Annotated in this window: 41 protein-coding genes; 20 read left to right on the top strand and 21 right to left on the bottom strand. The window is 51.5% G+C overall.

Going from position 1 to position 42888, the window contains the following annotated elements; translation table 11 throughout:
* Positions 1 to 141: flagellar motor switch protein FliG (locus HOL66_04315; GenBank protein MBT5243448.1), on the top strand; the 141-nt coding region annotated here is incomplete at its 5' end.
* Here the strand turns inward: HOL66_04315 and HOL66_04310 are convergent.
* The 6 genes from HOL66_04310 to HOL66_04285 all read right to left on the bottom strand — a co-directional run bounded on the left by HOL66_04310 (position 138) and on the right by HOL66_04285 (position 5451).
* Complete coding sequence (locus HOL66_04310; GenBank protein MBT5243447.1) at positions 138 to 3155, bottom strand: PAS domain S-box protein; 3018 nt, start codon at positions 3153 to 3155, stop codon at positions 138 to 140. The two genes, HOL66_04315 and HOL66_04310, sit on opposite strands and share 4 nt — an antisense overlap.
* A gap of 122 nt (positions 3156 to 3277) precedes the next feature.
* Positions 3278 to 3787 carry a heme-binding protein gene (locus tag HOL66_04305; protein MBT5243446.1) on the bottom strand — a complete coding sequence of 170 codons (510 nt, stop codon included), beginning with the start codon at positions 3785 to 3787 and terminating at the stop codon, positions 3278 to 3280.
* 20 nt (positions 3788 to 3807) lie between these two features.
* On the bottom strand, positions 3808 to 4182 hold the full coding sequence (locus tag HOL66_04300) for a hypothetical protein (GenBank protein MBT5243445.1): 375 nt from the start codon (positions 4180 to 4182) through the stop codon (positions 3808 to 3810).
* A gap of 116 nt (positions 4183 to 4298) precedes the next feature.
* Positions 4299 to 4523 carry a sulfurtransferase TusA family protein gene (locus tag HOL66_04295; GenBank protein MBT5243444.1) on the bottom strand — a complete coding sequence of 75 codons (225 nt, stop codon included), beginning with the start codon at positions 4521 to 4523 and terminating at the stop codon, positions 4299 to 4301.
* Positions 4524 to 4576: 53 nt separating this feature from the next.
* Positions 4577 to 4894 (bottom strand): ribbon-helix-helix domain-containing protein, encoded by a 318-nt coding sequence (locus HOL66_04290; GenBank protein ID MBT5243443.1) that lies wholly within the window; start codon positions 4892 to 4894, stop codon positions 4577 to 4579.
* A gap of 56 nt (positions 4895 to 4950) precedes the next feature.
* Entirely contained in the window at positions 4951 to 5451 is a 501-nt protein-coding gene (locus tag HOL66_04285) for a peroxiredoxin family protein (protein MBT5243442.1), read from the bottom strand.
* A gap of 380 nt (positions 5452 to 5831) precedes the next feature.
* On the opposite strand from HOL66_04285, the gene HOL66_04280 reads away from it, so the two are divergent.
* From HOL66_04280 to HOL66_04250, 7 genes are all read left to right on the top strand, one after another.
* Complete coding sequence (locus tag HOL66_04280) at positions 5832 to 6935, top strand: YeeE/YedE family protein (GenBank protein MBT5243441.1); 1104 nt, start codon at positions 5832 to 5834, stop codon at positions 6933 to 6935.
* Positions 6936 to 7213: 278 nt separating this feature from the next.
* Complete coding sequence (gene soxX / locus HOL66_04275; GenBank protein MBT5243440.1) at positions 7214 to 7672, top strand: sulfur oxidation c-type cytochrome SoxX; 459 nt, start codon at positions 7214 to 7216, stop codon at positions 7670 to 7672.
* 28 nt (positions 7673 to 7700) lie between these two features.
* Positions 7701 to 8183, top strand: coding sequence for a thiosulfate oxidation carrier protein SoxY (gene soxY / locus HOL66_04270; protein MBT5243439.1), 483 nt, complete (start codon positions 7701 to 7703; stop codon positions 8181 to 8183).
* Positions 8184 to 8210: 27 nt separating this feature from the next.
* Complete coding sequence (gene soxZ / locus HOL66_04265; GenBank protein MBT5243438.1) at positions 8211 to 8537, top strand: thiosulfate oxidation carrier complex protein SoxZ; 327 nt, start codon at positions 8211 to 8213, stop codon at positions 8535 to 8537.
* Positions 8538 to 8564: 27 nt separating this feature from the next.
* Entirely contained in the window at positions 8565 to 9341 is a 777-nt protein-coding gene (soxA, locus tag HOL66_04260; GenBank protein ID MBT5243437.1) for a sulfur oxidation c-type cytochrome SoxA, read from the top strand.
* Positions 9342 to 9453: 112 nt separating this feature from the next.
* Positions 9454 to 11142, top strand: a complete 1689-nt coding sequence (gene soxB, locus HOL66_04255) for a thiosulfohydrolase SoxB (protein ID MBT5243436.1) — start codon at positions 9454 to 9456, stop codon at positions 11140 to 11142.
* Positions 11143 to 11201: 59 nt separating this feature from the next.
* Positions 11202 to 11945 carry a cytochrome c biogenesis protein CcdA gene (locus HOL66_04250; protein MBT5243435.1) on the top strand — a complete coding sequence of 248 codons (744 nt, stop codon included), beginning with the start codon at positions 11202 to 11204 and terminating at the stop codon, positions 11943 to 11945.
* Here HOL66_04250 and HOL66_04245 read toward each other — a convergent pair.
* Positions 11942 to 12610, bottom strand: coding sequence for a thioredoxin fold domain-containing protein (locus HOL66_04245; GenBank protein ID MBT5243434.1), 669 nt, complete (start codon positions 12608 to 12610; stop codon positions 11942 to 11944). The two genes, HOL66_04250 and HOL66_04245, sit on opposite strands and share 4 nt — an antisense overlap.
* A gap of 128 nt (positions 12611 to 12738) precedes the next feature.
* Between HOL66_04245 and HOL66_04240 the strand changes: the two genes are divergently transcribed.
* The 5 genes from HOL66_04240 to HOL66_04220 all read left to right on the top strand — a co-directional run bounded on the left by HOL66_04240 (position 12739) and on the right by HOL66_04220 (position 17034).
* The gene (locus HOL66_04240) at positions 12739 to 14280 is read left to right on the top strand and encodes a fused MFS/spermidine synthase (protein MBT5243433.1); all 1542 of its coding nucleotides are present in this window, start codon (positions 12739 to 12741) and stop codon (positions 14278 to 14280) included.
* A gap of 65 nt (positions 14281 to 14345) precedes the next feature.
* Complete coding sequence (locus HOL66_04235; GenBank protein ID MBT5243432.1) at positions 14346 to 14672, top strand: helix-turn-helix transcriptional regulator; 327 nt, start codon at positions 14346 to 14348, stop codon at positions 14670 to 14672.
* A 216-nt stretch (positions 14673 to 14888) separates the two neighbouring features.
* A complete protein-coding gene (locus HOL66_04230; protein MBT5243431.1) occupies positions 14889 to 15800 on the top strand; it encodes a sulfite exporter TauE/SafE family protein in 912 nt (303 codons plus the stop codon).
* A gap of 2 nt (positions 15801 to 15802) precedes the next feature.
* Positions 15803 to 16558 carry a TIGR02186 family protein gene (locus tag HOL66_04225; GenBank protein ID MBT5243430.1) on the top strand — a complete coding sequence of 252 codons (756 nt, stop codon included), beginning with the start codon at positions 15803 to 15805 and terminating at the stop codon, positions 16556 to 16558.
* 2 nt (positions 16559 to 16560) lie between these two features.
* Positions 16561 to 17034 carry a universal stress protein gene (locus HOL66_04220; protein ID MBT5243429.1) on the top strand — a complete coding sequence of 158 codons (474 nt, stop codon included), beginning with the start codon at positions 16561 to 16563 and terminating at the stop codon, positions 17032 to 17034.
* Positions 17035 to 17065: 31 nt separating this feature from the next.
* Here HOL66_04220 and HOL66_04215 read toward each other — a convergent pair whose 3' ends face one another.
* The 12 genes from HOL66_04215 to HOL66_04160 all read right to left on the bottom strand — a co-directional run bounded on the left by HOL66_04215 (position 17066) and on the right by HOL66_04160 (position 33016).
* Complete coding sequence (locus HOL66_04215) at positions 17066 to 18034, bottom strand: universal stress protein (GenBank protein ID MBT5243428.1); 969 nt, start codon at positions 18032 to 18034, stop codon at positions 17066 to 17068.
* Between the two features lie 3 nt (positions 18035 to 18037).
* Positions 18038 to 19420, bottom strand: a complete 1383-nt coding sequence (locus HOL66_04210) for a DASS family sodium-coupled anion symporter (protein ID MBT5243427.1) — start codon at positions 19418 to 19420, stop codon at positions 18038 to 18040.
* Between the two features lie 243 nt (positions 19421 to 19663).
* The gene (gene recQ / locus HOL66_04205) at positions 19664 to 21457 is read right to left on the bottom strand and encodes a DNA helicase RecQ (GenBank protein ID MBT5243426.1); all 1794 of its coding nucleotides are present in this window, start codon (positions 21455 to 21457) and stop codon (positions 19664 to 19666) included.
* Positions 21458 to 21460: 3 nt separating this feature from the next.
* Positions 21461 to 22108, bottom strand: coding sequence for a ribulose-phosphate 3-epimerase (locus tag HOL66_04200; GenBank protein MBT5243425.1), 648 nt, complete (start codon positions 22106 to 22108; stop codon positions 21461 to 21463).
* 57 nt (positions 22109 to 22165) lie between these two features.
* Complete coding sequence (locus HOL66_04195; GenBank protein ID MBT5243424.1) at positions 22166 to 24424, bottom strand: VWA domain-containing protein; 2259 nt, start codon at positions 24422 to 24424, stop codon at positions 22166 to 22168.
* 12 nt (positions 24425 to 24436) lie between these two features.
* Positions 24437 to 25252, bottom strand: coding sequence for a CbbQ/NirQ/NorQ/GpvN family protein (locus HOL66_04190; protein ID MBT5243423.1), 816 nt, complete (start codon positions 25250 to 25252; stop codon positions 24437 to 24439).
* 74 nt (positions 25253 to 25326) lie between these two features.
* Entirely contained in the window at positions 25327 to 26706 is a 1380-nt protein-coding gene (locus HOL66_04185; protein MBT5243422.1) for a ribulose-bisphosphate carboxylase, read from the bottom strand.
* Between the two features lie 38 nt (positions 26707 to 26744).
* Positions 26745 to 27809, bottom strand: a complete 1065-nt coding sequence (locus HOL66_04180; GenBank protein ID MBT5243421.1) for a fructose-bisphosphate aldolase class II — start codon at positions 27807 to 27809, stop codon at positions 26745 to 26747.
* Between the two features lie 23 nt (positions 27810 to 27832).
* Entirely contained in the window at positions 27833 to 29815 is a 1983-nt protein-coding gene (tkt, locus tag HOL66_04175; GenBank protein MBT5243420.1) for a transketolase, read from the bottom strand.
* A gap of 29 nt (positions 29816 to 29844) precedes the next feature.
* A complete protein-coding gene (locus HOL66_04170) occupies positions 29845 to 30783 on the bottom strand; it encodes a phosphoribulokinase (GenBank protein ID MBT5243419.1) in 939 nt (312 codons plus the stop codon).
* Positions 30784 to 30921: 138 nt separating this feature from the next.
* Positions 30922 to 31557, bottom strand: a complete 636-nt coding sequence (locus HOL66_04165) for a response regulator transcription factor (protein MBT5243418.1) — start codon at positions 31555 to 31557, stop codon at positions 30922 to 30924.
* 118 nt (positions 31558 to 31675) lie between these two features.
* Entirely contained in the window at positions 31676 to 33016 is a 1341-nt protein-coding gene (locus HOL66_04160) for an NAD(P)/FAD-dependent oxidoreductase (GenBank protein MBT5243417.1), read from the bottom strand.
* Between the two features lie 322 nt (positions 33017 to 33338).
* Between HOL66_04160 and HOL66_04155 the strand changes: the two genes are divergently transcribed.
* A complete protein-coding gene (locus HOL66_04155; GenBank protein MBT5243416.1) occupies positions 33339 to 33518 on the top strand; it encodes a hypothetical protein in 180 nt (59 codons plus the stop codon).
* An 82-nt stretch (positions 33519 to 33600) separates the two neighbouring features.
* Complete coding sequence (locus HOL66_04150; GenBank protein MBT5243415.1) at positions 33601 to 34143, top strand: rhodanese-like domain-containing protein; 543 nt, start codon at positions 33601 to 33603, stop codon at positions 34141 to 34143.
* A 55-nt stretch (positions 34144 to 34198) separates the two neighbouring features.
* On the opposite strand, the gene HOL66_04145 is transcribed toward HOL66_04150, so the two are convergent.
* A complete protein-coding gene (locus HOL66_04145; protein ID MBT5243414.1) occupies positions 34199 to 34813 on the bottom strand; it encodes a class I SAM-dependent methyltransferase in 615 nt (204 codons plus the stop codon).
* A complete protein-coding gene (locus HOL66_04140) occupies positions 34813 to 35169 on the bottom strand; it encodes a hypothetical protein (protein ID MBT5243413.1) in 357 nt (118 codons plus the stop codon). The genes HOL66_04145 and HOL66_04140 overlap by 1 nt, the downstream gene beginning before the upstream one ends.
* A 398-nt stretch (positions 35170 to 35567) precedes the next feature.
* On the opposite strand from HOL66_04140, the gene HOL66_04135 reads away from it, so the two are divergent.
* The 5 genes from HOL66_04135 to HOL66_04115 all read left to right on the top strand — a co-directional run bounded on the left by HOL66_04135 (position 35568) and on the right by HOL66_04115 (position 42722).
* Positions 35568 to 37478, top strand: a complete 1911-nt coding sequence (locus HOL66_04135; GenBank protein MBT5243412.1) for a PAS domain S-box protein — start codon at positions 35568 to 35570, stop codon at positions 37476 to 37478.
* Between the two features lie 167 nt (positions 37479 to 37645).
* Complete coding sequence (locus HOL66_04130) at positions 37646 to 39565, top strand: PAS domain S-box protein (GenBank protein MBT5243411.1); 1920 nt, start codon at positions 37646 to 37648, stop codon at positions 39563 to 39565.
* 550 nt (positions 39566 to 40115) lie between these two features.
* On the top strand, positions 40116 to 41693 hold the full coding sequence (locus tag HOL66_04125; GenBank protein ID MBT5243410.1) for a hypothetical protein: 1578 nt from the start codon (positions 40116 to 40118) through the stop codon (positions 41691 to 41693).
* Between the two features lie 261 nt (positions 41694 to 41954).
* Entirely contained in the window at positions 41955 to 42356 is a 402-nt protein-coding gene (locus tag HOL66_04120) for a hypothetical protein (protein MBT5243409.1), read from the top strand.
* 129 nt (positions 42357 to 42485) lie between these two features.
* Positions 42486 to 42722, top strand: a complete 237-nt coding sequence (locus HOL66_04115; GenBank protein MBT5243408.1) for a hypothetical protein — start codon at positions 42486 to 42488, stop codon at positions 42720 to 42722.
* The last annotated feature ends 166 nt before the right edge of the window (positions 42723 to 42888 follow it).

Genomic DNA, 42888 nt, shown 5'->3' with positions numbered 1-42888 from the left:
GATATGGACGCCATGGGCGCGGTTCGCCTGAAAGATGTCGATGAAGCCCAGGCGGTCGTTGTGCAAAGCGCGAAAGCCCTGGCTGACGCTGGTGAAATCGTCATCTCCAGCGGTTCCGAAGAAGACGAGTTGGTGTATTAAGAGTTCTTTTCCGCGTAGTGACCCTGCAGAAATTCCGTCAGGTTTTCGGAAGCTTGCGGCTTACAGAAGTAATAACCTTGAATTTCGTCACACTGATATTGTTTGAGCATGGACAACTGTCTGGATGTCTCGACCCCTTCGGCCACGACCTTTCGGTTTAACGTTCGTCCCATACTGATGATTGTTTTGATGATTTCGGCATCATCTTCGTTGGTCGCAATATCGGCCACGAAGGAGCGATCAATCTTGATGGTATCGATGGGGAACTTCTTCAAGTAACTAAGCGAAGAATAACCGGTTCCGAAATCATCCATCGCCAGATGCAAGCCCATTTCGTGCAACTCGCCCAGGGAAACAATGGCCTTGGCTGAGTCTGACATCAACATGCTTTCGGTAATTTCTATTTCCAGGCCTTCGGGTTTGACACCGCTTTCCTTTAGCACCCGTTCCATCATGGGCACGAAGGAGACCTCGCGCAGTTGCCTTGCCGACAAATTAACGGCGATTCGAATGGGTGGCATTCCTGCGGCCAACCATGCCTTGTGTTGTTCACATGCAGTCCATAAAGCCCATTCACCAACTTCAACAACCATCCCGGTTTCTTCCAGGACGGGTATAAATTTAACCGGCGAAATAAGCCCCAGTTCCTCGTTCTGCCAACGCATCAGAGCCTCGACACCGGTAATGGTATTCGTTTGGATATCCAGTTTTGGCTGGTAGTGAAGCTCAAATTCACCGTTTTCAAGCGCCTTTGACAGACCGTTCTTGAGGATCAGGCGTTCTTTCACATCTGCATTCATATCGGGGGTAAAGAACTGATAATTGGCCTTTCCCTGTTCCTTTGCCCGGTACATGGCTGAATCCGCATTCTTGATTAGTTCGCTGGCTTCATCGGAATCATCGGGGAAGATGGTGACGCCGATAGAACCTGAGATAAAGGACTCGTGTCCTTTAAGAATATAGGGTTTGGCAAGGGTATCGAGAATACGCTGGGCCAATAATGGTGCGTGTTTGGGATCGAGCAAACTGGGCATAATAACCGTAAACTCATCCCCGCCCAGTCTGGCCACAGTGTCGCCTGAACGGATACAGTCGTTTAAGCGCAAAGCTGTTTCCTGCAACAGCAAATCACCAATGTCATGTCCCAGCGTATCATTGACAAGCTTGAACCCGTCCAGATCAATAAACATAAGCCCCAGCTTACGTTCAAGGCGAGACATCGTCGCCAGCCCCTGATTAAGGCGGTCATGGAACAGGGCCCGGTTGGGAAGATCGGTCAAGGCGTCATAGTTGGCCTGGTAATAGATACGTTCTTCATCCTGTTTTCGCTTGGTAATATCTGTCAGCACGGCGGCAAATTGTAATTCATTGCCATCATCATCTGTGATCACCGAAACCGACAGTCTGACGGCTATTTCCGTACCGTTTTTCTTCTTGTGCCAATACTCCCCTTCCCAGCGGCCATGGGAATTGATTTCTTTCCACATGCGCTCGAAAAGATCCTTGTCCTTCTTCAGGGATTTATAGAAAGGCGGCATCTTTCCCAGAACGTCGGCTTTGCGATAACCGGTAATGCTGGAAAAAGCAGGGTTGATGGCCGTGGTGCGAAAACGCTTGTCAACAATGACAACGGCTTCGGTCAGGTTGGCAATAACCTCGGCGGCGAGGCGCAATTTTTCTTCTGTCTCGCGGCGGATAATAATCTCTTCGGTTAATTCACTGGTCCGTTCTTCAACCCTGATTTCCAATTGATCATGGGCCTGAAGTAATTGTTCTTCGGCGTTTTTACGAACGGTAATGTCTTTTACGATGCCGGTATAAATGCGCAGATGACCAAGCCGCAATTCAGTAACTGACAGCTCCATGGGAAAAAAGGAACCATCTTTTCGCTGCCCCATTTCTTCACGATTGGTCTCGCCGATAATCTTCCCCTTACCGGTTTTTTTGTAATTGCTAAGGTAGGTATCGTGTTTGGAACGATGGGGTTCGGGAACCAGTATCTTGACATTTTCACCAATAACTTCCCGGGCCTTATAACCGAAGATATTTTCCGCCGAAGGGTTGAAGGACTGGATGATGCCCTTTTCATCAATGGTAATGATGGCATCGGCAACCGTATTGAGGATGCCATTGAGGCGACTTTCACGTTCACGCAGGGATTCAGTGGAACGTAACCGCTGGGTTATGTCGCGGGCCTCGATCATAAAGGCGTCTTCGCCCGGCGCGCCGAAAGGCATCACCGCGACTTCTACATCGATGATGTTCCCGTCAACCCGAACGAATTTCAAAGGCATTGAAGAACCGGTCCCCGACAGGCTCTCCAGTTCTTCGACAAAACCCTGCAAACCCTCGTCCAGGATCGGGTGGTAATCGGGATGCAAAAGAGATTTTAACTTGCGACCAATTAGTTTTTCCGGCTCTTTTTCGTGTAAAATTTCTGCACCGGCAGCATTGATGAAGGTGATTTCCCCATCTTCACAGACACAAATTAGGTCGAGGGCGCTTTCAACCAGTGAGCGGTAGCGGTTTTCACTTCTAAGAACGGTTTCGGCAATCCGTAGTTTGTCGGTGATATCCCGGGCCTGCACAGATACCAGCCCTGATTCCGGTTTTCCAACCTGTGAAAAGGTGATTTCCACATCAACAATTGATTCCCTGCCGCGTTGCAATTTAAGTGGCAAGGACTCATTTTCAAAAATGCTGTTTTCAAGCATTTCTGCGACTATTTCGCGATATTCCGGATGCAGGAATTCAGCAAACGGGCGACCAGCCGCTCGCTTCGCAGATTTAAGATGGAGCATTTGCAAACCGGCGGCATTGATGTAGGCGATCCGCCCGTGGCGACACAGGCAAATCATGTCGTTAGCGCCGTCAACAAGGTCTATCAGCCAGCCCCCACCGTCTGAAACCGAGGTGTCGTCAGTTTCATTGGCAAAATCGACGGATTTCGCCGATTTCGTCACATTGCCATCTTTACCTGATTGGCCGGATGTCTTTTTTGCACGCCCCGCCATTAGTCGACCTTCATATCCCCATCCACGCATTTATTCTATGGATTCAGTAGCATGGAACCCTGTGGTCTGTATAGAAAACTGTCTTCGTGGACAGTAGTAAGCGATGGATGAGCAAATCCTGGTTAGAAGTTGAGGATGTCGCTGCTTGCTTCAAGTCCGGCGCGCGCACAGGCATCATCGGCTTTCGGATCGGGGGCACCCGAAACCCCCACCGAACCGACAATGCTACCCGCCGCTTCCACACGGACACCACCGGCAACCATCAAGGCACCGGGCACCTGTCTGACGCCAGAGCCTTCTTCGCCACTTTCAGTCGGCTCGCGAAGATTGAGTGTGTCTGTATGAAAGTTCAAGGCCGTGCGAGCCTTGCGAACCGCTATGTCAGGGCTGAATATTCCCGCTAACTGATCACGCAGAAGAACCTGGAGAACCCCGGAACGGTCAACAACGGCGACGCTAATCTGATATCCATCATTTTGGCAGGCTTGCATGGTATCCTGAGCAATTTTCAGGGCCAGATCCATGTTCATTGCCTGATAGGTAAGCAGTTTTTCCTCCGCCACGGCGGGGGAGATTACCCGGAAAACCGTCAAAAAAGTTAAAACAACCCCTGTGAGCCCAGATTTACGCATGGTTTTACCTCATTTCCTGGCTAAATTTTCTCGATAATTTCATTTAGTAGCTGCCAGAAAAAATCCTCGCCTGGATAGCCAATGATACGACCAACTTCAAGCCCGTCCTTCATGACAACGAACGTCGGTGTGTACATCAACCCCTCAAGATGAGACAAGTCGGCAGGCCTGTCATCATCAAGATCGACCCGGCGCAGAGGAACGATTTTTGCCTCGCTGGTTTTATCATAGGCAACACCGATATCCTCATCCCAGGCTTCACACCAATCACAGCCTTCGCTTTCAAACATCACCAGTTCAGCCGCTTTCGCAGCACTAACTGACAACAGGCAAAAGGACAAAATTACGGCGGCGAAAACCTGCCTCTGGAGTCGAAAATAAGCATTAGAAATCATCTGGTTGACTGTCCCGCAATATCGCCATATATGGTCACTTTAACGATTTTGGGCCAGCCTTCACACGCGGAAAACTGGCCCATAAAAAAGATAACTTATCTTTTAGAAGCAGGCAGTTATGCGCCTTTTTTAATCATATAAGTGAATACGCCGTCAGCCTCGCTGCTTTCCAGCAGATTGTTTCCGGTTGAGCGGCAAAAGGCTTCAAAATCCTTGACCGAGCCAGGGTCCGTTGAAAGCACCTGAAGGGTCTCGCCATCAGCGAGGCCTTTGATTGCTTTCTTTGCTTTGAGGATCGGCAATGGGCAGTTCATGCCTTTGGTGTCGAGTGTCGTCGTCATGCGAATTCTCCTGTTTAACTCGGATAGATACTTACCCGTATATTAGTTTTTCATCAAGAACAGATATTTATATACTTCAAACAAACCACCCGCAGACAAGAGGCGAGGTTCTTGTCATTGGCGATCTGACAGTGATCGTGGATGCGGGTCACCAAGGCGGCAACGGTGATGTCTTCCTCTGCTGCGAGGATTCCCAACACAGTCCAATAAGCCCTTTCGAGGCGAATTGTTGTCGAATGACCATGAAGGCGCATGGAACGGCGCTCGGACTCAAATTCCTGATGCTGTTCAACGTTGCACAGGCTGAACAGTCGATCTAACGGCTTTTGAGCAGCCTCATCACCTGACTCGTCGGAAGATCTTGCACTCATCTTTGATAGCAACCCTTTCCCTGAGCCCTGCTTGAAGGCCCGGAAGCTAACGTTGATCAGATATAGAGATTAATATCGGACTTGAGGGCATTTTCCATATAGGTTGCCGCACCACCGAGAACGATGTTTTCAATCAAATCCTTGGATTCCATCTCAAACAAGTCCAACGTCATCTGACAACCGATCATCTCGACATCAGAATCAATGGCAGCTTCGCGGAGTTCCGGAATAGAAGCGACGCCCTTCTTCTTGATCAGATTTTTCATCATCGTCGAGCACATGGCGTCAACGCCGGGAATAGCCGACATAATGTTCGGCATGGTCATGTGCATACCCATCATCGGCATTTCCATAGCCGGATTGCCAAGAGTTGAAATTTGTAGATGATCAAGGTTCTTTTTCAGCAATTGCAAGCCGTAAAAAGTAAAGAACATGGATACCTTAACATCCATAGCCGCCGCCGTGGTTGCCAGAATAAAAGGCGGATAAGCCCAATCAAGCGTCCCCTTAGTGACGATGATCGTCATTGTTTTTGCGTTGTCACCCTCAGCACTCATTTGAATAATCTCCCGAAGAAAAAGAAAAACTGCGAAACCCCGTATGCCTTCAACAAAAGCTTGGTTTTGGAGTCTTTTTAAGCAATTAGAATAAACTAATATACCCCGGTCACCTTCCAAAAGGTAGTATATATTGAATACAAATCTTTGTTCCCTGATCACTTCCTTGTGAAAAGCCTATAAATCATAAGGTTTTCCGGCATTTAAAAGCTTGCCAAGGCTTTCCGCGCCGCAAGTTTAGAAAAAACGAATATACGAAACGTCAAATTTATATTATATACGATGCATATTCAGTTACCCATCATCAAAAACTGTTGCCCGGGAAGCTGAGCAGGGCAACAGCAGATGGCTTAAAGAGTACGTGTTGCATGGGGGAAATCATGGAAGAAATGCCGGTCACGACAGTTGTTGCTCTTGCCGGGTTTATTGCCGGTATTGTTTTTGGCGCGACGGCCAATAAGAGCAATTTTTGCACCATGGGTGCCTTGTCCGACATCGTCTTCATGGAGGACTACTCCCGTTTCCGGGCCTGGTTGCTGGCCATGGCCGTCGCCATTATCGGCTCGCAAGCCCTGCACATTATGGGTGTTGTTGATTTATACGAAAGCATCTACCAGACCACCAATTTGGGTTGGCTTGGCGCAATTATTGGCGGTCTGATGTTCGGATTCGGCATGACAATGGCTGGCGGGTGCGCCAACAAGAATCTGGTGCGAATCGGTGGCGGCAACCTGAAATCCATCATCGTTGTCGTTGTCATGGGCATATTCGGTTATATGACTCTGCGCGGACTTGTCGGCTTGGCGCGTATCGAACTTGAGGATTTCAGCAACGTGGACCTGTCCGAAATGGGCCTGGCTTCGCAAGGTATGATCGACATTGCCGCCATGGCCGTAGGCAGCGAAGCCGAAAGTTTGCGGCTTGGCTTTACCGCACTTTTTGCCGGCGCCCTGCTGTTTTATTGCTTTAAGGATAACGATTTTCGCAGCCAGCCCCTGAATATCCTTGGCGGTCTGATCGTCGGCGCCATGATCCCTGTGGGTTGGTGGATCACAGGTGTTTTGGGTGCTGATGACTTTGATCCCCTGCCCCTGTTCTCGTTTACCTTTGTCTCACCGGCTGGGGAAAGCATTCAGTATCTGATGACTTTTACCGGGGCGACCATCAATTTCGGCATCGCCACAGTCGGCGGCATTATTACAGGATCGTTCCTGATGGCAATGATGAGCAATTCATTTCACATCGAGGCTTTTACCGACACAGATGACATGAAACGCCATTTGTTCGGTGCAGCGATTATGGGTATCGGCGGCATTCTTGCCCTGGGTTGCACCGTTGGTCAGGGCATTACCGGCATGTCTACGCTGGCCCTGGGATCACTTATCGCCTTGATATCAATCATCATCGGCGGCCTGGTCGGATTGAAGTATATGGAAGAAGGCAGCCTGGGTGGGGCCCTGAAAGCCTTGGCAGGGAACCAATAGGCAAAGCATTAGGGTTTTCCTTGTCAAACCTAGGAGAATCCCTGTTTTCCGGGACAATTTTTGCACATTTTTGTAATAAATATGTATTTTCTTGGCTTGCGTCACACCATCATAGTCGTTTAGATTATGAAAACATCATATAAGAAACCCGACAACAAGTCGGGTCAAAAATGACCCATCCGGTCCTAAAAAAATGCAATGGCTGAGGAATCGGATGACTTTGGATCACGTTCAAGGTTTCCATTGGAACCATACGTGTTACCGCTTAGGGAGGGACAATGACTTATCGCACAATTCTAAGCACGCTTGTCGGCCTTGCGCTTTTTGGCACATTAGCTGCCAGTGCCAATGCCGCTGAATACATGATCGTCGATGGCACCATTCCGGAATCGTTGACCGGCAAAGCCGGTGACATCGCCAATGGTAAAAAACTGTCTGTCAATCGCAAGAAAGGCAACTGCCTGGCTTGTCATGTGATGCCGATCCCCGAGGAGCAATTCCACGGTGAAGTCGGTCCGGACATTTCCGATGTCGGTTCTCATTTTACTGAAGCCGAACTCAGATTGCGCCTTGTCGATGCCAAAGCACTCAACCCGGATACCATCATGCCGGCGTTCCTTAAGGCAGGAACCCATGACGTGCTGAAAAAATTTGATGGCAAGACAATTTTGGGGGCACAGGACATCGAAGATATCATCGCTTACCTGATGACTCTTAAAGGTCAGTATTCCCAGTAATTACCGTTTTTTTTTAAAAGGATTAGAAATGTCTAAGGATACTTTTAATACCGTCGCAATTGGGCGCAGAGAAGTGCTTAAAAGCGTCGGACTTGGTGCACTGGCTCTGGCCGGTACCAGTCTAGGCTCAAGTAATGCTCAGGCGACACCAGAAGAAGCCGCTAAATATTTATCTGATATGACCGGTGGCGCAGCAGCCAAAGAAGGCAAGATAACCGTTAAGTTGCCGGAAATTGCCGAAAATGGCAGCACCGTTCCGATCACCATCGCCGTTGACAGCCCGATGACCGACAACGACTACGTCAAATCGGTTCACATCGTTGCTGAAGGCAACCCAAGCCCGGAGGTTGTTTCATTCAACCTGTCCCCGGCCATGGGTAAAGCCGAGGTATCGACTCGTATGCGTTTGGGCAAAACCCAGAACGTACGCGCCGTTGCCATCATGAGCGACGGTTCCGTTTACAGCGGCCTCAAGCAGGTCAAAGTAACCATTGGCGGCTGCGGCGGCTGATCGAAAGATTTCAGGAGAATAGAGAAAATGGCTAAAAAACCACGCGTCAAAGTCCCGAAGAAAGCCAAAAGTGGTGACATCATTCAGATTAAAACCCTGATGTCCCACAAAATGGAAACTGGCAATCGCAAGGACAAGAAAACCGGCAAACTGATCCCGCGCAAGATCATCAACAAGTTTGTTTGTTCTTTCAAAGGCAAAGAAGTGATGAGCGCTATTCTGCATCCCGCAGTTGCCGCAAATCCCTATTTGGCCTTCTACGCCAAAGCAACCGAAAGCGGCACGTTCGATTTTGAATGGACCGAAGACGGCGGCAAATCAATTAAAGCATCAGGTGATATCACCGTCTCCTAATGGGGATCAGACAGGAAAGGTATAACTATGAAGTATACGAAATACATCACGAGCGCCGCCGGTCTGTTAGGGTTGGGAGCCATCTTGGTGGCTTGCGCCCCTGCCCCGACGATGAAAACCGGTTACGACTTTGCAATACCTGAAACCCAGGCAATGCAGGATGACGACTTCTCGAACCCGGCTTTCGTATGGGTCGATATTGGTGAAGAACAGTGGTCAACCGTTGACGGTGAAGCAGGCAAGTCCTGTGAATCCTGCCACGGCGATGCTTCTTCCATGAAGGGCATTTCGACCTCTTACCCGAAGTACAATGCTGAAGATGGCAAATTACGCACGCTGCAGCATCAGATCAACTTCGAGAGAACCGAACGGATGAAGGCAAAAGCCTGGAAATGGGAAGGCGATGAAATGCTTGGCATGGCCTCGTTCGTCAAAAACCAGTCCAAGGGAATGCCTCTGAACGTTTCCATCGAAGGCGAAGCAGCACCTTTCTACGAAGCTGGCAAAGCGTTCTATTTGCAGCGTCGTGGAGGTCTGGACATGTCGTGCAAAAATTGCCACATGGACTATCCGGGTGTAAAAATCAGGGCCAACGTGCTGACCAATGGTCTGCCAAACGGCTTCCCGACCTATCGCCTGAAATGGCAGAAAGTCGGCTCGTTGCACCGCCGTTTCCGGGGCTGCAACAAGAACGTTCGTGCGACTCCTTATAAACAGGGTTCTGACGAATACTCCAACCTGGAGCTTTACCTCACCCACCGTGCCAACGGTGTGGCTGTCGAAACGCCCGCAGTGAGGAACTAGAACCCTTACTTGTGAGACGATCCAAGTGGGCGGCAATCGGGCTTTTATCAGCCTAGTGCCGCCCATTTTTTCTTGTAATTGTTAATTTCATTTTAGACGGAATCGTACACCAATGCTGACACGCAGAGATTTTCTTCAGGTTACCGCCGCAACCGCCGCCATGTTTGGCCCCGCCGGAGGCATCGCCGCAGCAGCGGCAGCCCAGAAGATCAGCCAGGAAGAATTACTCAAATTCGATAGTGTCGGGCAAGTGACGCTGCTTAATTTCACCGATATTCACGCCCAGCTGGTACCGCTTTATTTCCGCGAGCCATCGGTCAACCTAGGGGTTGGCGCGGTCAATGGACTGCCGCCGCACCTGACCGGAAAAGATTTCCTGAAACGTTTCGATATCGCCGCAGGAACCCGTGATGCCTACGCCTTTTCCAGCCAGGACTTCTCTGCCTTGGCCCAGCAATACGGGCGCATTGGCGGCCTCGCACAGATGGCGACATTGATCAAGGCGATCCGGGCCGAACGCCCGGGGAACACCCTTCTGGTTGATACCGGTGACACCTGGCAGGGCTCCTATACCTCCCTTGAGACCAAGGGCGAAGATATGGTCGACGCCATGAATGCGCTGGGTGTCGATCTTATGACGGCCCACTGGGAATTCACATACGGGGCCGAGCGGGTTCAGGAACTGATCGAAAAGCTGAATTTCCCGTTCTTGGCTGGTAACGTCCGCGATACGGAATTTGATGAGCCGGTTTTCGAGAGCACAAAATTCTTCGAACGCGGTGGCGTCAATATCGCCATGATTGGCCAGGCATTCCCCTATACCCCCATCGCCAACCCCCGTTACATGATCCCCGAATGGTCCTTTGGCATTCAGGAAGACATCGTGCGGGGCCACGTCGAGGCGGCACGAGCCGCCGGCGCCGATCTGGTCGTCCTGGCCAGCCATAACGGTTTTGATGTGGACCGCAAGCTGGCGTCCCGCGTTGATGGCATCGATGTGATCCTGACCGGCCATACCCATGACGCCATTCCCGGTGTCATTAAAGTGGGTGACACCCTGCTGATTGCAACAGGTTCACACGGAAAATTTCTTGGCCGTCTTGACCTGGATGTCCAGAACAGGAAAATCAAGAACTACAGCTACAAGCTGATACCGATCTTTTCAGACGCCATCACCCCGGATCCGGAAATCGACGCCGTCGTCAAGTCAATCCGCGCCCCCCATGCCAAGGTTCTCGATGAGGTTCTCGCCAAGACCGAAAGCACACTGTACCGGCGAGGAAATTTCAACGGCACTTTCGATGATTTGATCTGTCAGGCCATTATCCAGGAGCGTGACACCGAAATCGCCTTGTCACCGGGCTTCCGTTGGGGCCGTTCACTGCCGCCGGGTGCCGACATCACCGGTGACGACCTGTTCAGCCAAACAGCTATTACCTACCCTGCCTGTTACCGCAACGAGATGAATGGTGAACTTTTAAAAACCATCCTTGAAGATGTTGCCGACAACCTGTTCAATCCCGACCCCTACTATCAGCAAGGTGGCGATATGGTTCGTGTCGGTGGCATGGGATATTCAATCGATGTGAGCAAGCCGATCGGTTCGCGCATTTCCAATATGACTTTGCTTAAAACCGGCGAACCCATTGACGCTGCGCGCAACTACGTGGTCGGCGGTTGGGCATCGGTAAACCCGGAAACCAAGGGTCCGGCAATTTACGATCTTGTGTCGGATTATTTAAGAAAAAGCAAAACCGTCAACGTGCCTGAAAACAACACTATTAAAATCAGCGGCATTTAAATTGCCATCACACGATTTTGTTATTTGATCAGCGAAATTTCTAAAGGCACATTACCGTCATGGATCCTTTTCAGATATCTTACCTGGGCGCTTTAAGTGCCGGTCTTCTCAGTTTCTTCTCGCCCTGTGTGCTGCCTCTTATCCCGGCCTACTTGTGCTTCCTGGGCGGCGCGTCACTTGATGAACTGACAGCCGAGGGCGGTGTCGATAAAGAAGTGTCCAAAAGGGTTTTTGTATCGGCCTTCTTTTTCGTGCTTGGCTTCGCCACTGTCTTTATCCTGATGGGGGCATCGGCGACGGCTTTGAGCCGGGTGATCTTCCAGTATATCGACACCCTGAGCTACATCGCCGGTGTGGTCATCGTGCTGTTCGGCTTGCATTATATGGGGCTTTTCCGGATCGGCTTTCTCAACTTCGAGAAACGCTTCCATCTTGAAAACAAGCCATCGGGAGCCGCCGGTTCTTATCTGTTAGGGTTGGCCTTCGCTTTCGGCTGGACACCCTGTGTCGGACCTATTCTGGCCACCATTTTGATGGTCGCCGCTGGCAATGATTCAATCCTCTACGGAACCTCGTTACTGGCAGTCTACGCCGCAGGTATCGGCATTCCATTCTTGATCGCCGCCTTCGCCGTCAAACCCTTCATGGGTTTCATGGCGCGTTTCCGCAAGCACATGCACAAGGTCGAAATAACCATCGGCATCCTGCTTGTCCTCACCGGTGTCGCCATCTTTACAGGCTCGCTTGCCGATGCTTCCCAGTGGTTGCTTGAAACCTTCCCGGCATTTTCCAACGTCGGTTAAAGATACTTTTCGGGCAAGTCCTTCGGCAACTCGTCGCCCCATAAGTCGTATTTGATGCCCTTTTCATCAAGGTCGTTGCCTATAGCGCTAAGCCAGCGCTGGAAGTTGGGTTCTTTCTCATAACCATTTTCAAAAGCGTAGTGGAACAGGAAGAAAAAATGGAACGGCTTGAAATAGCCCGGAATGCGTACGACCTCGGCCTCGCCGCCGGGGCGACCGCCTACCTTTTCAAGATTTTCCGGGAAGAACTGCAGGGTCGGTGTGAACAGGACGGCATATTTGTTGGCCAGGTTCTTCTCCGTCAGGACTTCACCATCAAAATCCGTGACCTCGCGATCACCCCACAAATTCAATTGCAGAACGACAAAGTTCCTCTTGATGTAGTCGACCACCGCAGGGATTCGTAAATTAACCTCGTGGGTGCGTTTGCAATAAGGGCAGCCGCGCTGCTCCCAGATAATTGCCAGGCGTTTTCCCTGCGCCTGGGCATCGGCAAGGTCTTCGCCCAAATCAAGAAAGCTTTCGTGGAACCACGATTGGACATGCACCCCGTTTTCACCGGTTTGGGGCATCGGCAACAACGCTTGTTCGGCACTTTCGGATTGGGCCACTGGCAATGACGCAAGAATGAGAGCAAAAAAACCAGCGATAAAGGCGCGCATCATATTGGCAGACTCCTTGTCAGACATTTCTAGCCTCCATTGTACACATTAGTTATGCTTCATGTAAGTTTTGCGACCTTTCAATCAGCCACATCACGAACATTTGAAACGCCCGTCACTTTAGGAAATTCATGGCCCGGCAAATAGCTTATGGCATCGCCCTTTTTATCTCTTCGGCCTGCGGCCTGATTATAGAAATCGTCGCCGGACGCCTGATCGCCCCGTATGTCGGCATGTCGCTGTATACGTGGACTGCGATCATTGCCGTTGTTCTGGCAGGTTTATCGGCCGGGCACTGGATTGGCGGCCTGCTGGCAGCGCCACACGTCGACACAGTCAAAGGTGGCCGCCGGGTTGCCATCGCGCTCGGCCTCGCCGCCGTTTCATCGCTGGCTTCGCTGATCCTGTTACGGATTGTCTCCAGCCATTTGCTGACAAGCGGTTTGAGTCCGATCCCCTCTATTGTTCTGCTCAGCACCGCCCTGTTCCTGTTGCCTAGCCTTTTCGTTGGCATCGTCTCGCCGATCCTGACCAAACTCGCGGTGGACGCCGACCCGGACCGGCACGGCCCTGTCATCGGTCGCATGTACGCGCTGGGAACACTGGGTTCTATCGCCGGCACCCTGTCAGCGGGATACCTGTTTATTTCCTGGATCGGCTCGACCGGCACAATCATCGCCGTGGCCGCCATGTATGCCATACTGGGGCTGGCCTTTGCCATTTCTGACAGCCTGCGCGCCCTGTTTCTGGTTCTGCTGATAGCCTGTGGGGCGGGCCTTGGCTGGTGGGGCCAGAAGGTTGAGGCTTTTACAACGCCCTGTAATATTGAAAGCGATTACTTTTGTATACGCGTGGCTGATTACAGTGATCAAACCGGACGCCCCAGCGCCCTGATGGCGCTTGATCATCTGGTTCATTCCATCAATGACCGCGATGATCCTGGCCTTCTGTATAGCCCGTATATTCATGCTGTTGATGAACTGGCAAAGTTCCGTTTCAAGGATAGACCGACAGCCTTTTCGCCGCGCGCCTTTTTTATCGGTGGCGGAGGCTATTCCCTGCCTCGCGCCTGGGCTCATGATTACCAAAACCCAGACCTGATCGTCGCTGAAATCGACCCGCAGGTAACCCGGGCTGCGGAACAAAACCTGTGGCTCGACACGCAGGCGCCGGGGCTTACCATTCATCATCGCGACGCCCGTGCCCTGCTGCAATCATTACCCGAAGATCAATCCTTCGATCTGATTTTCGGCGATGCTTTCCACGATATTTCGATCCCCCCGCATCTTGTCACCCGCGAGTTTCATCAACAAATTGCCAGGCGATTAGGAAAAGGCGGCATCTACGCGGTTAATGTCGTCGATTCCGGTGCTCAACCCCGGTTCCTGTTTGCCCTGATCAAGACCTTGAAACTGGACTTTTCCGCCGTCGAAGCATGGATCGAACGCGAAGAGGCGGGAAACCCCGGTCGCGTCACCTTCATGGTCGTGGCCTCTGACACGCCGACAGCCCGCAATGCCTTGACATCAACCCGGGGGCCCGGGCGCAACTGGCAACGCTGGCTGGCCAGTAATCTTGAGAAACGTCTCGCCAGGGCTTCCGTTCCCGTCCTGACAGACGATTACGCCCCGGTCGACCGATTAATGTCGCGTTTGTTATTGCAGCCCGATTAATTGCGCCACTTAATCCGTTTGTCGACCACATTCTATTGACATGGACAGCGTATTAGATTTATCTAATGTTTATGAACAGACTCGCCACTGAAGAAACTGCCAGTATGGAAATGGCTGGTCATATTGAAGCCAGCGCCTTGATGAAGGCGATGAGCAACGAAGCGCGGCTGATGATCCTGTGTCGCCTGTTTGATGATGAAAAATCTGTCACCGAGCTCGAACAGATGATCGGACTTAGCCAATCGGCCATATCCCAGCATCTGGCCATCCTGCGTGAAAACCAACTGGTCAACACGAAAAGAGATGGCCAGTCGATTAAATATTCCCTCGCCGGGGCCAAGCCGCGCGCCATCATTGAAGTCCTGCACCGGCTCTACGCCAAATGTCCCTAATTAAAACCCGACATTCTATTGACAACGGCCTTGCTGTTAATTAGAAGCATCTAATCTTTGCCGCTAAAGCAAAGAAACTCCTCGACAAGGATCGTTTTCAGCTTGCCAAACCGTATGGACAAGATCGATACCCCCTCTTTCAACGCCTCACAAGTTGAAGCTGTTTGCTGCTGCCGGTGCGCTTGCGCAAACGGGTTTTGGGACTGATCCTGAACAATGCAAATTTACCTCCCCATTGCTGAAATTTCGGTCAACATATTCTTGATCCTGGGCATGGGGGGAGCCGTTGGTTTCCTGTCCGGCGTTTTCGGTGTTGGTGGCGGATTCCTGATGACGCCGCTTTTGATCTTTATCGGCATTCCGCCCGCCGTCGCCGTCGCCACCGAAGCCAACCAGATTGTCGCCTCGTCAGTTTCGGGCGTGCTTGCTCACTGGAAACGCGGCAATGTTGATTTCAAGATGGGTTTCGCCTTGCTTTTCGGCGGGGTTATTGGCTCATCCCTTGGTGTCCTGTTATTTACATTCCTGCGCGGACTGGGCCAACTTGACCTGGTCATCAAGCTTTCCTACGTGGTCTTCCTGGGTATTATTGGTAGCCTGATGCTTGTTGAAAGCATCAACTCCATTCGCCGCTCACGATCCCAAATTGCGCCGAAGAAGAAATCCCACAACTGGATGCATGGCCTGCCTTTTAAAATGCGCTTTCGCCGGTCACGCCTGTACATCAGCGTCCTGTTGCCGATTTCCATTGGTGTTCTGGTCGGTTTGCTGGCGGCGATCATGGGTGTCGGTGGCGGCTTTGTCATGGTGCCGGCGATGATTTACCTTCTGGGTATGCCAACGGCAGTGGTTGTCGGCACGTCCCTGTTCCAGATTATTTTTGTTACCGCCAACGTCACGGTTCTTCAGGCCGTCAACACCCAAACCGTTGATGTGGTGCTGGCTTTGCTGCTGCTCACGGGTGGCGTTCTTGGCGCACAGGTTGGCGCCAGGGTTGGGGTCCATCTAAAGGGCGAACAACTACGTGGCCTGTTGGCGCTGATGGTGCTGATGGTCTGTGTCAAGATCGGTTACGACCTGATGATCACACCAACCGAGCTGTTCGCACTTGGCGTGGCGGGTCATTGATCATGAATAAAATTTATAAATTGATCATCGCTCTTACAATCCTGACAAGCGCCCTGCCCGCCGCTGCGCGGGAACTGGCCGTCGACCTGTCTGAAACAGTTCTGCCAATCACTGCCAGCTTTGACGGCTCGGACCTGCTGTTGTTCGGAATTGCCGATCCAAAGGCCGATATTGTCGTTATTGTTCGTGGGCCCATGCATGATCAACTTGTCAGGCGAAAACAAAGAACCTTTGGCGTCTGGGCCAACGGCCCCGAAATGACCTTCGAGAACGTACCCTCCTATTACTTTATGGCGTCAAACCGGCCGATCAGTGAATTTGTCCCCCATGAAATTGCCCGTGAACGCCAGATCGGCTACGAGGATATGATCCTGACACCGAAGAAGGGCGTAACCCCGACGGGAATAAATGAAAGCGCCTTCGACGATTACCGCGCCGCCTTGATCCGTATCAAGCAGGATGAAGGCTTGTACGAAAAGAAAACCGGCAACGTCCATTTTATCGGCAACAAATTATTCCGTACGAAATTGACGTTTCCCAATAATATTCCCGTTGGCAGTTACGGGGTCGATGTGTTCGTCTTCCGTGATGGCCGAATTGCCGATGAAAAGACAACCATTCTTGGGGTGCAAAAAATTGGCGTCGAGGCGGAAGTCTATGATTTTGCCCATCGCCATGCCCTTCCTTACGGTGTCCTTGCAATCCTTCTGGCAGCAATGGCAGGATGGTTGGCTAACGTCCTGTTCCGCAAAGGTTAAACATGAGCGAAGAAAAAGAATTTACCTTCCTGTGCGTTGTCGATGAGAGCGAAGAGCTTTCACAGGCACTGCGTTTCTCGTGCGCACGTGCCAAGCGCGTCGGTGGACGGGTGTCGCTGCTGTACGTTATTGAGCCTGCCGAATTCCAGCATTGGGCGACGGTTGGCGATCTGATGCGCGAAGAAAGACGTCAGGAGGCAGAAGAACTGCTGAGCGTCATTTCCGCCATTGTCCAGAAACGCACCGGGAAAATGCCGCTGGTTTATATCCGCGAAGGCATCATGTACGAACAGCTGATGGAATTAATCGAAGAAGAACTGGATATTTCACTACTGGTTCTGGGTGCAGCCACCGGATCGGAAGGCCCGGGCCCACTTGTTTCTTACCTTGTGCAGAAGATGGCCGGTCGTTTGAGAATTCCCGTCACCGTTGTTCCCGGTAGCCTCAGCGACGAAGAAATCGAAGCGATTACATAGATCAAACTGCATTAAGTGAACGCAGGTTGCGCTATCTTACCACCATCACCGAGGTAAAGGCTTCCTGCAGAACCTTGAACGCTACGCTTCCCATGAAAAAGCGCTTCAGCCCTTTCTTTGAACTGTCCGATACAACGATCACCGAATAATCAGGACCGGCCTCGACGATTTCATCGACCGGATTGCCGACACAGGTGAGCGTGTTCTCGACATCAATCTCCATCTTTTCCAGTTCCTTGCGGGCCGCCTCGACATGGGTTTTCGCCTCGCCTTCACTTTCCACGTCCAGGGCCACCGATATCAATGAAACCGGACATTCACAACGGCTTGCCAGATAGGCATCCTTGCGTACGGTATCCATGGCTTTTTCAGAGCCGTCGGTGCAAATCAGGTGACCATGACCGACATCGATCCCACGCGCCACCAGCACGGAACACGGGGCGTGAACGGCGACTTTTTCAGCAACCGCCGGATCCCACATGCTTTTGACCATTCCACGCCAGCGCCCGGACGCGCCCAAAATGATGATGTCATAGGGTCCCAGTTCCCATTGCTCCAATATACCGGTGGCAATGTCGGTTGCGACTTTAAGTTTGAGGACAATCACTTTGCCGGCATCGTTGATGTATTCGATCTTATTATCGCCCAGGGGATCACCCTCAACACCCGAATGGTATGAATGCTCGTGCCAGTTTTCATCAGCGACACCCATCTCTTTAAGGATATCAAAGCCCTTTTTAAGATATTTGATGCCCGGGAGTTCTAATCCCCAGTCGAGCATGTTTTCGCGTGCTACCCGCACCTGCAGGCCGCCCGAACGCAACCCCTGATCGATGGGGCGCACATACAGCAAGACGATATCCGCATCGACACCGCTGCCCAGTTTTGCTGCGTAACGCATGGTTTGATAGGATTCATCGGAACCGTCAATACAGACAAGAATCCTGAAACGGTCTTGCCGCGATTGCTGTTCGGTCATCGGCTCGGTAATATCGGTCATGACCTAAACTCCCAACAGGGGCCAATACACTGAGGCCGCTACAAGCATGATGATGGTCGAGATCACAACCATTTTCCAGCCCACAATTAGAAAATCTGTGGTTTTTAAATAACCCGAGGCATAAACAATCGTACAGGCTGGCGTACCAACCACCGTCAAATAGGCAAAGGCAGAGGAAATAGCGGTAATAAAACCGATAACAATAGGACTTTCCTGCGCCGCGACCGCCATCTTCAGCACGATAGGCCCCAGAACCGCCACGGCTGCTCCATTTGACATGGTGTTGGTAACCAGCGTCGTCAATGCAGAAACCGCCGCCCACAAGCCAAACCCTTCGTCGGCACCCAACGGCGCCAGAAGATCAAGAAAATGCTCGGCAACCCAAAGGGCGGCACCCGAATGTTTCATTTCAACGCCAAGCGAGATCGCCGCTGCGTAAAGCAGGACAACACCCCAGTTAACACCGGAATTGATGTCATCCCAGCGCACCAAACCGGCAATCAAAAAGGCAGCAGCGCCAAGAATGGCGACTGTGCCCATGCCGATATCGCTTGAAATGGTGACCCAGCCGATCAGGACCAGGCAGAACAGAAAGATCGACATCCAGTCACCGCGCTTCATGGCCCCTTCGGCTTCCACCTGGGCCCGCAGTTTGACAACGGCGCGGGATAAATCTTTGTATTCGGGCTTGAAGGTCATAAACAGGACCAATGTCACGAACGGCAACTGCAGCAGGAATATCGGATAGGCGAACATCATCCACTTCATGTAGTCGATGATGAAATGGTAGCTTTCCGGGTTTGTCGGATCGAAGAAGAATTCTTTCCAGTAACCAATCATAATGGCATTCCGGGCACCGCCGGAAGGCGTTCCAATACCGGCGATTGACGCACCGTAGGCAATAGAAAACAACAACACCGCAGCAAGGTTTCTAACTTTCCTGGGATCGTCGGATGTCAGGGTGATCAGGGTAATGCCAACCGGCAACATCATCGCCGCAACCGTATGTTCACCAATAAACGACGCCAGCAAGCCAGAGGTCATTGAAATGCCAAAACAGATGTTTGATGTTCTGGTACCCGTGATGCGAACAAGCCACCAGGCGATGCGTTTATCGAGCTTTTGTTTGACCACGGCCACAGCCAGCATCAGCGAGCCCATGATGAACAAGACGGAATCCGTCATCAGGCTTTTGGCGACTTCCGTCGAATCCATTCTCAACAACAACACCTGGGCACAGATGATCAGCAGCGCCACCGTCGGCAGCGGTACCGGTTCAGTGACGAACAGGATTGTCGCCACCACCGACATTGTCAGCACCACCAATCCTTCATGGCTCAAACCTTCAGGAAGCGGCATGTGCAGCATCAAGGTGCCAACGATCATGGCGATGAAAAACCACTTTTTATCCCAAAAGTAGACAAGATTTAATTGGGTACCAACAACCTCCGCTCCATGGCGAATTTGAGCGGAGGAAAATCCCGCCGAAACTCTCAGTTGGCGGAGCTTTATAAGCTTACGTGCAGAATCCCTGCTGAAATGCGGGCGTAACAAAATAATTTCCCAAAATTCGTGGAATGAGCAATTATCGAATATAAGTTATATTAGATATAACCTTTAATTTCAATACTATGCGCCAGAAAGTGCCTCAAGGAAAAGATCGCCATACTTTTCCAGCTTGCTCGGGCCGACACCGCTGACGCCCAGCATCTCCTCACGGGTTGCCGGGCGTTTGGCAACCATGTCGATCAAGGTGGCATCGGAAAAAACGACATAGGCGGGAACGTTATTCTGTTTGGCAAGTTTAAGACGCAACGCCTTGACGTCCGAAAACACCCCGGCATCCTGATCCGAAAGCGCCTGTACGGCCTTGCTTCGTGATGGCTTCGAGCTTTTCAAGGGAGCCTCGCTAATTTCCTTAAACAGAAAAGCTTCGTTGTCCTCTATCACGGCCTGTCCCCGCGCTGTGATTTCCAGACGGCCATATTTTTCGACATTGATCGAAAGATAACCACCGGCAACGGCCTGACGCATAAAGCCTTGCCAGTACTTTTTGGAATAATCCTTACCGGTACCGTAGGTGGTCAACCGGTTGTGGCCTTTGTCGCGAATTTTCTGATTGTCGGCGCCGCGCAGTACATCATTGATATGGCCAGCGCCAAAATACTGCCCGGTCTGAATGATCGCCGCCATCATCAGGCGGGCCTGTGTCGTGCCGTCAATAACCGTTGGTGGATTGAGGCAGTTATCACAATTGCCACACGGTTCAATCATTTCATCAAAGTAGGCAAGCAAGGCTCTACGACGGCAAGCTGTGGCTTCTGCGTAAGCCATCAGGGCATCAAGCCTTTTGTGCTCACGCAATTTGTGACCATCGTCCTCGCCATCCTCGGTTATGAAAAGGCGGCGCATCCGAATATCATCGAGACCGAACAACATCAGTGTTTCGGCGAGTTCCCCATCGCGACCAGCCCGACCGATTTCCTGATAATAGGCCTCAAGGCTGCCCGGCAGGTTCAGGTGGCAAACATAGCGGATGTCGGGCTTGTCGATGCCCATACCGAAGGCGATGGTCGCGACCATCACGGTCCCCTCCTCGCTCATAAAACGATCCTGATTGACTTTGCGCAGTTGCGCATCCAACCCGGCGTGATAGGGAAGCGCACTAATTCCCTTGTCGTTCAGGTAAGTCGCCACTTCTTCGGTATATTTCCGCGACAGGCAATAAACAATGCCCGACTGACCCGTCTTATCCTCAAGAAACGCCGACAATTGTGCTTTCCAATTGCTCTTTTCGGCGACGCCAAGGCGCAAATTGGGTCGATCAAAGCCATGGACAATGATACGGCCGTTGTTGCGAAACAGCTTGGCCGCAATGTCTTCGCGCGTCGCCCTGTCGGCTGTCGCGGTAAAGGCGGCGAAGGTGGTCCCCGGAAATAAACCGCCCAGCCTTGTAAGCTGGTCGTATTCCGGCCTGAAACTGACCCCCCATTTGGAAATGCAGTGGGCCTCGTCGATAACGAACATAAAAATCGTCAACTTCGCCAGCGCCGCCAGCATACGTTCGGTCATAAGGCGCTCCGGCGACAGATAAAGCAGCCGACAATCGCCGCTTTTTACACGTAACCAGGCCGCCACCTGATCTTCACGGGAAAGCCCTGAATGAATACAGGCTGCCGGGACCCCATTATCCCTAAGACCGGCAACCTGATCATCCATTAGCGCCACTAACGGCGAGACAATGATCGTCAGATGTTCAGACAACAGCGCCGGAACCTGAAAGCACATGGATTTGCCAGCCCCGGTAGGCATGACGGCGAGTGTGCTCTGCCCGGCCATCAGGTGATCGATGATTTCCTTCTGACCGGGGCGGAAATCATCGAACCCGAAAATGCCTTGCAGAACGTCTTCGGGTGAATTCATGTTTTAAAGAGCGTCGTGCAAGGCGTTGATGGTCGCTTTGTAATCATCGCCTTTGAAAACAGCGCTACCGGCCACGACGGCGTTGGCGCCAGCGTCAACGACGGACTTGATGGTGTCGGAATTGACACCGCCATCGACCATCAGGTCTATGGGCCGCTCACCAATCATCGCTTTAATCCTGCTGATTTTGTCGAGCTGGGACGAAAGAAAACTCTGGCCACCGAAGCCGGGATTAACGGACATCACCAAAACCATATCAAGTTGGTCGATAACATATTCGAGGACGGATTCAGGGGTCGATGGGTTAAGAGAAACACCGCACTTTTTACCCAGCCCCTTGATCACCTGCAAACTGCGGTCCAGGTGCTTGTCGGCCTCTGCATGGACAGTGATGATATCGGCGCCGGCGGCGGCATATTCTTCAAGATAGACCTGTGCAGGGTCAATCATCAGGTGAACATCGAAAGGCTTGTCGGTCCAAGAACGAATGCATTTGATGACCGGCGGACCGAACGTCAGGTTCGGTACGAAGTGGCCGTCCATGACGTCAATGTGGATGTAGTCGCAACCGGCTTCATCGATGGCTTTGACTTCCTCCCCTAAGCGGGCGAAATCGGCGGAAAGGATACTGGGGGCGATTTTGACGGTCATGATTTTTTTCCTTCGAGTCTTTGTTTTTAAGTTGGTAAAGGTTTTGGCTCGTCATGTCTATTTGGTTAAAGACATGAACAGTTGCGGCAGTTTTTCAGGCAGCCGTTCGACCCGGTCAATAACGGTGTAACGTTGGCCAAAGACATCCTGAACGTAAGAGTCGGCTTGTGGGTCAAGATTGATGCAGTAGGTGTAGATGCCTTGCTGATCAAGTTCCTGCACCGCTTTATGGGCATCTTCAATGAGCTGACGATCATCGTCGACATCGATATCGGAAGGCTCGCCATCGGTCAGGACCAGCAACAACTTCTTGTCAGCCTGCCGGGTGCCCAGATAGTGCGCGCCGTGACGTAAAGCCGCCCCCATGCGGGTGGAGTATCCTGCTTCCATGGCGGCCAGACGGCCTTTGACGTCGTTGTTCCAGCTTTCGCTAAAGCCCTTGATGTGCTGGTAGCGCACCTGGTGGCGGGTATTGGATGAAAAACCGGCGATGGCGAAACTGTCACCCAGGTTCTCAATTGCCCAACCCAGCAAAGCGACGGCTTCTTGGGCGAGCTCCAGGATGCTCTGGCTGCATCCTTCAGGAACTTGGGCGACCGACTCTGAAAGATCGAGCAACAACATGACGGCGATATCGCGACCATCATGGCGATGGCTCATGTTGATACGCGGGTCAGGCGTCGCCCCGGATTTGAAATCAATCAGGGAACGAATGGCGACGTCAAGATCAAGCTCACTGCCCTCTTCCTGATAGCGAACGCGCACGTATTGTTGTGGCTTCAGAAGGTCGAGCATTTGCTTTAGGCGCTTGGCAAGCGAGGCGTGCTTTTCAAGCAGCCCGTCTATCACATTGCTATCGCCCGCTGGATGCAGACTTTCATACAGACTGACCCAATCGGGCCTGTAGGTTTTTGTCGCGTAATCCCATTCCGGATAATGGCGCGGCGGCAGGCCCTGTTCTTCTTCGGCCTCTTCCGTAGGGTCGTTATCATGCTCGTCGAACATTTCCTCTTCGTCGCCAAGCTCGAAGAATTTCCACATGTGCCGGTTATCATCACGGTAATCGACATCCGTATCCGTAAAATACATGTCGGCGGACTGATCGGATTGCAATCGCGTGCGGGCGACAAACTTGACCGCCAGCATTGATGTTTCCTGGGTCGATCCCTCGCCCGTTTTCAGCATCTCGTGAAAGCGCTGAACGAAATCGCAAATGTCCTCATTGTCGTAGCCATGATCAGGGTCGAGGGTGGCGTATGACAGCATGGCCATACGATGACGAATGCAGGACTCCCGGTCTGGGTCACAGTCGCCCTCAATGGGCCTGGGATGCAGGGCCTTGAACAGATGCCTTAAGCCCGGGAATTCCTGCATTGCCAGCGCCTCAACACGACAGTCCTCAAGCACCTCGACCGCGTAGCGTTGAAACGGGCTGAAGTTGTCGGCAAAGATCGCCTCGGACCAACGGTGGTGTGCGGCGATATGGGCAAGCAAGGCCCGGTACCGGTCAATACCGTTTACATCGTTGATTGCGTCATAAACATCCGGCACCCGAATACCCAGTTCATCAAAATAGGGCCGCGGCTTGCGCAATTCGTCGAAGCCGGTGGAGTACGGAATGAAGTAGGTTTTCTCGTCCCACAACGCCTTCATGTATAAATCAAGATTGCGTTCGTGATCGGTAAACAAGGTGCCGTGACGTTCGCGCTGCAAAATGGCGCGGCTATCAGCCGATTGCAGGGAAAAATAGTCCTGCTGGCGTTCGGGATGATTTGCGTAAGCGCGGACACCGTAATCGATCCAGTTGTTCAATCCGATCAGCGATAACTGGCCCAGCAAATACGGTATCTGGTTTAACAAAGTCGGTAAGGCCGGGCTGGGAATGGTGTCGTGATGGCCGTGTATGGATCCGGTCGAACGGTCCATCATGTCGAGAATGATATCGATGTAACGGCACAAATGCTCAAGCGAGCCTAGCCTACGGGCTGCTTCGGCAATGGTATTGAGAAACGGCGGAATCGCCTGACCGTTAGGTGTTCGGGAAATCGTCCAGACAGTCTCTGAAACCAGCGACAACACCCCCTCCCCCAACTTCGCCGCCACTTCGGGCATTTCTTCCAGATACACCAGGACGGGTTCGACCCCGCGCCCGATACCGCCGATCAACGAACCGCCGGAAAGATAATCTTTAACACCGCGATCGCTAAGTTTAACGCAGGCGTTTTCCATGCAGGCGGCAAAGACGTCATCAAGCTCGCTAAAACTGCAAGATAGTTGATCCCGGTATTCTGCGAGTGCGTCTTCGCTGATACGCATCTGGTGTCCTGTTTAAGTAAAGACGGCGTCGATGGCGTGGTTCAGGGTTGAACGAATATCCACATCATCCGTAATCGGTTCAACCAGCGCCATACGACAAGCTGCGACAGGATTAATGTCTTGTGCGATAAGACGCGCCGCATAGACCAGCAAACGGGTCGAGATACCCTCGTCCAGGCCATGGCCTTTCAGGTTTCTTGCGGCAGCGCCGACCTGAACCAGCTTGGCTGCGAGGACCTCATCACAGCCGGTTTCGGTGGCAATGATATGCGCTTCTAGATCCGGCGAGGCGTATTCAAAAGACAGCGCGGAAAAACGTTGTTTGGTCGATTGCTTCAGGTCTTTCATCAGGCTCTGATAGCCGGGGTTATAGGAGATCACCAATTGAAAATCTTTATGGGCCTTGATTAACTCACCCTTCTTGTCCAGAGGCAGTTCGCGGCGGTGATCGGTCAACGGATGAATGACAACTGTGGTGTCCTGACGCGCCTCGACCACTTCATCAAGATAACAAATCGCACCATGACGCGCCGCCACCGTCAGCGGCCCGTCGAGCCAGCGGGTGCCATCGGCATCGAGCAGATAACGACCGACCAGGTCAGAGGCCGTCATATCTTCATTACAGGCAACAGTGATCAAGGGCCTTTCCAGTTTCCACGCCATGTATTCGATGAAGCGCGACTTGCCACTTCCCGTCGGTCCTTTGATCATCACCGGCAGCCGTTCTGCGTATGCCGCCTGATAAAGACCAACCTCATCACCGATGGATTGATAAAAGGGCTCATCGGAAATGATGTATTGATCAATTGGGTTTGTTTGTTTGCTCATACTGATAACCGATTTTCTTGTTAAAGAAAAAAGGCCAGAGCCCCCCAGCTCTGGCCTTTCTCACTGCAGCGTCCTTACTTGTGGACGCCCAGTTTGTCCCGCCAACCGGGGAAGATTTGATCGGCATCCCCGGGGAAGCTTTCAAAAGCGCGGGCAAATTCCTGATGCTCCTTCGCCCATTCGATAGGATCGGCGCCAGCCATCCAGCATTCGTAAGCCTGACGCAGAGACACGGCACCCGCAGCCGGGCTGTCGATGTGACCGTAAGAACCACCACCAGAGGTGTTGATGACATTGCCGTGACCCAGATTCTCGAAGAAACCGGGCAGACGCAGGGCGTTCATGCCACCGGAAATGATCGGTGTCGTCGGTTTCATGCCATCCCATTCCTGGTGATAGAACGGGCCGTCGGCGCTGTCGCGTTCAATCATATAGGCGATGATGCGGTCGTCCTGTTCGCCTTCCATCTTGCCGTAGCCCATGGTGCCGACGTGAATACCCGAAGCACCTTGCAGGCGTGACATTTTGGCCAGCACGAAGGCGGTGTAGCCGCGCATCGCCGAGGGCGACGTGACGGCGCCGTGACCGGCACGGTGATAGTGCAGGTACTGACCGGCGAAATTACGCCGCGCCGTTGTCACCATGCCCGGTCCGCCGACGTAACCATCGACAAGGAAGGCTACCTTGTCTGCATCGGGACCAAAGGTTTCCAGGACAAATTCGCCACGGGCGATCATTTCGTGATGATCGTCCGCGGTGATGTTGGCAGAGAACAGTTTGGCCTCGCCGGTTTCGTCCATAGCCCGCTTCATTGAGTCATAGACCAACGGCATGACTTCCTTCATTGGGGCAAACACCTGATTGCCCTGCGGTTCGTCATTCTTGATGAAGTCACCGCCGAGCCAGAACTGATAAGCAGCTTCGGCAAAAGGCTTGGGGCGCAGGCCCAGTTTCGGCTTGATGATGGTGCCAGCGATATAGCCACCGTTTTCCACCGGGCGGCCAAGAACCCGCCACATGTCGGAAATATCCTTGGACGGGCCGTCGAACAACTGAATCACACGCGGCGGCACCCAGAAATCATGAATTTTGGCGTATTCGATATCGCCCATGCCTTGGTTGTTACCGATGACCAGGGTCAGGAAAGACACGATCATCATCCGCCCGTCAATGATGTTGCGATCGAACAGGTCGACCGGATAGGCGATCTTCATGATCTCCTTGGCTTCGTCGATTTCGTAAACCAGCGCATCGACGCCCTTGGTGAAATCGTCGGTTGTCGAGACTTCGACATTGGTGCCCGTCGAACTTTCAGCGGCGAAGTGGGCGGCGGCTTCCAAATAACCATAGCCCGATTTCTGTTTCATAATGTAAGCAACCAAAATGTGCTTACCTTCCTTGATCAGATCGTCTTCATTGAGACTAAGATCTGCGTAACGTCCTGATTGATCCATTTTTATTGGTCCTTTAACTTTCTTATATTAGTGGCGACTTAGTTGACCTTCGGGTCAAGCTCACCAGATTCATAACGTGCAAACATAACTTCCAGCGACTGGGCATTGATCTTCTCTGCATTGCCAGCAGTGCCAAAAGCTTCGTAACGAGCCTTGCAAATTTCGGTCATGCCTTTGGTGGCTTCGGCCAGGAACTTGCGGGGATCGAAATTCGATTTGTTGCCATCTAAATGACGGCGGATGGAACCGGTGGAGGCCATGCGCAGATCCGTATCGATATTGACCTTACGAACGCCGTGTTTGATTCCTTCGACGACTTCCTCAACGGGAACGCCGTATGTTTCGCCCATTTCACCACCAAATTCGTTGATGGTTTTCAACCAGTCCTGCGGCACGGCGCTTGAACCGTGCATGACCAGATGGGTGTTGGGGATACGGGCATGGATTTCCTTGACCCGGTCGATGGCGAGAATGTCGCCGGTCGGCGGGCGGGTGAACTTGTAGGCGCCGTGGCTGGTGCCAATGGCGATGGCCAGGGCATCAACATGGGTTTTGGAAACAAATTCCGCGGCTTCATCCGGATCGGTCAAAAGTTGATCCATCTCTAGCTTGCCTTCGGCACCGACACCGTCTTCGGCTTCACCTTCACCGGTCTCAAGACTGCCTAAGCAACCCAGTTCACCTTCAACCGAAACGCCGCAAGCGTGCGCCATTTCGACAACGGTGCGGGTGGTTTCCACATTATATTCAAAAGACGAAGGGGTCTTGCCATCGGCTTCCAGTGAGCCATCCATCATCACCGATGAAAAGCCCGACTGAATGGAACGCTGGCAAACTGCCGGGCTGGTACCGTGATCCTGGTGCATACAAACCGGGATGTGGGGATAGGCTTCGATGGCGGCCAGGATCAGGTGACGCAGGAAAGGTTCACCGGCGTATTTACGGGCACCGGCGGAACCCTGCAGGATGACCGGACTGCTGGTTGCGTCGGCAGCCTCCATGATCGCCTTGACCTGTTCCATGTTATTGACGTTAAACGCAGGCAGGCCGTAGCCGTTTTCCGCTGCGTGATCGAGAAGCTGACGCATTGATACGAGAGCCATTTTTTAGTCTCCTCTTAAAAAAATTACTTTTTCAGCCGGGCTTTTGCTTCGGCGACAACATTATCGGCAGTGATGCCGAAGGATTTGTACAGTTCGGGGGCCGGAGCAGAAGCACCAAAGCCGGTCATGCCGACAAAGCCGCCATTAGCGCCCAGATACCTGTCCCAACCAAAGCTGACAGCTGCTTCAATGCCAATACGTACCGCTTTCGGACCCAGAACCTTTTCCCGATAAGCGGCGCTTTGACCATCAAACAGTTCCCAGCACGGCATGGATACAACCGCCGTCGGCACATCATCCTTCTGCAACATATCGCGTGCAGCCATGGCGATTTCAACTTCCGAACCCGTAGCAAGCAATGTCACCTTGCGTTTGGCGTCGCCACCTTTGGCTTCAGACAGAACGTACGCACCTTTGGCGCACATGTTTGTCTTCTTGTGGGTTGTCCGTTGCGGAGCCAATCCCTGACGTGTGAGGACCATGCCCGAAGGTGTGTTTTGTGATTGCAGGGCGATCTGCCAGCATTCAGCCGTTTCAACCACATCACAGGGGCGGAAGACGTTGAAGTTAGGCAAGGCGCGCAACATGGCCAGTGTTTCCACCGGCTGGTGGGTCGGACCATCTTCGCCCAGACCGATAGAGTCATGGGTCAGGACATAAACAACCCGTTGTCCCATCAGGGCCGATAGGCGCATCGCACCTTTCATGTAATCGGCAAAGACGGCGAAGGTACCCGAATAGGGAATGAAACCGCCATGCAGGGCGAGGCCGTTCATGACCGCACCCATGGCGTGCTCACGCACACCGTAATGAATATAGCGGCCCTTGAAGTTGCTGTTGGTGACCGAAGCTGTTGACGAGGTTTTGGTGTTAACCGATCCGGTCAAATCGGCGGAGCCACCGATCATTGCGGGGATCGCCTCTGTCAGAACTTCCAGCACCTTGCCCGAAGATTGACGGGTCGCCAGTTTCGGTTTGTCCTTGGCCATCTGGGCCTTGAACGCATCAAGCTTCTTTTCCCAACCAGCGGGCAGAGCACCTTTGGCGGCGCGCTTGAATGCGGCAGCATTTTTCATCTTGGAGGTCCGCTTTTCCCATTTCTTGCGCTCACCAGCGCCACGTGCGCAAACAGAACGCCAGGCATCAAGAATGTCTTTGGGAATGACGAACGGCGCGTGCGGCCATTTCAGGTCAGCCCGCATACCCGCGATTTCTTCATCGCCCAATGGCGCGCCGTGTGTGGAGTGGCTACCGGCCTTTGTCGGCGCACCGAAACCAATGATCGTCTTGCAGGCGATCAGCGACGGCTTGCCTGATTTCTGCGCCTTGGCGATGGCGCGCTTGATAGCTGCGGGGTCATGACCGTCAATAGCCTGGGTGTCCCAGCCAGAAGCCTCGAAGCGTTTGCACTGATCGTCAGAGGTGGTCAGGTTGGTGTTGCCATCGATGCAAATTTCATTGTCATCCCATAGCACAACCAGCTTGTTCAGTTTCAGGTGACCGGCCATGGAAATGGCTTCCTGACTGATCCCTTCCATCAAACAACCGTCACCGACGATGGTGTAGGTGTAATGGTCGACAGCCCGTTTACCGTGACGTTCGGCCAACATCTTTTCAGCCAGCGCCATGCCAACAGCCGTGGTGATACCCTGACCGAGCGGACCGGTCGTGGTTTCAACGCCATCAATATGACCATATTCGGGATGACCCGCAGTCTTGGCGCCCAGTTGGCGGAAACTCTTGATATCCTTGATGTTGACTTTGTATCCGGCGAGGTAGAGCAGCGAATACATCAACATGGAACCGTGCCCGGCCGACAACACGAAACGGTCGCGGTCTTGCCAGTTCGAGGCCTTGGGATCGAATTTCAAAAAATTGCTGAACAACACCGTGGCGACATCGGCCATCCCCATGGGCATACCGGGATGCCCGGACTTTGCGGCTTGCACCGCATCGACGGAAAGAAATCGGATGGCATTGGCCATTTGTTTGTGGGTAGCGGTCATTTTAGAAAGTCTCCCTTTGGCGTTAAATATTAAATGGCGTGATGGCCAAGAGCCGCTTTGACGACATGATACGTGATCATCAATTGCGACAGGGCCAGTGGATGGCTAAGAGTTTGGATATTTTTTTCATCCGTGAAAGTGCCGACGTGTTGTCTTAAGTGCTGGGCCTCGGGTATCAAATCCCACAGCAGATTTTCCATTGCGCTTGCCCGCTCATCATCAACATTGCCTGCGATTTCCAGAACATCGACGGGCTTTCCGTCAATATCGCGGGCCAATTCAAGGCGCAGGCCCTTTTTTGCCCCGGCTTCCAGAATCGGTGACAAGTCCGGGTGGGGCAATGTCGGGCGCAGGGTGTGGCGGACATTCAAGTGGGCGCCGGTTTCCTCTGCCCGCTCTTCAGGGGCGTAGAAGCTGACAACCATGTCGGCAAAGGTGCGTTGTGGCTGCACGAATTCTTCCCTGTCGGTGTTGCGCTTGGACAAGGATTTCCTGACAGCGGCCTCGCTATAGCCGCGTTCCATACAATCGCGACGGGTTTTCCATTTTATGCGGAGCTCTTCATTGGGTTCGGTATAAACCTTGACGTCGTAGGCATCACGCATGGAACGGGTCGAATAACCAAGCAGCCCTTCCATAATAATGAATTCGCGGGGCTCAACATAAACAGGCCGCTCGAGGCTTCCCGTGGTGTGATTGTAATGGGGCTTAAGGATCGGCTTGCCACTTTTAAGCTGCTGGACGTGCTGCTCAAGGATATCGATATAATTGCTTTGCGGATTTAGGGCGGAAAGACCGTTCCCCGCCCGCTCTGCGCGGTCGTAACAGTGGTAATCGTCGGTACAGATCGTAACCACCTTGTCCGGGCCCAGAATATTGGCGATGCCGTCAGACAAAGTGGTCTTGCCACTGGCTGAATCGCCGACGATGCCTAAAATAATCGGGCGATCTACGTTCTTGAACGGCATCATTTTTGCGAAATCCGGATTAAAACAAAGTTCCTTTAGCATTGGGATCATGCTGGCTTTAAGGACTATTGAGAACACCCCCTAGGGGGGTGGTTAAAACTCTTTCGGGTGGTTACCTACCCCCTACTTTGGGCCGGGTTAATATTCAGGTTTGTGGGCGCGCAAATAACAGGCGACAGCCTGGGCCCGGTTTTTGACACTCAATTTGCCATACAGATTTTTCAAATGAAATTTGACGGTGTTCAGGGAAATACCCAGTTCGCTGGCAATCTGAATGTTTGTGTGACCTTCTGACAAGGCGATCAGCAATTCCTGTTCGCGGCCCGTCAACAGCCCGAATGGATCGGTTCCGGGCTTACTCATATCCATAAACGGGAACACCATGCGGCCTTCCGAAACAGCAAGGATGGTTTCGATCAGGCTTTCGGGGCTTTCGCTTTTTTGACAAAAACCAGCGCCGCCAAGCTGCATCACCTGACGGGGAACATCGGGCGCGGCATTTCCTGTATAAACGATAATTCTGGGCGTTGGGCCAGGGGATTCAGCCATTTTTTTGAGGACGCCACGGCCATCAAGATAGGGCATATCCCAGCCGATGATGCCGATATCGAACTTCATCCGCTCGATGGCTTCAAGGAAACGCTCGCCGTCAGCCGCCGTCGCAATCAGGGCGAAGCGATCATCACCATCCAACAAGGTTGCAAGCCCACCCTGAATCAGCGGGGACTTGTCAGCAACGACAATGTCGATGGTATTGCTATCGGGTGAGGTCATTCCCGCAATGCCCTGGATTTGAAATTTCACGTTCACTGAACGGGTAGGCTCCCTACCCGTTATTTACATATCTGGTGCGGGGAATTTTTACAACTCAATACTTACGGGTAGGTTGGTTTTATCCGAACATATCGCGGAAATGTTCCTCCGCCCACTCGAAAGCCTTGCGTCCTTTAGCCTCGTCCCGCTCGTTGTTGGCGACGTTTTCAAAGTGCGCCCACTGGCTTGTCGTCTTATCGAAGCGATACTTGCCATCAACCATGATGGCTTCGGCCGGGTTTGCATTTACCATTGAATAGCAGAGCGTATGAGGGCTTTCCCAGGGCACGCTTTCTCCCCTGACCCGGGCGGCAATCAGCTTGGCAAGGTAAACACCTTCGGAACTGGCGGTGCCGCCGCTTTTTGAAAACGGCATCGGGCGGCAGTCCCCGGCCGCATAAACATGATCCTCGCCAAGAATATTATAGGTCATCGGATCAATAGCCGCTTCCTTCTGGGCGCTTTTCGGGTCTGCAAGGCCAAGGTTCTCAAGAAGACGAGCACCACGAATACGGGGATAAATGGCGGCATCATCGAACGTTACATCATCAAAATCCGTCGACAGGGTACGGGTTTGCGGGTCAACGCCGACAATCGTGCTCGAAGGCATGTACTCGATGAAGTCGCTGTAGAGTTCATTGAAGGCGGCAAGAAATCCTTCTGCCATCACCGCAGGTTCATCGCGGGAGTCCATCAGCACAATCTTGCCCTTGATGTTTTCACGTTTGAAGACAGAGGCCATCAAACATGCCCGCTCGTAAGGCGTCGCCGAGCAACGGTAGATACCTGGCGGCGCTGTCAACACGAACACCCCGCCCTTGAAATCCCTGACCTTGTTGTAAAGGGTCACGTGTTCGGAGGCTGAAACGAAACCGGCTGGATAACGGGTTTTCAGCAGCTGTTCATGGGCCGGGTCTTCAACACCAATGGAGGCATAGTCGTAATCGACCCCCGGACAAATCACCAGATCGTCATAGGAGAGCCAACCCTGGTCGGTGTAAATTTTCTTGGCCTCCCTGTCCAGATCGATCAGCGAGGCATTCAGGTAGGCGTATTGATTGTTGGCGGCGGCGTCCAGATAACTGAACGTGATCGCTTCCAGATTTACCATCCCGGCCAGCCACAGGCCGCTTATGGGGTGGGAGACAAACAGCGCCCGGCGCTCGACCAGCACCACATCAAGTTCGGGTCCATGAATTTTAAGGTATTTGGCGATGGTCAGTCCCGACCAGCCACCACCAACGACAACCACCCGGTGACCACTCGGCGCTGGCAGGTCGGCTGGCCTGGAAACAATCGACGTTAGGGATGCCAGTGGAGTCCCCTCACCCATCGCTGGCCCGGCAACGCCGGTCACACCCGCACTGGCGACTCCGGCTGCCGTCAGTTTTCCAAAATCACGCCGCGTCAATTTCGCCATAAGGACTTCCACATCGATCAGGGTTCGTTCCCTAACAGCAATACCCTTTGATGAAAGCCCCGGCAAGAGGTCAAAATTCTCACACCAACACCATTAAACAGAAAAAATTTGTAATAATATATTGATCTGCTTTTAAACCAATGTTGTTAAATAAAAAGCAGAGTCAATTTTTGGGGATATAAAAATACACCACAAAAAATATGATATTTTATGTTCTAAATCAATGTGTTATCAAAATAATGACTAGGGATGGGCCTCCCGTTTCAACCAACAGGAGGCCGCGCCCATTTGCCCACGAAGAAAACCGAATGGACCTTTGTAAATGACGATTAAAAAACAACTGATTTGCCTTGCTCTTTGCTCTTTCTTCGCAGGGGCGGCGCTGCCCCTTTGGCAAATCAATCAGGCCCATGCCCAACAGGTTCCGCTCATCCAGATTGCGCAATCGGATGAACAAGAAACTCCACCGGCTGAAGAAGAGCTTGGTGAAGACGACTGCTAAACACTCACATTTCGCATAATCAACAGGGAGATCTAAATTGAAAAAATTACTGGCACTTGCCCTCGTGTTTGCCCTCGCCCCGATGCTGGCGCAGGCTGAAAACGTTCGCATTACCAAAGAAATCATGTCCATTAGCGCCAATACCGCTGACGGCAAGATTGAAATCAAACGTAACCAGGACAACAACGCAACCATCAACCCGTCCTTCGCCAAGACGTCGCGCAAATGCCCGCCGTTTTGCATTCAGCCCATGGAAGTCGCACCCGGTGTCGCCACCGTTGGTGAGCTTGAAGTCGTCAAGTACATCGACGCTGGCGGTCTGATCATCGACGCCCGTACCGTTGAATGGCACGTTCGTGGCACCATCCCCGGGGCCGTCAACATTCCTTTCACCCAGGTCGCCGACCGCTTGAATGAACTTGGCTGCACCAAGGGCGCCAAGTGGGATTGCGGCAAAGCCAAGCAGGTTCTGTTGTTCTGCAACGGCTTGTGGTGCGGGCAATCTCCGTCCGCTATTCGCGCCATGCTGCGTGAAGGCTATCCGGCTTCCAAAATTCTGTACTATCGCAACGGTATGCAGGGTTGGGAATCCGTCGGCCTGACGGTTGTTGAAGGTTCCATGTAGTCTTTAAAGCCAAACCTCAGTTGAAGAAAGGTCGCCCTTCCGGGCGACCTTTTTTTTATTCTGCCGGGGCCGTTGCCTCAATGAACTTGACCACATCGAGGAAAACATTGAACACTTTGTTGACCTCGAACCCTGCCGTCCGAACGTTAGCGACGGTGTCGCGGTTGATGTCCGGGCCAAGATGGCGGCAAACCGGATTGACCAGATCGAGCATGACAGAGAACGGAAAACACCTTGATCCGGTGTGCTCGAACATTTTTAAAGTGCCGCCGGGTTTCAGCACCCTTCTCAATCCCTCAAGGCCTTTGACGGGATCAGGCACCGAGCAAAACGTGCACGAGGTAAAAACCTGATCAAACGTGTTGTCCTCGAAATCCATATCATGGACATCCATCAGCCGGGCCGTCATCTGGCCGGGGTAGTTTTCGACCCGGGGCATGGCCTTATCCAGCATCTTCGGGCTGATATCGATGCCGGTAATATCTTTTCCGGCAGGAAAGCACTGGATATCAAGGCCTGTCCCCACGGCGAGAAACAGAATTTTGCCATCCATTGTTGAAAAGAACGCCTCTTTCCCGGCCTTCCATCGTTTCTCCACCCCGAAGCTGGCCATCAGATCATAGGAGGCCGCGGCGGCGTCCCATTTTGCCTGGGTCTTGCTGTCAGCCATCAGGACACCTCGCCCTCAAGCCTGGCCTGCAGAAGGTAGCAGAAAACCAGACAGCCAACGCCAATAACAGCGCCGCTTAAAGCCGTCGAACCCATGGTGTGGCCCATGCCGACGACCATACCGGCGACCATGCCGCTTAAGGAGGCTGGCAACATCACCTCGAAGGCGCCAAACAAGGGCGAGAAAAGATAGCCGCCGATCATCCCGACCGGCATCCCGATTGCCATGCCGGTGATCATGCCAACCAGCGCAAACCAGTCACCGGGCACAACAAACCCCGTCAACCAGCCAGCAACCGCGCCGCTGACAATACAGGCCAGCACATCGCCAAAAATAAAATAAACCCGGCGTTCCATATGCCTTCACCTCTCAATCCAAATGATTAGGATGAGTGTACAGCAACCGGGATGTTTGGGAAATTGGGGTGGCTGAGGGGAAGTGACCAACCTCATCAAAACTTGTGCAAAACCAACGCGATCAACGATTCATTATGGTGATCTTTGCTGTTTCTCTTTGTCGTCGTCGTCAATCCTTGAAAGCACCAGCGGGCAAATGCTGATGTTGACATGGTCCCTCGTCGCAGAAGGCATTGCGACGGTGTTGGTAGTGTCTGCCTGAGGTGTATAAGCAGAAGTTTAAACACACAAGCTTTGACTTCCGTTATTAGCCAAGAGCAGACATCTGTAATTTGAAATGATCTTTATCAAGGTGAATTTACTGTTTTATTCCTACAATAACTTTGGTGAGGATTGCGATGAACACTGGTGGATTTTCCAACGGTCATGAATATCGGTTTGCACATGCGATGGAAGCCATCGGTGACGGCGTTTACGACTGGAACGTCTCCACCAATGTCGTGATCTTCGAACCATCCTATTACACCATGGCCGGGTACGAACCCGGCGACTTTCCAATGGACTTCGAAAGCTGGGCCAGCCGGGTTCATCCAGACGATATTGAGCGAGTGGGCAAAGACGTGGAAGAATTCATGTCCGGTCGCACACAGGTCTATCATCCCAAGTTCAGGTTCCGCCGCAAGGATGGCAGCTGGATGTGGATCATGGCACGGGCCAATATCGTTGAAAGGGACGAGGCCGGCGAGCCTCTGAGGGTCATAGGCGTACACACCGACATCGATCAATTTGTTCAGGCTCAAATGGCCATTCAAGAAAGAGGGGCGCAGTTGCAGGCCATTCTTGACAACTCATCCTCATTAATTTCGATGAAGGACCGTGTGGGAAATATCCTACTGATTAACAATCAATTTAATGTTTTAGATGGACCACCTTCGGAGGACTTCATCGGTAAAAACGTGTACGACATTTTTCCCAAAGAAGTAGCTGATGAGTTATGGAAGAACGACCTTGCGGCAATGAAATCCAACGCTCCCATTAAGGTAGAGGAAGTTGTCAAACACAAGAATGGCGAATGGCATACATATTTAACAACGAAATTTCCCGTCAGGATTGGGGATGATGAACCTTTTGGAACATGCGCAATTTCGACGGACATCACTGATCGCAAACAAATCGAAACAGCCTTGCTAGAGAGCGAAGAGAAATTCCGCTCCATTTACCTGTCAGCCAACGTTGCAATGATCATTTCCATCGATGAAGAAGGAAGTATCATTTCATGGAACCCGGGAGCGGAAAAAGCCTTCGGCTACGCTGAGAACGAAATTCTCAACCAGCCCCTGACTCTCCTTATGCCAGAACGTTACCGGGAGGCGCATGAGGCGGGTTTGAAAAGGGTGTGCGAAACCGGCGATTACCGCATCGTTGGTAAGACCGTCGAATTAGAGGGCTTGCATAGAGATGGCCATGAGTTTCCGTTGGAACTGTCACTTGGAGCATGGCATTCAAAAGGGAAAATCTATTTCAGCGCCGTTATTCACGATATTTCCGATCGCAAAAAGGCAGAGGAACAACTTCAAACGGCTTTGGCCGATGCCGAACGTGCGAATCAGGCTAAGTCAGAGTTCCTTGCCACCATGAGTCACGAGTTCCGCACACCTTTGAATGCCATTCTGGGTTTCAGCGAAATGTTGCGCTCACAGTATTTTGGCCCGCTGGGTGCCGACAATTATGAAGTTTACGCGAACGACATACACACGAGTGGCGAACATATGATGGAACTGATTAACGATATGCTGGATATTGCGGCAATTGAAGCCGGCAAGCGTCCCATGATCAATGAGGATGTCGTTATCGGTGAAATTCTGAGGGATTGCATCAGGAATTTCGAACCAGCTGCCAAGGATAGAGACATCAAGCTGTCGTTGGACGTTCCCGAAAATTCACCTTCCCTATATGCCGACAAGCGATCATTCACCCAAATTTTTCTCAATCTTCTATCCAATGCCATCAAGTTTACAAACCGGGGTGGAACTATTTCGGTTTCCATACTGGAAATGGAAAAATCAATTTCAATTAAGGTGAGTGACACCGGTATTGGGATACCCCCCGACAGACTGTCAACGGTAACTGATCCGTTTTCTCAGACGCATTCTGACCCGTACATAACCCAAAAAGGAACGGGCCTTGGATTGTCTATAGTGAAGTCCCTTGTCGAAGCTCACGATGGAAAATTAAATATTGAGAGCGGTGTCGAAAAGGGAACGGTTGTGACCGTGACGTTCCCAACCCAAAGGGCTGATGATCGCTAACGCCAAATTTTTAAATGTCCGCTTTAGGTCATAACCGGACCTAAACACCCGCCAAAATTATGTCCGTTATACGACCCTAAAGCAGACCTTCATATCAGGACATATTGACGAGAAAAGCATATCGGAAGATGCTGACGTAGAGTTTTAGCATGGGAGCGATTCCACAAATGAATGATGATCGGGATTTCAACATCGATTGGAATGGTGTGAATAGACGTCAAATCCCTTCAGTTGTCAGGACTCCATTTATAATAATCATTATTACGGTAGCTGTGGCCGCGATTGTCCTTGCACTCGATTTGTCACTGCCCCTTGGTGTTGCAGGAGCGGTGCCTTATGTGGCGCTTATCTTGATGGGCATATGGTATTCGAAGCGCCAGCACATATACCTTTTAGCCGTTCTAGGATCTGCACTAACCATTGTTGGTTACTTTGCATCTCCGAGTGGAGGCGTTCTTTGGGTCGTTCTCACAAATCGTGGAGTGGCCTTATTAGTCATCTGGATTACGGCGCTCCTCATTGCTTCGCGCAAACAGTTTGAGGATAAACTGCGCTTGGCACGGGATAATCTTGAGATCGAAGTCGCCGACCGCACCAAGCAAATGAAGGAAAGCGAGGCCCGCTTCCGGGCCGTGGCTCAATCCGCACAGGACGCTATCATTTCAGCCAACAAAAATGGCCTCATCGTCCAGTGGAACAATGGGGCACGGCAAATGTTCGGATACGACGAAACGGAAATCGTCGGTCAACCTGTGACCGTCCTTATACCTGAACACTTTCGTGACGATCACATAAAAGGCTTTGAGCGCTTCATGGTCGAGGGAGAAAGACAGCTTGGGAACATGAGCTTAGAAGTCGAGGCGTTACGAAAGGATGGCTCAAAATTCCCTATCGAACTGACAATATCCGAATGGAGCATAGGCGACGAAAAGTTCGTCACCAGCATCATTCGTAATATCACGGAACGGCGGCGAGCGGGTGAAGAACTGCTCAAACTGTCTCAAACCGTCGAACAAAGCCCAAATATGTTGTTCATCACTAATACCGAAGGCATTATTGAATATGCCAACACCATGTTCTACGAGGTCACGGGATATTCATCACATGAAATTCTGGGGCAATCCCCGCGCATTATTCAATCTGGTAATACACCTCAGGCCCTTTACAGGGAGTTATGGCGAACCATCAAATCGGGCGAGATTTGGTCGGGTGAGATTGAGGACCGCTGCAAGGACGGCAGCGTTTTCTGGGCGGACATCACGATTGCTCCGATAAAGTCGAAAGATGGTGTCATCACACATTATTCAGCCATCCACGCGGATATTTCTGATCGCAAAGAAACGGAAAACAAGATGCGGGAGGCCAAGGAACAGGCAGAGGTCGCCAACCGCTCAAAATCTGACCTGATGGCTAACATGAGCCACGAGTTACGCACTCCACTCAATGCTATTATTGGTTTTTCCGGTTCTATGAAAGATGAAACCTTCGGACCCATTGGCAATGATAAATATAGTGAATACCTGGATGACATCCATTTTTCCGGAGAACATCTTCTTGAACTCATCAATGACATTCTCGATGTATCAGCTATAGAGGCAAATGCACTGGAGTTGCATGAAGAAAATGTCAACCTATCGCAAATTGTTGATGCCTCTATTCGCATAATCAAGCCACGGGCAGACACTGGACAAATAACTATCATCTCTTCCATCAATCAAGAAATCCCATTGATTTTCGTGGACGAGCGAAGAGTAAAGCAAGCTTTTCTCAATTTACTCAGCAATGCCGTCAAATTTACCCAAGAGGGTGGGGAGATCTCCTTAGATGCGTGTTTGAATGATGACGGTTCAGTTTACGTTAGCGTTACCGATACAGGTATTGGTATGGATGAAGATGAAGTGTCCATGGCCTTGAGCGCTTTTGGTCAGGTGGACAGCGGCCTTGACCGCAAGCACGAAGGCACCGGTTTGGGATTGCCTTTGACCAAGGGCTTGATGGAACTGCATGGTGGCACTTTGGAAGTAAAAAGTACGAAGGGTCATGGCACTACGGTGACGCTGATTTTTCCCAAAGAACGTGTAGGCTGAAACGTCCGCTATGGGTAATAAACGGACCTAAAGCAGACGCTGATGTTGACATGCTCCCCCATCACAGAAGGTATTGCCACGGTGTTCTGTAGTGTCGGCTTGAGGTGTATAAGCAGAAGTTTAAGCACACAGGCTTTGACTTCCGTTATTAACCGGAAGCGAAAGTTTGCATAACGCAAGACTACGCATCCGCAACTTCTTTTCAGACACCGCTCTCAGGTTCTCAATTTCGTCAAAGAAGTTCTGGCAAGATTTTTGTGCAGGATAGACTTTAAAAAGTCAGCGCCGTCCCTAATAAGGATGCGGAGCCCTTCTGTTCGTGCGTTATGACCAGCCTGTATGGCAGCCTTGGTATTAAACGTTCCGTTCGGGCTCATGAATTTGTGAGTTGTATTGTTTGTCATGATCATTCTCCATTTGAAGGTTTTAGTTTGCCTTTGATGATCACGAGGATAGGGGTGATTAAAACTGCCCGCTTAAAGATTGCCTTATGATTTCCTTAAGAAGCCCTATATTTTAGTAATGGCTAATTTTTCAATTGAGGCTCAATTTGGCTGAACTCCAATCCATGCTCATTCAATTTGATGAATTCACCTTGGATACTGCAATCGCGGAACTGCGCCGTGGAAGCAACGTTGTGCCATTGGAACCTCAGGTTTTCGACCTAATCCGCTACTTGGCTGAAAATGCAGGTCGGGTAGTGTCTCGGGACGATATTATTCAAGGCGTCTGGGGAGGACGTATCGTATCCGATGGATCAATTTCCACGCGCATCAATGCAGCACGGAAGGCGCTTGGCGACGATGGCAAAAGCCAACGCCTGATTAAAACTGTTCAACGACGCGGCTTTCGTTTCATGCCTGATACTCAAGTGCATAGCGGCGATCATACAGGTCCAAGTTCGAGCGGCCCCCGTTTTGGAAATTCTGACGAGAACCTTCCGATGCCGGATAGGCCTTCAATCGTCATACTGCCGTTCCAGAACCTCAGCGATGACCCCCAGCAAGGTTATCTGGCGGATGGTCTTAGAATTGACATACAAAATGCACTGGTAAAGGTCTCGGGTGTTTTCCTGATTGCTGCAGGAAGCGCGAATGCCGTTAGCGAGAGTTCTGCTCAAGAGGCCGCTCATGACATGGGTGTACGCTATGTCCTCGAAGGCAGCGTACGCCGGGTTGGCGACCATATTCGCATTTCGATACAGCTTTCCGATTGCCAGTCCGGACACATCATTTGGTCGGATCAATATGACCGTCTTGCCGAAGATACCTTCGAGGTATTGGACGAAATCACAGCCAAAATTCTAACCGCGATCAACGTAAAACTTGTCGTGGGTGAGTCAGCCAGGGTTTGGCACAAGACGCTAAGTGATTTGAAATCGTTGGAAAACTTTTACCGTGGCATCAACGAGTTCTTCAAGATGAATGGCGAGGCTTTGGCTTCTGCCCGTCGCTATTTTGAAAGAGTGAAGGACCTACATCCTGAATTGTCACTCGGCCCAACTTGGATTGCCTTAACCCATTGGTATGATTTTCAACGTGGTTGGGCAGATAATCCAGACGAGGCAATGAAGTCGGCCCGTTATTGGGCGGAACGTGCCTCCAAAATGGCGGATGCTGATGGCCAGGCCCATACTGTCCTTAGCCATGTATATCTTTTAGATCGTCGTTTTGACGACGCCTTGTCGGCAGGGCGCGAGGCAATTGCAAATCGCCCTAATTGCACCCATGCCAATGGTTTTTATGCTAATGTATTGCATTATTGCGGAGAACAGGAAACGGCTCTTCACCATATAAAATTAGCTATCAGGTATTCACCAATCCACCCACCTTTATTCAAAAATATACTGGCCGCCGTCTGTCGAGGTGTAGGAAACCTAGACGATGCCGTTGCTGCGGCAGAAGATGCATCAGTTAGCAATTCTAGCGATTTGATGTCGAGAGTGCTGTTGGCAAGCCTCCACGTAAAGAAGGAGAATTTGGAAATGGCGTCCAATCTGGTCAATGAAATCGATTTGATTGATCCAGCATTTTCCCTGGGTGAATTTGCCAAAAGACAACCATACAAAAACGATGAATTTCTTAACTCTCTATTATCGGAATTAAAGTTGGCCGGTCTACGGGACTGACAGTATTAAACTCCCAATAAATCATTTTCATTTGTCCGCATTGGGTCAAAACCGGACCTAAACACCCGCTATAATTATGCCCGTTATCCGACCCTAAAGCAGACGTTTAAACACATGGGCTTTGACTTCAGTTATTAGCCAGGAGCGGACATTCATCAACTCACCGAGTATATCGGAGAGAAATCGGTTTTTGGTTGGAAGTCACGCGTTAAGTTTCTATCATTAGCAGGATGTGACAAGTGCCATCAGAGGGCCGAGTTGATGACCGTAGAAAATCATTTCAGCTGGGAATGGAAGGAACTGGCAGATAAGTCCTGCCTGTATGTTACGGTCAGTGAAGCAGTTGACGACCAGCGCTGGATCGCCTTTTTCGAAGAGGTAGAGGAAATTTTCCAGGACGTCGAAGCCTTTATTATTATCGATATCCGGCATTTCGAAGATCGAATCAGCCTGGAGGGTCTCCAGGGAATCATCGACATCCTCAAAAGACAGGGTGTCAAAAGCGCCGTTTTCGCTGCCCTCACGACCCACGAATATCACGATTTGACGGCCAGTATGTTCCAATGCTTGGCCGGTATGAGTGACTTCAAACTACAGGTCGACGTCTTCTTCAACGAAGATTCGGCGAGAAGATGGATGATAGAGAGGATCGGATGTGACTAAAGCTGATTTATCGGAACCTTATCCGTCATATTGTCCGAAGCAGCCAATAAATGTCGGCAATGGGTAAAAATCAGAAGTAAACCAGCCCAATCTTACTTCCGCTTTACCCCTCCAAAGCGGAAGTTTACGATGAATCGCTGTTTAGGTGGTTTGAAACCTGGGGGTGGTTTCCATCGTATGCATAAAATTATAGCTATGCTGCTTATTGGGATTGGCGCTGCCTTGTTTCTCATTTGGCAAACTAATACCGCACATAAAAAAAAGCAAGAATGCCTCCATCAAGATGTGCGAGACAACACTCAAGCTGAACGAGATAAGCAGACACAGGAAGCGAAAGACAAAGGCGATTTCGATAGATGGAGTTGACCAACACCACCATAGGGCGGGCCGTTCAGAATGTCTCCTAAGGGTCATAACCGGACCTATAATTTTGTCCGTTATTCCACCCTAAAGCAGACGCTGATTTGTTACGCTACAAATCCAACTGTAAAGACTGAGAAAAACAGCATACGCAGTATGCAAAGACGATGCT

It is taken from the genome of Rhodospirillaceae bacterium, from assembly GCA_018662005.1.
In the GTDB taxonomy this organism is placed as follows: Bacteria; Pseudomonadota; Alphaproteobacteria; order Rhodospirillales; family JABHCV01; genus JACNJU01.
This window is presented reverse-complemented; position numbering and strand designations above follow the sequence as displayed.

Excerpts from the sequence above, each read along its gene's own strand:
- HOL66_04310 (MBT5243447.1), bottom strand. The coding sequence starts at position 3,155 with ATGGCGGGGCGTGCAAAAAAGACATCCGGCCAATCAGGTAAAGATGGC.
- HOL66_04305 (MBT5243446.1), bottom strand. The coding sequence starts at position 3,787 with ATGCGTAAATCTGGGCTCACAGGGGTTGTTTTAACTTTTTTGACGGTT.
- HOL66_04300 (MBT5243445.1), bottom strand. The coding sequence starts at position 4,182 with ATGATTTCTAATGCTTATTTTCGACTCCAGAGGCAGGTTTTCGCCGCC.
- HOL66_04295 (MBT5243444.1), bottom strand. The coding sequence starts at position 4,523 with ATGACGACGACACTCGACACCAAAGGCATGAACTGCCCATTGCCGATC.
- HOL66_04290 (MBT5243443.1), bottom strand. The coding sequence starts at position 4,894 with ATGAGTGCAAGATCTTCCGACGAGTCAGGTGATGAGGCTGCTCAAAAG.
- HOL66_04285 (MBT5243442.1), bottom strand. The coding sequence starts at position 5,451 with ATGAGTGCTGAGGGTGACAACGCAAAAACAATGACGATCATCGTCACT.
- HOL66_04280 (MBT5243441.1), top strand. The coding sequence starts at position 5,832 with ATGGAAGAAATGCCGGTCACGACAGTTGTTGCTCTTGCCGGGTTTATT.
- soxX (MBT5243440.1), top strand. The coding sequence starts at position 7,214 with ATGACTTATCGCACAATTCTAAGCACGCTTGTCGGCCTTGCGCTTTTT.
- soxY (MBT5243439.1), top strand. The coding sequence starts at position 7,701 with ATGTCTAAGGATACTTTTAATACCGTCGCAATTGGGCGCAGAGAAGTG.
- soxZ (MBT5243438.1), top strand. The coding sequence starts at position 8,211 with ATGGCTAAAAAACCACGCGTCAAAGTCCCGAAGAAAGCCAAAAGTGGT.
- soxA (MBT5243437.1), top strand. The coding sequence starts at position 8,565 with ATGAAGTATACGAAATACATCACGAGCGCCGCCGGTCTGTTAGGGTTG.
- soxB (MBT5243436.1), top strand. The coding sequence starts at position 9,454 with ATGCTGACACGCAGAGATTTTCTTCAGGTTACCGCCGCAACCGCCGCC.
- HOL66_04250 (MBT5243435.1), top strand. The coding sequence starts at position 11,202 with ATGGATCCTTTTCAGATATCTTACCTGGGCGCTTTAAGTGCCGGTCTT.
- HOL66_04245 (MBT5243434.1), bottom strand. The coding sequence starts at position 12,610 with ATGATGCGCGCCTTTATCGCTGGTTTTTTTGCTCTCATTCTTGCGTCA.
- HOL66_04240 (MBT5243433.1), top strand. The coding sequence starts at position 12,739 with ATGGCCCGGCAAATAGCTTATGGCATCGCCCTTTTTATCTCTTCGGCC.
- HOL66_04235 (MBT5243432.1), top strand. The coding sequence starts at position 14,346 with ATGTTTATGAACAGACTCGCCACTGAAGAAACTGCCAGTATGGAAATG.
- HOL66_04230 (MBT5243431.1), top strand. The coding sequence starts at position 14,889 with ATGCAAATTTACCTCCCCATTGCTGAAATTTCGGTCAACATATTCTTG.
- HOL66_04225 (MBT5243430.1), top strand. The coding sequence starts at position 15,803 with ATGAATAAAATTTATAAATTGATCATCGCTCTTACAATCCTGACAAGC.
- HOL66_04220 (MBT5243429.1), top strand. The coding sequence starts at position 16,561 with ATGAGCGAAGAAAAAGAATTTACCTTCCTGTGCGTTGTCGATGAGAGC.
- HOL66_04215 (MBT5243428.1), bottom strand. The coding sequence starts at position 18,034 with ATGACCGATATTACCGAGCCGATGACCGAACAGCAATCGCGGCAAGAC.
- HOL66_04210 (MBT5243427.1), bottom strand. The coding sequence starts at position 19,420 with ATGATCGTTGGCACCTTGATGCTGCACATGCCGCTTCCTGAAGGTTTG.
- recQ (MBT5243426.1), bottom strand. The coding sequence starts at position 21,457 with ATGAATTCACCCGAAGACGTTCTGCAAGGCATTTTCGGGTTCGATGAT.
- HOL66_04200 (MBT5243425.1), bottom strand. The coding sequence starts at position 22,108 with ATGACCGTCAAAATCGCCCCCAGTATCCTTTCCGCCGATTTCGCCCGC.
- HOL66_04195 (MBT5243424.1), bottom strand. The coding sequence starts at position 24,424 with ATGCGTATCAGCGAAGACGCACTCGCAGAATACCGGGATCAACTATCT.
- HOL66_04190 (MBT5243423.1), bottom strand. The coding sequence starts at position 25,252 with ATGAGCAAACAAACAAACCCAATTGATCAATACATCATTTCCGATGAG.
- HOL66_04185 (MBT5243422.1), bottom strand. The coding sequence starts at position 26,706 with ATGGATCAATCAGGACGTTACGCAGATCTTAGTCTCAATGAAGACGAT.
- HOL66_04180 (MBT5243421.1), bottom strand. The coding sequence starts at position 27,809 with ATGGCTCTCGTATCAATGCGTCAGCTTCTCGATCACGCAGCGGAAAAC.
- tkt (MBT5243420.1), bottom strand. The coding sequence starts at position 29,815 with ATGACCGCTACCCACAAACAAATGGCCAATGCCATCCGATTTCTTTCC.
- HOL66_04170 (MBT5243419.1), bottom strand. The coding sequence starts at position 30,783 with ATGCCGTTCAAGAACGTAGATCGCCCGATTATTTTAGGCATCGTCGGC.
- HOL66_04165 (MBT5243418.1), bottom strand. The coding sequence starts at position 31,557 with ATGACCTCACCCGATAGCAATACCATCGACATTGTCGTTGCTGACAAG.
- HOL66_04160 (MBT5243417.1), bottom strand. The coding sequence starts at position 33,016 with ATGGCGAAATTGACGCGGCGTGATTTTGGAAAACTGACGGCAGCCGGA.
- HOL66_04155 (MBT5243416.1), top strand. The coding sequence starts at position 33,339 with ATGACGATTAAAAAACAACTGATTTGCCTTGCTCTTTGCTCTTTCTTC.
- HOL66_04150 (MBT5243415.1), top strand. The coding sequence starts at position 33,601 with ATGCTGGCGCAGGCTGAAAACGTTCGCATTACCAAAGAAATCATGTCC.
- HOL66_04145 (MBT5243414.1), bottom strand. The coding sequence starts at position 34,813 with ATGGCTGACAGCAAGACCCAGGCAAAATGGGACGCCGCCGCGGCCTCC.
- HOL66_04140 (MBT5243413.1), bottom strand. The coding sequence starts at position 35,169 with ATGGAACGCCGGGTTTATTTTATTTTTGGCGATGTGCTGGCCTGTATT.
- HOL66_04135 (MBT5243412.1), top strand. The coding sequence starts at position 35,568 with ATGAACACTGGTGGATTTTCCAACGGTCATGAATATCGGTTTGCACAT.
- HOL66_04130 (MBT5243411.1), top strand. The coding sequence starts at position 37,646 with ATGAATGATGATCGGGATTTCAACATCGATTGGAATGGTGTGAATAGA.
- HOL66_04120 (MBT5243409.1), top strand. The coding sequence starts at position 41,955 with ATGACCGTAGAAAATCATTTCAGCTGGGAATGGAAGGAACTGGCAGAT.
- HOL66_04115 (MBT5243408.1), top strand. The coding sequence starts at position 42,486 with ATGAATCGCTGTTTAGGTGGTTTGAAACCTGGGGGTGGTTTCCATCGT.